At 66.7% G+C, this 57671-nt stretch carries 54 protein-coding genes (1 of these 54 running past the window's edge); 36 read left to right on the forward strand and 18 right to left on the reverse strand.

The window, feature by feature from the left end; translation table 11 throughout:
* Positions 1-411: 411 nt before the first annotated feature.
* The 11 genes from FJU31_RS06135 to FJU31_RS06185 all read right to left on the reverse strand — a co-directional run bounded on the left by FJU31_RS06135 (position 412) and on the right by FJU31_RS06185 (position 13957).
* Positions 412-1161, reverse strand: coding sequence for a hypothetical protein (locus tag FJU31_RS06135; protein WP_150453951.1), 750 nt, complete (start codon positions 1159-1161; stop codon positions 412-414).
* A gap of 69 nt (positions 1162-1230) precedes the next feature.
* Positions 1231-1992 carry a heme ABC transporter ATP-binding protein gene (locus tag FJU31_RS06140; protein WP_150453952.1) on the reverse strand — a complete coding sequence of 254 codons (762 nt, stop codon included), beginning with the start codon at positions 1990-1992 and terminating at the stop codon, positions 1231-1233.
* Entirely contained in the window at positions 1989-3032 is a 1044-nt protein-coding gene (locus tag FJU31_RS06145; RefSeq protein WP_108768845.1) for a FecCD family ABC transporter permease, read from the reverse strand. The genes FJU31_RS06140 and FJU31_RS06145 overlap by 4 nt, the downstream gene beginning before the upstream one ends.
* Positions 3029-4075 (reverse strand): heme/hemin ABC transporter substrate-binding protein, encoded by a 1047-nt coding sequence (locus tag FJU31_RS06150; RefSeq protein WP_150453953.1) that lies wholly within the window; start codon positions 4073-4075, stop codon positions 3029-3031. Before FJU31_RS06150 ends, FJU31_RS06145 begins: the two co-directional genes overlap by 4 nt.
* Before the next feature lie 53 nt (positions 4076-4128).
* Positions 4129-5508, reverse strand: coding sequence for a YncE family protein (locus FJU31_RS06155; protein WP_150453954.1), 1380 nt, complete (start codon positions 5506-5508; stop codon positions 4129-4131).
* Between the two features lie 121 nt (positions 5509-5629).
* Positions 5630-6640, reverse strand: coding sequence for an alpha/beta hydrolase (locus tag FJU31_RS06160; protein ID WP_150453955.1), 1011 nt, complete (start codon positions 6638-6640; stop codon positions 5630-5632).
* Between the two features lie 201 nt (positions 6641-6841).
* Positions 6842-7216, reverse strand: coding sequence for a DUF805 domain-containing protein (locus FJU31_RS06165; RefSeq protein ID WP_150453956.1), 375 nt, complete (start codon positions 7214-7216; stop codon positions 6842-6844).
* A gap of 173 nt (positions 7217-7389) precedes the next feature.
* Entirely contained in the window at positions 7390-8667 is a 1278-nt protein-coding gene (locus tag FJU31_RS06170) for a replication-associated recombination protein A (protein ID WP_246161234.1), read from the reverse strand.
* 205 nt (positions 8668-8872) lie between these two features.
* The gene (lolA, locus tag FJU31_RS06175; protein ID WP_150453957.1) at positions 8873-9511 is read right to left on the reverse strand and encodes an outer membrane lipoprotein periplasmic chaperone LolA; all 639 of its coding nucleotides are present in this window, start codon (positions 9509-9511) and stop codon (positions 8873-8875) included.
* 111 nt (positions 9512-9622) lie between these two features.
* Positions 9623-11560 carry a DUF3857 domain-containing protein gene (locus tag FJU31_RS06180; RefSeq protein ID WP_150453958.1) on the reverse strand — a complete coding sequence of 646 codons (1938 nt, stop codon included), beginning with the start codon at positions 11558-11560 and terminating at the stop codon, positions 9623-9625.
* Between the two features lie 36 nt (positions 11561-11596).
* Positions 11597-13957, reverse strand: coding sequence for a DNA translocase FtsK (locus tag FJU31_RS06185; RefSeq protein ID WP_150453959.1), 2361 nt, complete (start codon positions 13955-13957; stop codon positions 11597-11599).
* 233 nt (positions 13958-14190) lie between these two features.
* Between FJU31_RS06185 and trxB the strand changes: the two genes are divergently transcribed.
* From trxB to FJU31_RS06210, 5 genes are all read left to right on the forward strand, one after another.
* Positions 14191-15162, forward strand: coding sequence for a thioredoxin-disulfide reductase (gene trxB, locus FJU31_RS06190; RefSeq protein WP_150453960.1), 972 nt, complete (start codon positions 14191-14193; stop codon positions 15160-15162).
* 152 nt (positions 15163-15314) lie between these two features.
* Positions 15315-16439, forward strand: coding sequence for a GNAT family N-acetyltransferase (locus FJU31_RS06195; RefSeq protein ID WP_150453961.1), 1125 nt, complete (start codon positions 15315-15317; stop codon positions 16437-16439).
* An 80-nt stretch (positions 16440-16519) separates the two neighbouring features.
* Complete coding sequence (gene aat / locus FJU31_RS06200; RefSeq protein ID WP_150453962.1) at positions 16520-17260, forward strand: leucyl/phenylalanyl-tRNA--protein transferase; 741 nt, start codon at positions 16520-16522, stop codon at positions 17258-17260.
* 86 nt (positions 17261-17346) lie between these two features.
* Positions 17347-17565 carry a translation initiation factor IF-1 gene (gene infA, locus FJU31_RS06205; protein ID WP_005409596.1) on the forward strand — a complete coding sequence of 73 codons (219 nt, stop codon included), beginning with the start codon at positions 17347-17349 and terminating at the stop codon, positions 17563-17565.
* 202 nt (positions 17566-17767) lie between these two features.
* Positions 17768-18160 (forward strand): hypothetical protein, encoded by a 393-nt coding sequence (locus tag FJU31_RS06210; protein ID WP_150453963.1) that lies wholly within the window; start codon positions 17768-17770, stop codon positions 18158-18160.
* A gap of 63 nt (positions 18161-18223) precedes the next feature.
* Here the strand turns inward: FJU31_RS06210 and clpA are convergent, their stop codons facing one another.
* Together clpA and clpS are read right to left on the reverse strand one after the other, a co-directional pair.
* Entirely contained in the window at positions 18224-20506 is a 2283-nt protein-coding gene (gene clpA / locus FJU31_RS06215; protein WP_150453964.1) for an ATP-dependent Clp protease ATP-binding subunit ClpA, read from the reverse strand.
* Positions 20507-20844: 338 nt separating this feature from the next.
* Complete coding sequence (gene clpS, locus FJU31_RS06220; protein ID WP_150453965.1) at positions 20845-21162, reverse strand: ATP-dependent Clp protease adapter ClpS; 318 nt, start codon at positions 21160-21162, stop codon at positions 20845-20847.
* A 110-nt stretch (positions 21163-21272) separates the two neighbouring features.
* Between clpS and FJU31_RS06225 the strand changes: the two genes are divergently transcribed.
* From FJU31_RS06225 to FJU31_RS06260, 8 genes are all read left to right on the forward strand, one after another.
* Positions 21273-21761, forward strand: a complete 489-nt coding sequence (locus FJU31_RS06225; protein WP_150453966.1) for a hypothetical protein — start codon at positions 21273-21275, stop codon at positions 21759-21761.
* A 1-nt stretch (position 21762) separates the two neighbouring features.
* A complete protein-coding gene (locus FJU31_RS06230) occupies positions 21763-22224 on the forward strand; it encodes an NUDIX hydrolase (protein WP_150453967.1) in 462 nt (153 codons plus the stop codon).
* Complete coding sequence (gene mnmA, locus FJU31_RS06235; RefSeq protein ID WP_150453968.1) at positions 22221-23363, forward strand: tRNA 2-thiouridine(34) synthase MnmA; 1143 nt, start codon at positions 22221-22223, stop codon at positions 23361-23363. Before FJU31_RS06230 ends, mnmA begins: the two co-directional genes overlap by 4 nt.
* Positions 23360-23974, forward strand: a complete 615-nt coding sequence (hflD, locus tag FJU31_RS06240) for a high frequency lysogenization protein HflD (protein ID WP_150453969.1) — start codon at positions 23360-23362, stop codon at positions 23972-23974. The genes mnmA and hflD overlap by 4 nt, the downstream gene beginning before the upstream one ends.
* 174 nt (positions 23975-24148) lie before the next feature.
* Positions 24149-25339, forward strand: a complete 1191-nt coding sequence (locus FJU31_RS06245; RefSeq protein ID WP_150453970.1) for a methyl-accepting chemotaxis protein — start codon at positions 24149-24151, stop codon at positions 25337-25339.
* A 98-nt stretch (positions 25340-25437) separates the two neighbouring features.
* Positions 25438-25659: a hypothetical protein gene (locus FJU31_RS06250; RefSeq protein WP_150453971.1), complete on the forward strand. Its 222-nt coding sequence runs from the start codon at positions 25438-25440 to the stop codon at positions 25657-25659.
* Between the two features lie 104 nt (positions 25660-25763).
* Positions 25764-26228, forward strand: a complete 465-nt coding sequence (locus tag FJU31_RS06255) for a hypothetical protein (protein ID WP_150453972.1) — start codon at positions 25764-25766, stop codon at positions 26226-26228.
* 105 nt (positions 26229-26333) lie between these two features.
* Complete coding sequence (locus FJU31_RS06260; RefSeq protein ID WP_150453973.1) at positions 26334-26861, forward strand: hypothetical protein; 528 nt, start codon at positions 26334-26336, stop codon at positions 26859-26861.
* A gap of 101 nt (positions 26862-26962) precedes the next feature.
* Here the strand turns inward: FJU31_RS06260 and FJU31_RS06265 are convergent, their stop codons facing one another.
* The gene (locus tag FJU31_RS06265) at positions 26963-29701 is read right to left on the reverse strand and encodes a bifunctional diguanylate cyclase/phosphodiesterase (RefSeq protein ID WP_150453974.1); all 2739 of its coding nucleotides are present in this window, start codon (positions 29699-29701) and stop codon (positions 26963-26965) included.
* A 131-nt stretch (positions 29702-29832) separates the two neighbouring features.
* On the opposite strand from FJU31_RS06265, the gene FJU31_RS06270 reads away from it, so the two are divergent.
* Positions 29833-31935 (forward strand): sensor histidine kinase, encoded by a 2103-nt coding sequence (locus tag FJU31_RS06270; RefSeq protein ID WP_150453975.1) that lies wholly within the window; start codon positions 29833-29835, stop codon positions 31933-31935.
* A 3-nt stretch (positions 31936-31938) separates the two neighbouring features.
* Positions 31939-33714, forward strand: a complete 1776-nt coding sequence (locus tag FJU31_RS06275; RefSeq protein WP_150453976.1) for an EAL domain-containing protein — start codon at positions 31939-31941, stop codon at positions 33712-33714.
* A 72-nt stretch (positions 33715-33786) separates the two neighbouring features.
* Here the strand turns inward: FJU31_RS06275 and FJU31_RS06280 are convergent, their stop codons facing one another.
* From FJU31_RS06280 to flgA, 4 genes are all read right to left on the reverse strand, one after another.
* Positions 33787-35004 (reverse strand): ATP-binding protein, encoded by a 1218-nt coding sequence (locus FJU31_RS06280; RefSeq protein WP_150453977.1) that lies wholly within the window; start codon positions 35002-35004, stop codon positions 33787-33789.
* 93 nt (positions 35005-35097) lie between these two features.
* Positions 35098-35436, reverse strand: a complete 339-nt coding sequence (locus tag FJU31_RS06285; protein ID WP_108768821.1) for a flagellar protein FlgN — start codon at positions 35434-35436, stop codon at positions 35098-35100.
* Positions 35433-35738: a flagellar biosynthesis anti-sigma factor FlgM gene (flgM, locus tag FJU31_RS06290; RefSeq protein WP_150453978.1), complete on the reverse strand. Its 306-nt coding sequence runs from the start codon at positions 35736-35738 to the stop codon at positions 35433-35435. The genes FJU31_RS06285 and flgM overlap by 4 nt, the downstream gene beginning before the upstream one ends.
* Positions 35739-35813: 75 nt before the next feature.
* Positions 35814-36470, reverse strand: a complete 657-nt coding sequence (gene flgA, locus FJU31_RS06295; protein ID WP_150453979.1) for a flagellar basal body P-ring formation chaperone FlgA — start codon at positions 36468-36470, stop codon at positions 35814-35816.
* 206 nt (positions 36471-36676) lie between these two features.
* Here flgA and FJU31_RS06300 point away from each other — a divergent pair, with 206 nt between their 5' ends.
* From FJU31_RS06300 to rpoN, 21 genes are all read left to right on the forward strand, one after another.
* Positions 36677-37621, forward strand: a complete 945-nt coding sequence (locus FJU31_RS06300; RefSeq protein ID WP_089241055.1) for a chemotaxis protein — start codon at positions 36677-36679, stop codon at positions 37619-37621.
* A gap of 147 nt (positions 37622-37768) precedes the next feature.
* On the forward strand, positions 37769-38164 hold the full coding sequence (gene flgB, locus FJU31_RS06305; protein ID WP_108765130.1) for a flagellar basal body rod protein FlgB: 396 nt from the start codon (positions 37769-37771) through the stop codon (positions 38162-38164).
* A 3-nt stretch (positions 38165-38167) separates the two neighbouring features.
* On the forward strand, positions 38168-38575 hold the full coding sequence (gene flgC, locus FJU31_RS06310) for a flagellar basal body rod protein FlgC (RefSeq protein ID WP_079221843.1): 408 nt from the start codon (positions 38168-38170) through the stop codon (positions 38573-38575).
* Positions 38576-38598: 23 nt separating this feature from the next.
* A complete protein-coding gene (locus tag FJU31_RS06315) occupies positions 38599-39279 on the forward strand; it encodes a flagellar hook assembly protein FlgD (RefSeq protein ID WP_150453980.1) in 681 nt (226 codons plus the stop codon).
* 32 nt (positions 39280-39311) lie between these two features.
* The gene (gene flgE, locus FJU31_RS06320; RefSeq protein WP_150453981.1) at positions 39312-40535 is read left to right on the forward strand and encodes a flagellar hook protein FlgE; all 1224 of its coding nucleotides are present in this window, start codon (positions 39312-39314) and stop codon (positions 40533-40535) included.
* 33 nt (positions 40536-40568) lie between these two features.
* Positions 40569-41318 carry a flagellar basal body rod protein FlgF gene (locus FJU31_RS06325; protein WP_108768817.1) on the forward strand — a complete coding sequence of 250 codons (750 nt, stop codon included), beginning with the start codon at positions 40569-40571 and terminating at the stop codon, positions 41316-41318.
* A 103-nt stretch (positions 41319-41421) separates the two neighbouring features.
* Positions 41422-42207 (forward strand): flagellar basal-body rod protein FlgG, encoded by a 786-nt coding sequence (flgG, locus tag FJU31_RS06330; protein WP_150453982.1) that lies wholly within the window; start codon positions 41422-41424, stop codon positions 42205-42207.
* A gap of 22 nt (positions 42208-42229) precedes the next feature.
* Positions 42230-42922 (forward strand): flagellar basal body L-ring protein FlgH, encoded by a 693-nt coding sequence (flgH, locus tag FJU31_RS06335; RefSeq protein ID WP_150453983.1) that lies wholly within the window; start codon positions 42230-42232, stop codon positions 42920-42922.
* 2 nt (positions 42923-42924) lie between these two features.
* Entirely contained in the window at positions 42925-44067 is a 1143-nt protein-coding gene (locus FJU31_RS06340) for a flagellar basal body P-ring protein FlgI (protein WP_150453984.1), read from the forward strand.
* Between the two features lies 1 nt (position 44068).
* Positions 44069-45280, forward strand: a complete 1212-nt coding sequence (flgJ, locus tag FJU31_RS06345) for a flagellar assembly peptidoglycan hydrolase FlgJ (protein WP_150453985.1) — start codon at positions 44069-44071, stop codon at positions 45278-45280.
* A gap of 8 nt (positions 45281-45288) precedes the next feature.
* Positions 45289-47169, forward strand: coding sequence for a flagellar hook-associated protein FlgK (gene flgK, locus FJU31_RS06350; RefSeq protein ID WP_150453986.1), 1881 nt, complete (start codon positions 45289-45291; stop codon positions 47167-47169).
* A complete protein-coding gene (gene flgL, locus FJU31_RS06355; protein ID WP_150453987.1) occupies positions 47166-48368 on the forward strand; it encodes a flagellar hook-associated protein FlgL in 1203 nt (400 codons plus the stop codon). Before flgK ends, flgL begins: the two co-directional genes overlap by 4 nt.
* Before the next feature lie 500 nt (positions 48369-48868).
* Positions 48869-50041: a flagellin gene (locus FJU31_RS06360; protein ID WP_150453988.1), complete on the forward strand. Its 1173-nt coding sequence runs from the start codon at positions 48869-48871 to the stop codon at positions 50039-50041.
* A 72-nt stretch (positions 50042-50113) separates the two neighbouring features.
* Entirely contained in the window at positions 50114-51346 is a 1233-nt protein-coding gene (locus tag FJU31_RS06365; RefSeq protein WP_150453989.1) for a flagellin, read from the forward strand.
* 85 nt (positions 51347-51431) lie between these two features.
* The gene (locus tag FJU31_RS06370; RefSeq protein ID WP_150453990.1) at positions 51432-52604 is read left to right on the forward strand and encodes a flagellin; all 1173 of its coding nucleotides are present in this window, start codon (positions 51432-51434) and stop codon (positions 52602-52604) included.
* A gap of 439 nt (positions 52605-53043) precedes the next feature.
* The gene (gene fliD, locus FJU31_RS06375) at positions 53044-54459 is read left to right on the forward strand and encodes a flagellar filament capping protein FliD (protein WP_150453991.1); all 1416 of its coding nucleotides are present in this window, start codon (positions 53044-53046) and stop codon (positions 54457-54459) included.
* A gap of 128 nt (positions 54460-54587) precedes the next feature.
* Positions 54588-55004 (forward strand): flagellar export chaperone FliS, encoded by a 417-nt coding sequence (gene fliS, locus FJU31_RS06380; RefSeq protein ID WP_150453992.1) that lies wholly within the window; start codon positions 54588-54590, stop codon positions 55002-55004.
* Positions 55001-55294, forward strand: a complete 294-nt coding sequence (locus tag FJU31_RS06385) for a hypothetical protein (protein ID WP_150453993.1) — start codon at positions 55001-55003, stop codon at positions 55292-55294. The genes fliS and FJU31_RS06385 overlap by 4 nt, the downstream gene beginning before the upstream one ends.
* A complete protein-coding gene (locus FJU31_RS06390) occupies positions 55291-55869 on the forward strand; it encodes a PilZ domain-containing protein (RefSeq protein ID WP_150453994.1) in 579 nt (192 codons plus the stop codon). The genes FJU31_RS06385 and FJU31_RS06390 overlap by 4 nt, the downstream gene beginning before the upstream one ends.
* Positions 55870-55960: 91 nt before the next feature.
* Positions 55961-56593 carry a response regulator gene (locus FJU31_RS06395; RefSeq protein WP_089241023.1) on the forward strand — a complete coding sequence of 211 codons (633 nt, stop codon included), beginning with the start codon at positions 55961-55963 and terminating at the stop codon, positions 56591-56593.
* A gap of 453 nt (positions 56594-57046) precedes the next feature.
* Positions 57047-57671, forward strand: partial view of an RNA polymerase factor sigma-54 gene (gene rpoN / locus FJU31_RS06400; RefSeq protein ID WP_150453995.1) — the start only. It continues 785 nt past the right edge of the window; 625 of the gene's 1410 nt are visible here — the first part of the coding sequence; its start codon is at positions 57047-57049; its stop codon lies beyond the right edge, outside the window.

Genomic DNA, 57671 nt, shown 5'->3' on the forward strand with positions numbered 1-57671 from the left:
CCTTGTTTTTTCTGTCTTGTGTGGGCCGCGTGTGGCGATCACCCCCCCCCCCCCCCCCCTCGACTCTACCCAGAGCCAGACCCCAAAACCCCCAAACGAAAAAAGCGCCCCGAAGGGCGCTCTGTGGATGGTCCATCGATGGCCGGATCAACGGCCCCGTGGCACTCCAGGCAGACACGCCCGTCCCGCGCTTGCGCGGGTCAGGGTGAAAAACTTCAGGAGCGGCATCCGGTTCATGTGGCGCATTCTAGGCCTGTAATCTCCGCGCGCAAGTGGCTATTGCGCGCATAGGTGGAACGATGAGGCTTGCTGGGGTCAGAGCCCTTCGCTGCGCGAAAGGATCCGACCCAAGGGAGGCCAAGGGGTCAAATCCCTTGGCGCAGCCAAGGGCTCTGCCCCCTGCAGCGCGTATCACTCGCAGCCGTTGATCCGGCGCGCCTCGCCAACGGTGGCGGCGTTATCCCCCTTCACCGACACCCAGTCCTTGAGGGAGAGGTTGGGATGGACGTTGCCGCGCGCAGGTGTGTCGTAGATCGTGATTTCCGTCCAGCTACCCACCGCGCCCAGCTCGGCCAGCCGCGCAGCCTGGTCCTCATCGCTGCTGAACGAGTCGCCCGGTTTGGACGGCGTCGCATTATTCACCGTTGCGGTCTTCAACGCGCGTACGCGCAGCGCGCCGCCCGGCATGCGCTGGGTGATCACATCGTAACGCTCGATGCCGTACGCCCAGCGGCGCTCGGCCTGGCGGCGCACCTCGCTGCCATCTTCGGCCACCGTCAACCTGCCATCCACCAGTCCACCGATTGCGGACACACCACCGAAGGTGGCCAGCATCGCATGGTAGGCGACGAGCGATCGCTTCTCCAACGGCAAATCGCTTGCAGCCGGCTTCATGCCTGGCAGATCCAGGTAGGCCGCGTCCTTGCAGAGCAGCAGCACTCGCTGGTCATCGTTCCAGGACATCAAAATCGTGCCACCGAGGTAGTAGCTGGTTGTAAACAGATCGTTTCCACGATGAGGGCCGTCTGCATGGCGGGTCTCGATCATGGTGGCCTGGCCGGCTGCCTTTTCCAGATCGACCGCAGTGGTGGTTGCAGCCGTGGATGTGCCGGAGACAATCAGCGAGGCCAGCAATGCGGTGCGGGAAAAACGATGCTTCATGGGGGTCAGTCCGTTGAGAAAAACGAACCGCCAATAATACGTCGCGAAGCAACACGACGCTTTACCGCATCAGGTCACCACCACCAGCGGCACGCCCCGGCGCGGATGCTGCAGAACCACCACATCCTGCTGGTACACGCGCTGCAGGTTGGCTTCGGTCAGCACCTGCGCAGGCGTGCCATCGGCCGCCACCCTGCCCTGTTCCAGCAGCACGATGCGATCGGCATAGCCTGCCGCAAGGTTCAGATCATGCAGCACCACGATCACACAGGCACCCGCTTCGGCACACGCGCGCACGCTGCGCAGCGTACGTTCCTGGTGGCGCAGATCCAGCGCGGCGGTCGGCTCATCCAGCAGCAGCAGCGGCGTGTCCTGCGCCAGCACGCGCGCAAACGTGGTGCGTGCCGATTCACCGCCGGACAACTGCTGCACTTCGCGCAGGCGCAGTGCCTGCAGCTCGGCGGCGTCGATGGCGGCTTCCACCCGCGCATCGTCCACCGCCGGATCCGGCGGATGCGGCAGCCGCCCCATCGCCACCACTTCTTCAACGCTGAAGGCAAAGCGCACGCCATGTTCCTGCGGCATCACCGCGCGCTCGCGCGCCAACGCGCCGGACTTGTAGCTGCGCAACGGCGCAGCATGCAGCTGCACTTCGCCATCATCAGGCCGCAGATCGCCGGCGGCCACCGCCAGCAGAGTCGACTTGCCAGCACCGTTCGGGCCGACCAGTGCGGTCACCGTGCCCGGTGCGAAGGCCAGGCTGATGCCATGCAGGATTTCGCGCTGCTGGCGCCGCACCACCACATCGCGCAACTGCAGGAAACTGTTCATGGCGTGTCCTTGCGGCGCTGCTGCAGCACCAGCCACAGGAAGAACGGTGCGCCCAGTGCGGCCGAGAACAGGCCCAGCGGAATCTCTGCCGGGGGATCCAGCGTGCGCGCGGCGGTATCGGCAATGACGATCAACAGCGCACCCAGCACGCCCGACACGGGCAACAGCCAGCGATGGCCCGGGCCGACCAGCAGCCGCGCCACGTGCGGCACCACCAGGCCGACGAAACTGATCGAGCCGGCAAACGCCACCGCAGCACCCACCAGCAACGCACTGAAGGCCACCAGCATCCGTCGCGTCCGCGCGACATCCAGGCCCAGATGCTGCGCTTGGCGCTCACCGAGCGCCAGCATGTCCAGCGGCGTGGCCAAACGCAGCAGCGCGAACACGCCAATGGCGAACAGCGGCACCACGGCGGCCACGTCGGCCCAATTGGCCTGCGCCAGCGAGCCCATCTGCCAGAACACCAGCGACTGCAGTTGGCTCTCGCTGGCGATGTAGGTGAGAAAGCCGATCAGCGCCGAGCAGAACGCCGCCATCGCAATGCCCACCAGCAGCAACGTTGCATTGCCACTGCCCTTCCCCGGGCGCGCCAACGCGTAAGTCAGGCCGATGGCCAGTGCGCCACCGCCAAATGCGGCCACCGGCACCAGCCAGCCCGCTGCGCCTGCCGCCCCCAGGACGATCGCCGCAACGGCACCCAGCGCCGCGCCCTGGCTGACGCCGACGATGCCGGGGTCGGCCAGCGGATTGCCGAACAGTCCCTGCAGGCTCGCACCGGCCATCGCCAATGCCGCCCCCACCATGGCCCCCAGCAGGGCGCGCGGAATGCGCAGCTGCCACACCACGGCGAGGTCGCGGCGGCTGACCGCCTGCGGATCGACCAGGCCCAGCTTCACCCCCAGGGCCTGCAGAACGTCCAATGGCGGCAGCCGCAGCGGCCCCATCGCGAATGACGCCAGCACCGCGCCCACCAGGGCCAGCAGTGCCACCAGCAGCATCACCCGCCCGCGACGGCGGCGCCGATCAGCCGGACTCATGCCGGCGGCAGCGCCGCCAGAGCCTTGGCCAAGGCCAGAGCGCCTGCGCCAGTGCCGACGCTCGTGTACTTCAGCTGCACATCGGGCATCACCCAGACCCGGTTGGCCGCGCCGGCCGGCGTCTGCTTCAGGGTCGGGTAGGCCTTCCACAGGCCCTCGGCGCCACCAAACTGCTGCAGGTCGTGCTCGGTCACCAGGATCACCTCCGGTGCTGCGGCGATCACGCCTTCATTGCTCAGCTGCGAGTAGTTTTTCACCCCTGCCTCGCTGCCGATGTTGACGCCGCCCGCCAGGGCGATCATCTCGGCCGAGGCACTGTCTGCGCCCGCCACGGTCGGCGCGCCACCACCGCCGGTGGCCGATACGTGGATCACACGCGGCGCATGCGCCAGGCCCTTGCCCAGTGCCGCCGCCTCATCCAGCTGGCGCTGCACCTGGGTGGCCAGCGTCTGACCGGCATCCGCCAGGCCCACGGCGGCCGCCACCTTGCGCACCTTGTCCGGCGCTGGCTGCAGGTCATCGATCACCACGGCCGATTCGCCCACCTCGCGCAGCTTGCCAGCCAGCACGGTGTGGCGGCGCAGGCTGTTGCCGAGGAACAGCGAGCCATGCAGGCTCACCACGCCCTCGACGCCGGTGGTGCGGTTGAACAGGAACTGGTGCGGAGCGGCCTGGCCCGCCTGCGTGGTGGTATTGGTCGGCGCGGCAAACACCTGCTTGCCCAGGCCGAGCGCCTCGAGCACGGCAATCACATCGTCACCGCCGGCGATGATGCGGCTGGTGTCGGTCACTTCGGCGTCGGCACCATCATCAGAGCGCACCTTGGCCGGCAGCACCGGCACCTGGCCGGTCAGGGCCGGCAGGTCAGTGCCCGCCACGCGCTGCCAACCAGCAGGCAGTTCGGTGCCCGCCGTGCCCGCTTCTGCGGCAGGCTTGGTAGCGTCGTTGGCCGCAGGCGGCGCCGACGTGCCGCCACAGGCGGCCAGTGCCAGCGAGACAGCCAGCGGAAGTGCACACAGGCGCAGGCGGGAAGCGATGTTCATGCGAAATCTCCTTGCTGGCCGGGCGAAGGCACTGCCCTCGCCCGGCACGGGGGTTACGGCTGACGCGGGGTGATGCGGGTGATGCGGTCGCCCTTGGCATCGTCGGCGCCGCGCGACTTGTTCACCGCGAACACGCTGCCCTTGCCATCGGCACGCACATGGTTGGGGAAGGTGCCGCCATCGAGGTTGCCGACCACCTTGCCATCACGATCAACGACGGTGACGGTACCGGCGCCGCGGTTGGTGACATAGGCCAGGCCGCTCTTGTCATCAAAGGCGACGTTCAGCGCGCCAGCACCAACCGGCACGTCGCGCACGACCTTGCCGCTGGCGACGTCGACGATCAGCAGGTTGTCGGTGCCCTGCGAGGCCACGTACAGGCGGTTCTGCTGCGCATCGAAGGCAACGCCCGAGGCGCTGATCGAGTTGCCCAGGTCGATGACCTTGTCGACTTCGCCGGTGGCGACGTCGATCACTGCAGCCTCGGGCGTGCCGATGCTGACGGTGAACAGCTTGCCGGCCTTTTCGTCCAGCACCAGGCTCATCGGGGTGAACTTGCCTTCGTCGACGCCCGATTCCAGGGTGATCGACGGCAGTTCCTTCAGCGTCTTGGCATCGAACACCGACAGGTGGTCTTCGCCGGTGGCCGAGGCGAACACCTTGCCGTGCGTGCCATCCACCACGACGTCGCGCGCATGCGGCACGGTGTCGACCGGGAACTGGTGGACCAGCGACAGATCCTTCTGGCGATAGACCGCGATCGAGTTCTGGCGGGTGTTGGTGACCCAGACATTGCCGTTGGTGTCATCCACGCCCACGCCATAGACCGCGTACACCGCGCCATTGGTGGTGCCGGCGACCTGCGCCGGGGTGATCGCCTTGGTTACCTTCAGGGTCTTCGGGTCCAACTTCAGCAGCTGCGACTGGGTGACGGGCGGACGGCCGACCGAGGAGGTGACGAACACCGCGTTGCTGGCGGCGCTGTAGGCCGACTGGTACAGGCCCGGCACCAGCTTGCTGGACTGGGTGGCGAACTGCTGCTGGCCCGACAGCGACAGCTGCGGCGAGACGCGCAGCTTCAGCACGGTGGCCGCCGACGGCTGGCTGGCGCGGACGATCACCGGGTGCGTGCCCGGCACGGCATCGGCGGGGATCGCCAGCTGGGTCTTGAAGTTGCCATCGGCGTCGACCACCAGCGGCTGCGCGTTGAGCACACTGTCACCGCGCACCAGGCTGACCTGCTGGCCCGGCACGAAGCCGCGGCCGATGACCTCGGCCGTGCTGCCGGGGACAACGTTCTCGCCACGCGAGATCACGGTGCCCTTGAACGTGGCACTGGCGGGTTGATCGAACACCGGCTGCGCGGTGGCGGTGACCGCCAGCAGCAGGCCGGCGGCCAGGGAGGTCAGGCGGAGGGACGGACGAAACGACATGGAAGGCTCCTTGCACACGTAGGCCGCGCCTCGTGGCGCGGGATTCATCGGTTGCCTGGGCCGCTGCACATCGGCAGTCACGCCTGGGTAGTGGGGTCGCACGGCCACGCCGTGCGGGGATTCATTCGGCAGCGTTTGCGGACGCCGGTGCCTTGCCGTCCTCCACACTTCGATCGGTCACGCCGTACAGCTCATGCAGGGCCGCGTGGAACGACGCGGGCAGCATCGGGCCGTGGCCGAGGCCGGGGAATTCGCGGTACTGCACGCTCAGGCCGGGCACCTTGGCCAGGCGCGTGGACAGCTGCATTGCCGCATCCGGGGTGGCGCCCCCAATGCGGCGCAGATGCGCGACCACGCGCGGGTTGCTCATGTCACGCTTGCCGCGGTCGCCGACGCGCTCGGCACCGCCCAGCATCAGCCACACCTTGGCGGGCTGGCCATGCACGTTCTGCACGAACTGCTGCTCCGGGTCGCCCAGGGCGGCACCTTGGCTCCACCACAGCGACGGGCTGGCCGACAGATAGGCCTGGAACGCGGCCGGCCGGGTGTACAGCGCATTGAGCACGAACAGGCCGCCCAGCGAGTGACCCCACAGCGACTGCTGGAGGGTATCGATGCGGGCGCGGCGCTCCACTTCGGGCTTGATGCGGCGCTCGATCAGGTCGAGGAAGACGTCGGCACCACCGCCGACGGCCTGGGTCGTACCGCCCTCGTCATCGGCGCGGTCGATCCAGGCGGTGTAGTCCAGAGTGCGGGCCGGCGAGTCGATGCGCAGCTCGTTGTCGTAGCCGATCAGCACCAGCACTGGCGGCGCTTTGGTGGCGGCCAGCTCGGCCAGCAGCGGCTGGTCCAGCACCATGGCGACGGCGTTGCCATCCAGTGCGTACAGCACCGGCGACGGGGTCCTGGAGGCCTTTGCCGGGATCGCCACGTTCACCCGCCAGCGGCGCTGCTGGTCAGGGCTGTCGATCACGAAACGTTCGAAGCGATAGCTGGACGCCGGCTCGTCGAGCACGGTGCGGCCCATCAGCTGCTGCGGATTGCGCTGCTGCGCATGGGCGTAGGGCGTGGCCATCAGGGCCCCCATCATCAGGGCGGCTAGGCAGCCGAAGGAGCGTGCGGAAAACATCATGGGTGACGGATGCGGCGGGCACTGCCGCCTCTTCATCAAGGGACCGCAGTCTACCTTAAACGCGAATGATTATCACATCGATCACACGCCATATTGTGTATCTCGCGCGCCAACGGACGCCGCCGGGCAGGGCCCGGCGCTACCACGGCAGATACATCGGTAGCGCCGGGCCATGCCCGGCGACCGCGGTGTGGTGGGGACTCAGCCGAATTCCGGCGGCACCGGGCCGTACTGGTTTGCGTCCGGCGTGCCGGGCAGCAGCGTGAACACGAAGATCACCAGGCCACCAAACGGGATGAAGGCCAGCAGGTACAGCCAGCCCGACTGGTTGCAGTCATGCAGGCGGCGCACGGTGACGGCAATGACCGGCAGCAGGGTGGCCAGCCAGAACAGGACAAACAGGATGATCGACGCGATGCCCAGGCCATCGGACTGCATCACCAGCGCGGTGATCATCGGCACCATCAGCACCACCGAGACGATCAGCATGAACAGCTGGAACATCCAGTATTCGCGACGGTTGGCACGACCGTCGAACTGGGCGTAACGCTTCAACGGCAGGATGAGCTGGTCCATGGCAGGAAAGTCCTTGGGAAAACAAGGCGCGCAGTGTGCCAAAGGCCGGCAGGCGAGACAAATGCAGCGGCATTTGTAGAGTCGAGCCATGCTCGACTTCATGTGCGCCTCAGTCGAGCAAGCTCGACGCTACGAAAAGCAGTCGAGCATGGCTCGACTCTACAGAAGCGGAGTCAGTGGCCCTTGGCGGCCCTCGCCGCTTCGCGCTCGGCACGCAGACGGTCCAGCTTTTCCTTCAGCTTGATCTCCAGCCCGCGCGGCACCGGGTTGTAGTACACGCGCTCGCCCATCGCATCCGGGAAGCCGGTCTGATCCAGCGCAATGCCACCTTCGGCATCGTGGTCGTACTGGTACTCCGCCCCGTAGCCGAGCTCCTTCATCAGCTTGGTCGGCGCGTTGCGCAGGTGCAGCGGCACCTCTTCGGTGCCACTTTCGCGCACATCAGCCTTGGCCTGGTTGAAGGCGGCATAGCCGGCGTTCGACTTGGCAGTGCTGGCCAGATAGAGCACCAGCTGGGCAAAGGCGAGCTCGCCTTCCGGGCTGCCCAGGCGCTCGTAGATGTCCCACGCTTCCAGCGCCATGCTCTGCGCGCGCGGGTCGGCCAGGCCGATGTCCTCGATGGCCATGCGGGTCAACCGGCGCGCCAGATAGGACGGATCACAGCCGCCATCGAGCATGCGGGTCAGCCAGTACAGCGCGGCATCGGGGTTGGAACTGCGCACGGATTTGTGCAGCGCCGAGATCTGGTCATAGAACTGTTCGCCGCCCTTGTCGAAGCGGCGGGTGCGGTCGGCCAGCACCTGGGTCAGGGTCTGCGGGGTGATGCGACCACCCTCCCCGCCCGCCAGCTCGGCGGCGATCTCCAGCAGGGTCAGCGCACGGCGCACGTCGCCATCGGCAGCGGTGGCGATCTCCAGCAGCAGCTCAGGGGCAACCTCGATGTGCTCTTCGCCCAGGCCGCGCTCGCGATCACCCAGTGCGCGCTCCAGCGCCTCGACGATGTCGGTGGGCGAGACGCCTTCCAGCACATGCACGCGGCAGCGCGACAACAGCGCCGAGTTCAGCTCGAACGACGGGTTCTCTGTGGTGGCACCGACAAACAGGATGGTGCCGCGCTCGATATGCGGCAGGAACGCATCCTGCTGCGCCTTGTTGAAGCGATGCACTTCGTCGACGAACAACACGGTGCGTCGGCCTTCGGCGAACCGCTGCGCCGCCTCGGCCAGCACCTGGCGCACTTCCGGCAGGCCGGACAGCACGGCGGAGATGGCACGGAATTCGGCGTCGGAATATTCGGCCAGCAGCAGCGCCAGCGTGGTCTTGCCGCAACCGGGCGGCCCCCACAGGATCATCGAATGCACGCGGCCGGATTCGACCGCACGGCGCAGCGCGCTTTCCGGCGCCAGCAGGCGCTTCTGCCCGACCATTTCGTCGAGGGTGCGCGGGCGCATGCGCTCGGCCAGCGGGCGCAGATGATCCCGATCGACGCTCAGCAGATCGGGGCCGGGGAATGAAGTGGAACGATGTCTTGGCACCGGATCATTGTACCGCGCCACCCAGCGGTAGCGCCGGGCCATGCCCGGCGGATCAACGGCATGTCAACCAAGGTTGACACCTACCGAAGCAGGTAAGCCGGGCCATGCCCGGCAACCACGATCAATTACCGATGACGTCAGTGCCCTTCGGCGGGGTGAAGCTGAAGGTGCCGGCGGCGAAGCCCGGGTTGCGCTTCCAGCCACTGAAGGTGATGACGGTGCGCTGGCCGACGGCGTCGGTGATTTCCATCTTGACAAGACCCTGCGCGTTGAAGCCCAGTGCGGCGTACTGGAAGCTGGCTTCCGTATCGCGCTTCGGCGACAGCGCCAGCCACTGCAGGCCGTCACGCTTGCCGGCCTCTTCGCTCAGGTCGTACTGCTGTTCCAGCAGCGCCGGGTTGATCAGCGCGGTCAGCGGGCTGTTCTGCTCTTCCTTGCCCTGCTCGCGCACGGTGGCCTGCTCCAGGTCCGGCTCGTACATCCAGACCTTCTTGCCGTCGGCCACGATCAGCTGTTCGTGCGGGCGCACGTATTCCCAGCGGAACAGGCGCGGCGCCGACAGGGCCACGCGGCCACTGGTCGATTCCTTCACCTTGCCGCGACCATCGAACACCTGCTGGCTGAACTGACCATCCAGGCCCTTCAGGCCACCGGTGAAGGTCTTCAGGTCATCGCGGGCGCCGGCCCAGGCGCTGCCGGCAGCGGCGCAGGCCACGGCCAGGGTGGTGGTGGCAAGGAAACGACGGAAGCGGATGTTCATGCAGGAATCCTGTGGGCGCATGCGCCAGGAAAGTTGGGAGCCAGTGTGCCCGGGCAAAGATGAATGGGCGATCAGGGCGGCATTATGCCGCCCCGCGCGTGCATCGGCGATTCAGCCAGCGGCGCCCGGCAATCTGCCGTACAGGACCTGCCCGCGGAAGCCACGCCGCACCTCGTGGTACAGCGCCCGGAACGCCGGGTAATCCTGCGGCTGGCACAGGGCATCGGCGCCGCGCACGGCGTTCTGCTGCAGGCGGTGGTGGACGATCACCTCCTGCCCTTCCCGCGCCCAGTCCACCCGGTAATCACCAGCGGCATTGCTGAAGTGCTGGCTCTGCGGGATGGCGATGATCGGCACGCTGCCGGGGAACTGCAGACGGTAGGTCTCTTCGCGCAGGCTCGCATTGCAGTAGAACGGGGTTTCATTGGCAGGCGCCGACGCCGTGGCGTACAGGCCACGCACCGATTCGCCGCCCGGCGGATCTGGCACGGCCATGCCGCCGGCCACGCTGAAGTCCACGTAGTCCTCGGCCTGGAAGGCCATGCGGTAGCCGAACGGATGGGTCAGATCGACCGGCACGCCCTGCAGCTGCAGCTGACCGCGCCCGTCGAAGCCGGAGGCGGCCATGATCGACTCCTCGGCACGCGCACGGTTCTGCGCGTTGAGCTGGGCGAACTGCGCACGCATGCCGATCTCGGCGTTGTCGCTCAGCTGCGGCACGGTCTCGCCGCGCAGGTTGCCCTGCGCATCGAAGGTGAAGCGCACGTCCATCGCCGTCGCGTTGCGCTGCGGATCATTGGCCGGGGTACGCGCCAACGACGCGTCACGGGTGCGCAGTACCGGTGCACCGAGGTCGCCGTCGGGCAGCTGGCCGAAGCGCGCCCACGCGCTGGTCGAATCCAGGTAGAGATCGAACTCGGGCACATAGGTGATGGCGTGGTTGAAGCGCCCCAGCACGGGAATCTTCGGCAGCGTCGGGCCGCCGCCCGCACCGATCAGCACCGGGGAGCTGGCGATGCCCTTGGCCGCCAGCAGCGCTTCCAGGATCACCACATGGTCCTTGCAGTCGCCATAGTGGTTGTCGAGGATGCTCTGCGCGCTGTTCGGCTCCAGCCCGCCATTGCCCAGGTACACGGCCACGTAGCGGATGTTCTGCGCCACCCAGCGGTACAGCGCATCGGCCTGGGCCTTGCGGTCGCTGATGCCGGCAGTCACTTCATCGGCCAGCGCCTGGATCTGCGGCGTCACCTGGGCCGCTTCACCAGCCTTGACCTGGTACGCATGCCCGACCTTGGCCCAGTCACGGAACGTGCTGGCCATGATGTTCGGACCGAACTCCCACACCGCCGCCGACCAGTTCTGCGCCTGCATTGGTTCGCGGCGCTGGTAGCGCCAGCGCCACTGCGCCTGGCCGTCTATCACCCTCGGCGTGTCACTGCCCTGCACGCCGCGACTGACCACATACATGGGCAGGCTGGCCGGCGCACTCAGGGTCACCTCGGCATCGTCGTACTGGGTGAACACATTGAAGGTTTCCCACAGGCCGAAGTAGCCGGGGAAGTACGGGGTCTGCTGGGTGCGGCGCACCTGGTAGACCAGGCGCGTGCCCGGCGCCAGGTTCGGGAACACGATCACCCGCACCTTGCGGTCGGCGTACATCGCCGCCGCCGCGCTGGAATAGCTCTCCTGGGTGTAGATGCGGTCGGCCGGCACATCACGGCGCTGGCCATCGGCGGTCAGCGTGTAAGCGCTGACCACGTCCAGGGTTTCCATTTTCTCGCTGTAGCTCAGCCGCACCTGGCTGAACTGCTCCACCGCCGCCTTGGTCTTAAGCAGGATCTCGTAGCTCTCGGTCTGCACGTTGCCGGCGTCCGGCCGCACCACGTAGTCAGCGCGGTAGCGGACGAAGCTGAAGTTGTTGCTTGCCTCGGCATCGCTGCCGACCGAGGGCGGCGCCGGGTTCGGCGCCGAGGCGGACGCCCCGGCCAGGGCCGTGCTGGCGGCAAGCAGGCAGGCCAGCGCAAGCGCGCAGGGAGCGGGTCGGAACATGCGTCGGATCCTTGGACGTCGTAGGCGTGGCAGGGCTTACTTCGGCGGCGGCGGTGCCAGCACCGTACGGTCGCCGTTGTGTTCGGGAGCACTGACCACGCCGGCCGCTTCCATGGCCTCGATCAGTCGTGCCGCGCGGTTGTAGCCGATCTTCAGGCGGCGCTGCACGCCGGAAATGGACGCGCGACGGGTCTCGGTGACCACGCGCAGCGCCTCGTCGTACAGCGGATCGGACTCGTCGCCGGCCGCACTGGTTTCCGGCAGGCCGGTCGCGCCGACCACCACGCCATCGCCCATCGTCTGCACTTCGTCCAGCACGCCGTCGACATAGTCGGCCGGGCCCATTGCCTTCAGGTGCTCGACCACGCGATGCACTTCATCGTCGGAGACGAACGCGCCGTGCACGCGCTCGGGCATGGCGGTGCCGGGCGGCAGGTACAGCATGTCGCCGTGGCCCAGCAGGGTTTCCGCGCCGGACTGGTCGAGGATGGTGCGCGAATCGATCTTCGAGCTGACCTGGAACGCGATGCGGGTCGGGATGTTGGCCTTGATCAGGCCGGTGATGACGTCCACCGACGGGCGCTGGGTGGCCAGGATCAGGTGGATGCCGGCCGCACGCGCCTTCTGTGCCAGGCGGGCGATCAGCTCTTCCACCTTCTTGCCGACGATCATCATCATGTCGGCGAATTCGTCGATGAAGATGACGATGAACGGCAGCGTCTCCAGCGGGCGCGGGGCTTCGCCCAGCTCCGGGTTCGGCTTGAACAGCGGGTCCATCAGCGGCTGGCCGGCGTCCTGGGCGTCCTTCACCTTCTTGTTGAAGCCGGCCAGGTTGCGCACGCCTACCGCGCTCATCAGCTTGTAGCGGCGTTCCATCTCGGCCACGCACCAGCGCAGGCCGTTGGCGGCCTCCTTCATGTCGGTGACCACCGGCGCCAGCAGGTGCGGGATGCCCTGGTAGACGCTCAGTTCGAGCATCTTCGGGTCGATCATCAGCATGCGCAGGTCTTTCGGCGAGGCCTTGAACAGCAGGCTGAGCACCATGGCGTTGACCGCCACCGACTTGCCCGAACCGGTGGTACCGGCCACCAGCAAATGCGGCATTCGCGCCAGGTCGGCCACGGTGGAGCGGCCGGCGATATCCTTGCCCAGCGCCAGGGTCAGCACGCTGGCCGACTTGTCGTACTCCTTCGAACGCAAGAGTTCGGAGAGGTAGATCATTTCGCGCGTGACGTTGGGAATCTCCAGGCCGATCACCGACTTGCCGGGAATGACGTCCACCACACGCACCGACTTCACCGACAGGCCACGGGCGATGTCCTTGTCCAGCGAGCTGATCTGGCTGACCTTGATGCCCGGTGCCGGCTCGATCTCGAAGCGGGTGATGACCGGGCCGGGATTGGCGCCGACCACCTGCGCGTCGATGCGGAAGTCCTTGAGCTTGAACTCGATCTGCCGCGAAAGCGCATCCAGGGTGTCCTTGTCGTAGCCCACGGGCTGCGGCTTCGGATCATCCAGCAGGGCCAGCGGTGGCAGATCCGAGCCATCGCCATTGACGCCACGGAACATCGGGATCTGCGTATCGCGCTTGGCCCGGTCGCTCTTCTCGATCACCGGCTCCGGGCGCGGCTCGATCTTCACCGGCTCGCGCTTGGCGCGCACTTCGGCGTCGGCCTTGCGCACTTCCTGGCGCTCCTCGCGCATGGCGCGGGTCTGCTGCCACTCGGTGGCCTGCTCTTTCTTGCGTTCCAGCAGCGGCGCCAGCGACATCACGCCACGGCCGATCTTCTCCATCACCGCGAACCACGACAGGCCGGTGGCCAGAGTGATCGAGGCCAGCAGCAGCACCAGCACGAACAGGTTCGCACCCAGCGCACCGAAGCCGACGGTGAGCGAGTTGCCGACCAGTTTGCCGAGGATGCCGCCGGCGCTGGAGACGTCGCCACTGAACAGGCGCACGTGCAGGAAGCCGGTGCCGGCAATCAGGAAGCCGACCAGGCCGACCAGGCGCAGGGCCGGATCGAGATCGTTCTCTCCCTTGCTCTCGCGCTTCAGGCCGAACATGGCGATCCAAGCCAGCGCGCCGAGCACGACTGGCAGCAGGAAGGCGATGTAGCCGAACAGCTGCAGCAGCACGTCGGCGATCCACGCGCCAGCACGTCCGCCCATGTTGTGCACGGGCGCGACTACGCTGCCGGTGTGCGACCAGCCCGGATCGCTGGTTGAATAGGTGAACAGGCTGGCGGCCAGATACAGCAGCGCCGGCGCGATGGCGATCAGGCCAAGGTCGCGCCAGAGCCGCTGACGCCGGGGGTTGTCGGCCGTGGCCGCTGCCGCCGAGCGACGCGACGCCTTTTTGTCGTCGGACTTGGAGCGTTCGGGCACCTGCTTCGCCACCTTAGACCATACCTTTGGAATGCGCTGTTAGTACTTGATAATAAACGACACGGCGTCAGTTTTCAGTCACGCGTGGCATCCAAGGTGCCGGCAGGCCCCCAAACCACCCGTGGGCGACGGCGTTCTGCCCATCGGCTTGAATCACCCCGCCCCAGCCGCCACTCTATGACCTGCCGAGGATGCTGCGCAAACATCGCCAGCGCCTTGTCCCATCTACCTTTTCGCGAGTTTACATGAGCACCAGCCTGCCCTCCCGCCACCAGCGCCTCGTCATCCTCGGTTCCGGCCCGGCCGGTTGGACCGCCGCCGTCTACGCTGCCCGCGCCAACCTGAAGCCGGTCGTCATCACCGGCCTGCAGCAGGGTGGCCAGCTGATGACCACCACCGAGGTGGACAACTGGCCGGGTGACGCCCACGGCCTGATGGGCCCGGACCTGATGGCGCGCATGCAGGCCCACGCCGAGCGCTTCGAGACCGAGGTCATCTTCGACCACATCCATACGGCCGACCTGTCCCAGCGTCCGTTCAAGCTGATCGGCGACAGCCACGAGTACACCTGCGATGCGCTGATCATCTCCACCGGCGCCACCGCCAAGTACCTGGGCATCCCGACCGAAGAGACCTTCAAGGGCCGTGGCGTGTCTGCCTGCGCCACCTGCGACGGCTTCTTCTACCGTGACCAGGACGTGGTCGTGGTCGGCGGCGGCAACACCGCGGTCGAAGAAGCCCTGTACCTGTCCAACATCGCCCGCAAGGTGTACCTGGTCCATCGCCGCGACACCCTGAAGGCGGAAAAGATCATGCAGGACAAGCTGTTCGCCAAGGTCGCCGCCGGCAAGATCGAAACCGTCTGGCACCACCAGGTGGAAGAAGTGCTGGGCAACGACGCAGGCGTGACCGGCGTGCGCGTGAAGTCGACCCAGGACGGCAGCACCCGCGACATCGACGCCCACGGCTTCTTCGTGGCCATCGGCCACCACCCGAACACCCAGCTGTTCGATGGCCAGCTGGCCATGAACAACGGCTACCTGGAAATCCGCTCGGGCCTGGGCGGCAACGCCACCCAGACCTCGGTCGAAGGCGTGTTCGCCGCCGGCGACGTGGCCGACCAGCACTACCGTCAGGCGATCACCTCGGCCGGTTTCGGCTGCATGGCCGCTCTGGACGCCGAGCGCTACCTGGACGCGCAGGGCAAGGCCAGCTGAGGCTTTGATCCTGCAGCTGTAGAGTCGAGCCATGCTCGACTGAGGAAAACGGGCGCGCAAGCGCTCGTTTTTTTTGTAGGCTCGCCACCCAGCGACAGCGGTCAATGCATCAGCCTGTCGTCGCATGGGGTGCATTCCCCTATCCTTCCCCCATGCCTTCGACCCGCTTCCTCGACTCCCTTCAAATCATTCCCGCCACCGACTGGAATGCGCTGCACGACGGCCGCAACCCTTTCGTCAGCCACGCCTTCCTGTCCGGACTGGAAGCCCACGGCTGCCTGCGCGACGACTGGGGCTGGCAGCCGCGGCACTTCACGCTATGGGAGGGCGACAGCCTGATCGGCGCCATCCCCGGCTACCTGAAGACGAACTCCCACGGCGAGTTTGTGTTCGACCATGCCTGGGCCAACGCTTATGCGCGGCATGGTCGCGACTACTACCCGAAGTGGCTGGGCGCGGTGCCGTACTCGCCGGTGACCGGGCCGCGCCTGCTGGCACGTCACGATTCGGACCGGCCTGCGCTGCTGTCAGCACTTCGCGAACAGCTCCCCGGGCTCGACGTGTCCTCGGCGCACATCAATTTCCACACCACCGACGACGACGAAGCCTTCGGCAACGACTGGCTGCTGCGCGAGGACGTGCAGTTCCAGTGGCAGAACACGGGCGACTGGTCCACGTTCGAGCAGTTCCTCGGCGCGATGGACCACAAGCACCGCAAGAACATCCGCCAGGAGCGCGCCAAGGTCGCCCGCCAGGGCATCAGTTTCCGGGTGGTGCATGGCGATGAGGCCAGCCGCGCCGACCTCCAGGCGATGTACCGCTTCTACCTGCAGACCTTCCTCGAGTACGGCAACGCGCCCGCGCTGACCGAGGCGTTCCTGCGCCATCTGGCGATTTCGCTGGGGCGCGGGCTGGTGCTGTTCCTGGCCGAGATGGAGGGCGAGCCGATTGCCGGTGCGCTGTGCCTGCGCGGCGGCGACACGCTTTACGGCCGCTACTGGGGCGGCGCCACCCTGCCCGGCCTGCACTTCGATGCCTGTTACTACCAGGGCATCGAGTATTGCCTGCGCGAGGGACTGATGCGTTTCGAGCCGGGCGCACAGGGCGAGCACAAACTGGCGCGGGGATTCCTGCCCACGCTGGTACGCAGCCGGCACTGGGTGGCCGATGCGGATTTCGCTAAGGCACTGCGGGAGTGGTGCCGGCAGGAACGGCGCGACGTGCGTCGATACCGGCAGGCGGTGATGGGGCACAGCCCGTTCCGCACGGACGGATGACGCGCCAACCAAGGTTGGCACCTACCAAGGGCCCGCCAACCGAGGCATTCGTGCGGGGCCGCGACGACTACAATGCCCGCATGACCCGCCCGCTGCCCTGGCGCCTGGCCGATGCGCCGGACTCGCCCTTTCCGCCAGCCGAGACCGCGCTGCGCAAGCCCGACGGGCTGTTGGCCGTCGGCGGCGACCTGCATCCGCTGCGCCTGCTCAACGCCTACGCCGGTGGCATCTTCCCGTGGTTCAGCGAGGGCGAGCCCATCCTGTGGTGGTCGCCCGATCCGCGCATGGTCTTCCGCACCGATGGCGTGCACCTGTCCAGCCGTTTCCGCCGCCAGCTGCGTGCCAGCACCTGGAATGTGACCGCCGATACTGCTTTCAATCGGGTGATGCGGGCCTGCGCCGCCGCACCCCGCCCGGGCCAGGACGGCACCTGGATCAGCCCGGAGATGGTGGACGCCTACAGCCACCTGCACGATCTCGGCTTTGCCCACTCGTTTGAGGTCTGGGACCAGCAGACGCTGGTTGGCGGCATCTACGGGGTGGCCATCGGCCAGATGTTCTTTGGCGAAAGCATGTTCAGCGGCGCCAGCGGCGGTTCCAAGATCGCCCTGGCGGCGCTGGCCGCGACCCTGCACCGCTGGGGCTGGCCGCTGGTCGATGCCCAGGTGGAAAACCCGCACCTGCTGCGGATGGGGGCTTTTCACCTGCCGCGCGAGGAATTCCTGCAGCATGTCCGCCAGGCCGTGCGCCGGGAGGGCAGTGAAGGCCCATGGACCCGGTCCGTTGGGCGCCTGCCGGCCCGTGGCCTGGCGGGAAATTAACCAGATCTTTGCAAGCTGGACGAAGGACGCGTAAAATACCGCGCCTTAGGCCCAGCGTGGCCGTTTTCTGAACCGCACAGGACTACATGTCGAAAGACGATTCCATCGAGTTCGAGGGCACCGTCAGCGAGACGCTGCCGAACACCACTTTCCGCGTTCGTCTGGAAAATGGGCACGAAATCATCGCCCACATCTCCGGCCGCATGCGCAAGAACTACATCCGCATCCTCACCGGTGACCGGGTCAAGGTTGAAATGACCCCGTACGACCTGACCAAGGGTCGTATCACCTACCGCATGAAGTAAGCGGTCGGCGCTCTGCGCCATCCTGACAAGGCCAGCCTCGCTTGCTGGCCTTTTGTCATGCCTGGAATCCGGCCCTGCCGGAGGTCACCCTGACCGAACACACCGTGGCATCGGTCAGCCCGCCTTGAGGCAGATTCGCATTCGCATCGGTGGTGGCAAGGTGGCACCCGATCCAGTCCGGATCGCCATCCCCTGCCCCGCCATGAACATGCACTCCCTGCCCGCCCTGTTCGCCGCGCTGGCGCTGTCTGCCGGCACCCTCTTGGCGACGCCCGCCCATGCCGCGGATGCTCCGCCGGCCGGAACCGATGCCTGCATCCAGCTGGACAGCGACCTGCAGCTGGTGCGCGCCGGCGCATCACGCAACATCCTGCTGCGTAGTGGACAGGACCATTACGTCGTGTACTTCAAGGATGACTGCAGCAAGGCCGGCTACTCGCGCAGGCTGACGTTCGTGACCGATGGCGAGCAGGGCCAGGTCTGCGGCGCAGGACGCACCGAACTGCGCACCGATGGCGGCAACTGCGCCATCGCCAGCGTCGAGCCGATCGATGCGGCGGTCTTCAAGCAGAAGGCGCGCCAACGCACCCGCTGATGGCAGATACAACAAGGGCGGCCTAAGCCGCCCTTGTCCTGCAACATCCATCAACCCGCGCCCTTAGTCCACCGTTGCCGGCAGCAGGCGCTCCGGTTCGGCGTGGCTCTCGACCACCAGCTCGTCGTCGCGCACGTCGATGCTGACACGACCACCATCGACCAGCTTGCCGAACAGCAGTTCGTCGGCCAGCGGACGCTTGATCTTGTCCTGGATCATGCGCGCCATGGGGCGGGCACCCATCAGCGGGTCGAAGCCGTGGTGGGCCAGCCAGTCGCGCGCGGTCGGGGTGGCCGACAGGCTGACGTGCTTTTCCTGCAGCAGCATTTCCAGCTCGATCAGGAACTTGTCGACCACGCGCAGGATGTGCTCGAAGCCCAGCGGCTGGAACTGCACGACCGCGTCGAGGCGGTTGCGGAACTCCGGCGTGAAGCTGCGGCGGATGGTTTCCATCGCGTCGGTGGCATGGTCCTGCTTGGTGAAACCGATCGACCGCCGCGAAGCCTGCGCCGCGCCGGCATTGGTGGTCATCACCAGCACCACGTTCTTGAAGTTGGCTTCGCGGCCGTTGGTGTCGGTTAGCACGCCGCGGTCCATCACCTGCAACAGGATGTTGAAGATGTCCGGGTGGGCCTTCTCGATTTCGTCCAGCAGCAGCACGCAGTGCGGGGTCTTGACGATTTTCTCGGTCAGCAGGCCGCCCTGGTCGAAGCCGACGTAGCCCGGGGGCGCACCGATCAGACGGCTGATCGAATGCGGCTCCATGTACTCGGACATGTCGAAGCGGACCAGCTCGATGCCCAGCTGCAGCGCCAGCTGCTTGGTCACCTCGGTCTTGCCCACGCCGGTGGGGCCGGCGAACAGGAAGTTGCCGATCGGCTTGTCCGGGTTGCCCAGGCCCGAGCGGGCCAGCTTGATGGCCGAGGCCAGGGTGCCGATGGCCGGGTCCTGCCCGAAGATCACCATCTTCAGGTTGCGCTCCAGGTGCTGCAGCACATCCTTGTCACTGGCAGTGACCTGCTTGGCCGGGATCCGCGCCATCTTGGCGATGATCGCCTCGACTTCCTCGATGTCGATCAGCTCCTTGCGCTCACCTTCAGGCAGCAGGCGCTGGCGTGCGCCGGCCTCATCGATGACATCGATGGCCTTGTCGGGCAGCAGGCGGTCGGCAATGTGCTTCACCGACAGGTCCACCGCAGCCTGCAGCGCCTCGTCCGAATAGGTCACGCCGTGATGGATCTCATACTTGCTCTTCAGGCCCTGCAGGATCTCGTAGGTCTCACCCACGGTGGGTTCGACGATGTCGATCTTCTGGAAGCGCCGCGCCAGGGCACGGTCCTTCTCGAAGATGCCGCGGTATTCCTGGAAGGTGGTCGAGCCGATGCAGCGCAGCTCGCCCGAGGCCAGGGCGGGCTTGATCAGGTTGGAGGCGTCCATGGTGCCGCCCGACGCCGAACCGGCACCGATGATGGTGTGGATCTCGTCGATGAACAGCACCGCGTTGGGCACCTTCTTCAGCGCGGTCAGCACGCCCTTGAGGCGCTTCTCGAAATCGCCGCGGTACTTCGTGCCGGCCACCAGCGCGCCCAGGTCGAGCGAATAGATGACGGCATCGGCCAGCACGTCCGGCACCGAGCCTTCGACGATGCGGCGGGCCAGACCCTCGGCAATGGCGGTCTTGCCCACGCCGGCCTCACCCACGTACAGCGGGTTGTTCTTGCGGCGGCGGCACAGGACCTGGATGGTGCGCTCGATCTCGTCGGAACGGCCGACCAGCGGGTCGATGCGACCGGCACGGGCCTGTTCGTTGAGGTTGCTGGCGAATTCGGTCAGGGCGTCGCCCTTGGGCTCACCGTCCCCGCCTTCCATGCGGCCCTCGCCCTCGGGGGAAGACGGCTGCTCGCCCTCCTCGCCCAGCTTGGCGATGCCATGGGACAGGTAATTGACCACGTCCAGCCGGGTGACGTCCTGCTGGTTGAGGTAATAGACGGCGTGGGAGTCCTTTTCGCCAAAGATGGCGACCAGCACGTTGGCGCCGGTGACCTCCTTCTTGCCCGAGGACTGCACGTGGTACACGGCCCGCTGCAGCACGCGCTGGAAGCCCAGGGTCGGCTGGGTATCGCGACCGTCGTCTTCGGCCAGGCGGGACACGGAGGCCTCGATGGCCTGCTCCAGCTCCTGGCGCAGGCGTTCGGCGTCGGCGCCGCAGGCCTTGAGCACGGCTTGGGCGGACGGGTTGTCGAGCAGTGCCAGCAGCAGGTGTTCGACCGTCATGAATTCATGCCGGGCCTCACGGGCACGCTTGTAGCACTGGCCGATGGTGTGTTCGAGGTCTTTGCTGAACATGGATAACTCCGGCGGCAGATGGGGACAATATGCGGCCTGACTACGCGATTTCCATCACCCTAGCGGATTGCTGCGTTCAGATGGCGTTAGCAGTGCGGATTGCTTGATCATCGTTCACGCCCGGGGAGCCCGCCGGCGCTTCGGCGAACCCTACCCGAGCCACCAGCGATTGCCACGTGATGACTGGCGGGTTGAACGTGAGCACGCAGGCAGGGCCGGACAACAGCCATGGCTGGAACGGTGCGGATTGCCGGAGGCCGTGTAGAGTCGAGCTTGCTCGACTGGCCCCCGAAACAGTCGAGCAAGCTCGACTCTACTCCCTAGCGGAGTCAGGCCTTTTACATCGTGCACAGCAGCGGATGCTGGTTCATGCGCGAGTACTCGTTGACCTGGGCGACCTTGGTCTCGGCCACTTCGCGGGTGAAGACCCCGCAGACACCGCGGCCGCGGGTATGGACGTGCAGCATCACCTGCGTGGCCTTGTCCAGGTCCATGCTGAAGAACTGCTGCAGGACGTCCACCACGAAATCCATCGGGGTGTAGTCGTCGTTGAGGATCATGACCTGGTAGAACGGCGGCGGCGCCACTTCCGGGCGCGCGGGCTCCACGGCAATACCGTGATCGTGATGGGATTCGGGGGAGGACTCGCGGGGCATCCGCACATTATAGAGGGTGCGACGGTCCTGCGTCGGCCCGCCGCGGAATGGACGTCACGCACGGGCGCCGTCACAATCAACGCCTGTCCCCCACGTTTCACAGGATTTTCATGAAAAGGACTCTTCTGCCTGCCCTCCTGTTCGCCCTGGCCGCCGCCGGCAGTGCCGGTGCCGTGGCCGCCACGGAGAGCAGCAAGGCCGACGCCGCCATCGCCCGCCACCTCGAAAAGCTGGGCTACACCTTCGAGGTGGACGAGGACGGCGATTACCAGATGGTGTTCGACGTGGAAGGCGATCGCACCCAGATCGTCTACGTGCGTTCGGCCGTGGAGGACTTCGGGAGCCACAACATCCGTGAGATCTGGTCGCCGGGCTATGTGTCCAAGACCGCACAGTTCCCCGAAGCCGTGGCCAACCGCATGCTGGAAGATTCCCAGGACGCCAAGATGGGCGGCTGGGTGAAGCAGGACAAGACCGCCATGTTCGTGGTGAAGATCGACGCCGATGCCACCACCGACCAGCTCAGCGACGCCATCGATGCGGCCATCCGTACCGCCGATGCGATGGAGCTGGAGCTGACCAAGAAGGACGACCTCTGAGTTGAACGCTGTGCAGGACCCGCGCTGGGCACCGCATGCCACCGTGGCCACCGTGGTGGTCGACGGCGGCCGCGTGTTGCTGGTGGAAGAGACCATTGACGGCCGGCAGGTACTGAACCAGCCCGCCGGCCACCTGGAACCGGGCGAGAGCCTGGCCGCCGCCGCCCTGCGTGAGACCCGCGAGGAAACCGGCTGGACGGTGGAACTGAGCGCCTTCATCGGCTGCTACCAGTGGACCGCGCCTGACGGCACGGCGTTCCTGCGCTTCTGCTACGCCGCCCGCCCGCTCTCGCACGACCCCGAGCAGCCGCTGGATACCGGCATCGACCGCGCCCTGTGGCTGTATCCGGCCGAGCTGCAGGCCGCCGGCCCGCGCCTGCGCAGCCCGCTGGTCTGGCAGGTGGTGGCCGACTTCCTGGCCGGCCAGCGCCATCCGCTTTCCCTGGTCCAGGAGGTCGCATGAGCAGCCCTCGGGTGATGGTCGGCGTGTCCGGCGGCGTGGATTCCTCCGTGGCCGCCTGGCGCCTGGTGCAGCAAGGCGAGGCGGTGGCCGGCCTGTTCATGCAGAACTGGGCCGACGATGGCAGTGGCGACTGCCGCGCCGAGGATGACCGCCGCGATGCGGTGGCCGTCTGCGGCCTGCTCGGCATCCCGTTCCACTTCCGCGATTTTTCAAGCGAGTACTGGCAGGGCGTGTTCGAGCACTTCCTGGCCGAATACGCCGCCGGCCGCACGCCCAACCCGGACGTGCTGTGCAACCGCGAAGTGAAGTTCAAGCATTTCCTGGACGCCGCCCGCGAGCTGGGGGCCGAGCGCATCGCGACCGGCCACTACGCGCGGGTCGCCCAGCGCGGTCAGCAGTGGCTGCTGCTGCGCGGCGCCGACCGGTCCAAGGACCAGAGCTACTTCCTGCACCAGCTGGGGCAGGAACAGCTGGCCGCCACCCTGTTCCCGATTGGCGACCTGGAAAAGAGCGACCTGCGCCGGATCGCCCGCGACGTCAGCCTGCCGACCCATGCCAAGAAGGATTCGACCGGCATCTGCTTCATCGGCGAGCGTGACTTCCGCGAGTTCCTCGGCCGTTACCTGCCGGCGAAGACCGGCCAGATCCTCGACCCGGCCGACGGCAGCGTCATCGCCGAGCACCCGGGCGTGTTCTATTTCACCCTGGGCCAGCGCGAGGGCCTGAACATCGGCGGCGTGCGCGGCCGCCCGGCGGCGCCGTGGTACGTGGTCGGCAAGGACGTGGCCAGCAACGTGCTTTACGTGGACCAGGACCGGGACAGCAAGTGGATGCTGTCCGACCGCCTGCGCTCGGAAACCGCGCACTGGATTGCCGGGGACCCGCCGGCCCGCCGCTTCGAGTGCACCGCCCAGACCCGCTACCGGCAGCCGGACGAGCCGTGTACGGTCGAGGTGCTGGACGATGGCAGCGTGCAGGTGACCTTCGCCCGCCCGCAGCGCGCCGTGACCCCGGGCCAGTCGCTGGTGCTGTATGACGGCGACGTCTGCCTGGGCGGCGCGGTGATCGCCGCTACCGATGCGCCGCTGGAACAGCGCCTGCGCACCACCCCTTCTCCTTTTGAGGTAATCGCTGCATGAGTTTCACTGTCGACGACCGCGTCCTGGCCCTGGCCGGCATTGCCCAGGCCCTGCAGCAGGTACGCCGCATCGCCGATACCGGCCATTCCGACGCCGCAGCGGTACGTACCGCGGTGGACAGCGTGTTCCGCATCGATGCCGCCTCCCCGCAGGAGGTCTTCGGTGACCGCGACGCGCTGAAATCCGGCCTTCGCCTGCTGCACAACTACTTCCGCAACCAGGGCCAGGACCCGATCCTGCCCAAGCTGGCCCTGTCGGTGCTGCAGCTGGAGCGGCGGTTCGTGCAGGACGGCGCCACCGTGAACAAGGTCGCCTCGGGCATCGAGCGTGCCCAGCGCCAGGCCGCCGAGCTGGGCGACAGCGGCCACCCGGACGTGCTGGCCAGCCTGGGCGGCCTGTATGCCGACACCATCAGCCACCTCAAGCCGCGCGTCATGGTGCAGGGCAACCCGCACTACCTGGGCCAGGCCGGGGTGGTGGCCGAGATCCGCGCGCTGCTGCTGGCCGCCGTGCGTGCGGCCGTGCTGTGGCGGCAGCTGGGCGGCAGCTACTGGGACTTCCTGCTCAGCCGCAAGGCGATGACCGAAGCCGTGGACCGGCAGCTGGGCTGAGGTTCGCGCCCCCCGCCGGGCATGACCCGGCGCTACCGTTCAGTCACGCCCTTGGTAGCGCCGGGCCATGCCCGGCGAACGCGTCAGAAATCCGGCGCCTCCAGAAGCCACATCGACGTTAAAGAGAAAGGGGGTACGGCCGATACATCCTCCGTGCACCTCCCGAGAACGTCCATGTACTCACGCATTTTCATCCGCCTGGCCGCCCCCCTGGCCTTGACCCTGCTGCTCCCCTTCGCCATCGGTTTCGAATGGCCGGCCGCCCTGCGTTGGGCGATCCTGACCACGATGACGCTGAGCTGGCTGGGCTTTGCGTGGTGGACCACCCGCGCCCAGGCGCAGCGTTCCCCGGAACATGCCCGTGTCCTGCGTGAGCAGGACCATCTGCTGACCGAACTGCGCAGCTTCGTCGGCAACGAAATCGACGGCTCGCGTGGCGAAGTCGAACGCGCCCGTGACCTGATCCGCCAGGCCGTCTCCAGCCTCGGTGGCAGCTTCGATGCGATGAACCGCAAGTCGCGCCAGCAGAGCCAGGCCCTGTCGCGCATCGTCGACCGCGCCGGTGACGAAGGCAACGCCGGCCTCGACGTCGCCCGCTTCGCCCAGCACGCCAACCACCGCATGGAACAGCTGGTGGAAGCGCTGGAACAGGTGAGCGGCCAGAGCAGCACCACCGTGCAGCACATCGACCAGATGGCCCAGCACCTCGACGGCATCTTCGCCCTGCTGGAAGACGTCAAGTCGATTGCCGACCAGACCAACCTGCTGGCACTGAACGCGGCCATCGAAGCGGCCCGTGCCGGTGAAGCCGGTCGTGGCTTCGCAGTGGTGGCCGACGAAGTGCGCAACCTGTCCGAGCGCTCGACCACCTTCAACGAACAGATCCGGAAGCTGGCCCACAGCTCCAAGGACGCCATCGCCAAGGTGCGCGAGACCGTCTCGCACATGGCCTCGCGTGACATGGACCGCTCCCGCGAAGCACGCCAGGAAGCGGCAGCGATGCTGGACAACGTGGCGCAGATCAATGCCTCGCTGGGCGATGGCATGCGCGAAGTGTCCGAGTGCGCCCGTTCGATCGACGGCAGCGTGGCCGAGGCCGTGCGCGCCCTGCAGTTCGAAGACATCGCCACCCAGGCCCTGGGCGGCGTGCACACCCACCTGGACCGCCTGACTGCGATCAACCGCGAAGCCGTGGCCCTGCAGGAACTGCTGCACCGTAACGGCGGCGTGTTCGACGAAGAGATCGCCACCGCCCTGCAGCGCACCGGCAGCCGCCTGCGCGAACTGCGCAGCGAGTGGGAGCGCCCGCCGCACAAGCCGGTGGCCCAGCAGAACATGGGTGCCGGCACGGTCGAGCTGTTCTGATCCTGATGTCCGCTGCCTGCTCCGGCAGCCCGCAACGCCCCGGTCATTCCGGGGCCTTTGCCTGTTACCTGCCGTTGGATGCCCCCGACCCGCGCATCATGACCCTGATCCGTGCCCTGCCCCCGATCGACCCCACCGAACGCCCTCGCAACCCCAGCGTGCGCGAACAGCTGCAGCAGCTGGAGGCGGTCGCACGCGAGGAGATCGAGGAGCTCAGGCAGCTGGCCGATGCCCGCCCTGCCCCGCCGGCGCCCGCGGGTGAACTGCTGGGGATGGCCTGGGATCTTGGACTGGATGGGGATGCGCTGAAACATCCGTGACGGGCGCCCCGATCCGGCACGACTGATGCCAATTTAGGATTTGTTGCATGGCGTGCGCTTCATGGACGGGACACACTGCCCGGCCCATCTGACGCGGCATCAGCATGACGCTTGACCTGGACGAGGCCCGCGAAGCCTTTGAGCAGTTTCTGATCCTCATGGATGATCAGATTGAGTGGCTCGTCGAACAAGCACGGGACCAAGACATCGTTCTCGACGGCAGCCTGCAGAGCTTTGATTCCTTGGAGAGCCTTTACGCTTCAATGTCTGCGACGTTGACGCAGGACGAACGCGCCGCCCTAAGGGTCGTCTTCGCACGTTATCTTGGCGACAGCGTGAGGGAACTTTACGGAGGCCAGTGGACCCTGCCGCTGGACGACGTCAGGGATATCAGCTTCAACATGCCGGTTATTGTGGGGCATTCAACCTGTCCGTGGCTGGAGTTCAATCCCATCCATACGATGCTTGCCTTCTCACTCCGGCAGGAGTCCGGCATGATCCGACGCGTAGTCGCACACAGTGTAGATCCTCAGATCCTGGACCTGAGCGATCTGGCTGAAGAGGAATGACCTGCAGGAGCAAGGCCATCCTGACATCATCCACGCATGGCGTGGATCTACTCAGACAGTGACGCAGCCGTGGCATGATGCGCCGGTCCCGTTCATGGAAGACCAATGGCCCTCGCCCTGATCGCATTGATGCTGATCGAATTGCTGCTGCTGTTTACGTGGGCGCCAATCTTCTTTCGCACGGGCATCGTTCTGTACAACCAGCGCATTGCCGCGTCACCTGACGATCTGAAGCGCCTTTCGCTGGGCGGGCTGGAACACGACCTGCCAATCGAGAGATGGGCGCGTCTGTCATTCCACACCTTGCCCGATGGCAGCGTGGCATTCCGCGAGAGCTTTGCGCCGGGCTTCGGTGGGCGCTACTTCACGCTGATGCACGGCCGGTTGATTATCGACCGGCGCCGCCGCGAGGTACGGGTTATCGGGCGGTGCAGCTGGTTCGCACTGGTCCTGACCGTGCTGCTGGTACCCATCGTGCTGCTACGCCCGATGGCGTGGCCGATGCTGGTGATTCCGCTGTTGTTCCATATCGGCTACCGCATCCAGCGTCGGCGCTACGCCAACGTGGTTGAGGCCGTGCGCGCGCGGGTGTGGGGGGAATTTCCGTGGCGGTTCATGGACCCGCCGCGGTAGATCCACACCATGCGTGGATGATCGCGAGTGCATGCATCAGTGCCGACCAACGGTCGGCACCCACCAGGGCACGGATCGCTGCCGCCGGGCGTGGCCCGGCGCTACCGGGCCAGGGCGACTTCCGGGATGGCGTGCTGCTGGCGCAGCCACAGCGCGAGATCGCGCGGGCTGAGCGGGCGCGAGTACAGGTAGCCCTGGATCTCGTCGCACCCCTGCCGTCGCAGCATGTCTTCTTCCTGGTGTGTCTCCACGCCTTCGGCCACCACCTTCATGCCCAGCGCATGGCCCAGATGGACGATGGCCTGGGTCACTTCGGCCGTGCCCGTGTCATGCAGCATGCCCTGCACGAAGCTGCGGTCGATCTTCAGGCGGCCCACTGGGAAACGGTTGAGATAGTGGAGGTTGGAGAAGCCGGTGCCGAAGTCATCCACCGCCAGCGGCACGCCATGGCGTTCCAGCACGTCGAAGCAGTGGCGCAGGATGTCGGTGTCACGGATCAACGCCGATTCGGTCAGTTCCAGCTCGAGCCGCTGCGGCGGCCAGCCATGGGCGTGGCAGATCTCGATCACGCGCTCGGCGAACCCGCGATCACGGAGCTGCACCGCCGATACGTTCACCGCAATGCGCTCGAAACGCAGGCCGGCACGATCCCACGCTGCCGCCTGGCGGCAGGCTTCGGACAGCACCCAATCGCCGATGCGCACGATCTCACCGCACTTCTCGGCAATGGGAATGAACTCGGCCGGGCTGCAGTAGCCCACGCCGGGGCGATGCCAGCGCAGCAGCGCTTCGATCGCCGGCGGTTCACCATGGTGGGCATGCAGCAGCGGCTGGTAGGCCAGGCTGAACTCCTCACGCTCGATGGCGCCGTGCAGGCCGTGCTCGATCTCCAGCCGGCGCTGGATGCGCGCCAAGGCATCCTGGCTGTAGTACTGATACGTGTTGCGACCGGCTTCCTTGGCCGCGTACATCGCCGCGTCGGCGGCACGCAGCAGCGAGTCGAAATCGGTCTGGCTGTCGCCCAGCATGGCGATGCCCACGCTGGCGCCGACCTTCAGGGTGGTGTCGCCACGGCGCAGCGGCTCGGCCAGCGAGCCGATCAGCTTGCGCGCCACGTGGCCGGCATCCTCCGGCTCGGCCAGGTCGCGCAGCACCACGATGAATTCGTCGCCGCTGAAGCGGCCGAAAAGATCGTTGTTGCGCAGGTTCTGGTGCAGGCGGGTGGCGGCGGCCTTCAGCAGCGCATCGCCGGTGGCGTGGCCGAAGCTGTCGTTGATGTTCTTGAAGCCATCGAGGTCGATGAACAGCATCGCCAGCGAGGTGCCGCGGTCGTGGGCCTCCTCGATGGCCTCGGCGGTCTGCTCGCCCAGCAGCACGCGGTTGGGCAGGCCGGTCAGCAGGTCGTAGTGGGCCAGCAGCTCGATGCGTTCGTTGGCTTCGCGCTCGCGGGTGATGTCACGGAACAGGACCACGAAGCGCGGCGGCAGGCCGTCGCGACGATCCAGTTCAATCAACACCTGCACCCACACGCGCAGGCCGGACTGGCGGTAGAAGCACAGATCCAGCTGTTCGGGCAGGCCACCACCGGCGATACGCATCAGCGCCGCCTCGAAGTGCGCGCGCGAATCCTCGGTGTACAGCGCCAGCGCCTGGTCCAGGGTGATCGGCTCCTTGCGCAGGCCGTGGATGGGGTAGCACTCCTCGGTCCACTGCATATGCCGGGTGCTGACCTCGATCTCGCAGCCACCGATGCGGCCCAGCGCGGACACGCGGTTGAGCAGTTCGGTGCGCCAGCGGATCAGCGCATCGGTCTGGTGCTGTTCGGTGATGTTCTGCACCTGGCCCAGCAGGCGCTTGGGATGGCCATCCATGTCCAGCAATGGCTGCATCCACAGGCGCAGGTGCTGTGATGGCTCGCTGCCACGGGTCAGTTCAAGTTCCAGATTGGCAGCGCGGCCGTCACGCCACAGCCGGCGCCAGGCAGCGCGCAGCGCGCCGCGCGAACGCGGGTGCAGCTGCTTCAGCCAGCGGCGCTGGCCGGGCACTTCGCCGGGTTCCAAGGCCAGCAGCGAGCGCAGCTCGGGCGACCACCAGAACCGGTGGTTGGTCGGGTCGAACGACCAGCTGCCCATGCTGGCGATGCGCTGGGCCTCGCTCAGGTGCAGCTGCTGTTCCTGCAGCAGCGCTTCCAGCTGCTTCTGCTGCTCGATATCGGTGTGCGTGCCGACCATGCGCAGCGGCTGGCCATCGGCGGTGCGGGCGACCACGCGGCCGCGGTCGAGGACCCAGCGCCACTGGCCATCCTCCTGGCGGAAGCGGAACTGGGCGCTGTACTGCTCGCTGTGGCCGCGCAGGTGCTCGTCCAGCGCCGCACGCATGTCGGCCAGGTCATCGCTGTGGACCCGGGACATGATGTTGTTGGCGGTCTCGTCCACCAGCGAAGGCGTCCGTACCACCCGGTCGCTGGGAATGTCCCAGTCCCACAGGCTGTGGCCGGCGCTTTCCAGCGCCAGCTCCCGTCGGTCGCCGGCATCGACCGGCACAGGCTCGGGCACGCTGAGGGTGAAGGCCAGCAGGTTGCCGCTGCCATCGTGCACGGCGCGCAGGTAGCCGTCGTAGTGGCCGCGCGGACCACCCGGCAGGGTGCAGGCGACGATGCCGCCGTCGGCCGCCAGCAGGCGCAGGTCCTCCAGCATCGGCGCGTAGGCGGCCACCGTCGCCGGCAGGCCGTGTTCGCGCGCGGCCGGGTTGGCTGCAAGCGGACGGCCGCCACGGTCGACGATGACCAGCGCCGAGGCAAGCGGGTGCTGCAGCAGGCTGGCGATGATCCCTTGGTCCACGCGATGTTGCTCCGGAATGGCGCGCCCGACAGCGGGGCACGCAGTGGTTAACGGCGCGTCCGGCGGATAATTGAGTGCCTGGACGCGGCCGCGCGTTACTATGACTGGCGCCCCCTCCCCCTGCCCTGTCCATGCCCGCAGAACCGACCGGCACCGCCCCCGCTCCCGACCCGCAGATGGCGAAGGCGCTGGGTCGTGACCGCCGTCGGGTGGTGCTGACCTATCTGATGCTGGCGCTGGCCTGGATGATCACCACCGATGGCGCCATGGCGGCACTGATGTCGGACCCGCGGCAGCTGGCGTTCTGGCAGACCGTGAAAGACGCCTTCTTCGCCTTTGCCAGCGCCGGCCTGCTGTACCTGCTGCTGCGCCCCCTGGCCGAGCACGTGCTGCGCACCCATGCGCGCCTGCAGGGCTCGGAGCTGCGCCTGCGGCAGATGTTCGAGGGCAACCCCGGGCCGATCCTGGTCTACGACCTGGACAGCCTGGCCATCCTCGACGCCAACCCGGCCGCCTGCCTGGCCTTCGGCTGGGAACGCGAGGCGCTGCTGGAGCAGACCATCGACGTGTTGTGGCCACCCGGCGACCGGCTGATCCTGCAGAACAAGCTGGAGGCGATCCGCGAGGCCCCCGAGCAGATCTGCGTGCTGCGCACCCCGCTGCAGCTGCGCGATGGCAGCGTGCGGCAGATGGAACTGCGCTCGAACGCGATCGGCTACGACGGCCACAACGCCCGCCTGCTGATCGCCATCGACCGCACTGCCGAGGATCTGGCCCAGCTGCGCCGCGACCAGGCCCTGGCCCGCGTGGAAGAGGCACACGAACTGGCCCGCATCGGCGCCTGGGAGCTGGACCCGTCCAGCGGCCTCGGCCGCTACTCCAGCCAGGTGTACCGTTTGCTGGGCCGGCGCCCGCCCGAAGCACGGCGCTGGCATCGTTTCGATGAGCTGCTGGTGCCGGCCGACCCGACCACGGCCGCGCAGACCGAGCAGCTGCTGGCCGAACTGTACACCGACCCCAAGCTGCAGGTGGATGTGCTGCTGCCGGTGCTGTCGATGGATGGCCGCACCCTGATGGTGCACCTGCGCGCGGCCAGCGGCACGGACGAGGCCGGTCGCGAGCGGGTGCTCGGCACCCTGCAGGATGTGACCGAGCGCGAGCAGTCGCGACGCCTGCTGCGTGAGCGCGAGGAGCAGTTCCGCGAGCTGGTGCGGGTGCTCCCCGACGGCGTGGTGATCCTGTCCGACGAGCACGTGCTGTATGCCAACGCCTGGGCCGCGGCCCTGTTCGGCTATGGCAGCCAGACCCTGCTGGGCGAGCCGCTGGATGCACTGGTGGACCCGGCGGAGCTGGACCGGGTGCGCCTGCAGCTGCGCGCCGGTCAGCCGCAGCACAGCCCCGGGCACAACAGCGTGGTGGTGATGCAGCGCGCCGATGGCCGCCGCTTCCACGCCGGCCTGGCGGTGGGCGAGGTGCGCTACGGCGGCCGCGACTGCAAGCTGCTGATCGTGCGTGACCTGAGCGAATCCGAACGCACGCGCACCGCGCTGGAAACCAGCAACCGCGAACTGCAGGCCATGGCCGGCCGCCTGTTCTCGCTACAGGAAGACGAGCGCCGCGCCATCTCGCGCGACCTGCACGATGACATCGGCCAGGCCATCACCGCCATCAAGCTTTCCGCCTACGCCGCGCAGGATGAAGCAGACGCACGACGCCGCAGCGAAGATCTGGCGCAGATCGTCAGCCTGGCCGACACCACGGTGGCCAAGTTGCGCGACATCTCCACCCTGCTGCGCCCGCCGCAGCTGGACGCTCTGGGCCTGGAGGCGGCCCTGAGCTGGCAGGCGCGGGTGCTGTTCCGATCCTCGCCGGTGGAGCTGCTGGCCGAGATCGACACCCTGCCCGCGCGCCCGGACAACAGCATCGAACAGGCCTGTTTCCGCATCGCTCAGGAAAGCCTGACCAACGTGCTGCGCCACGCCCGTGCCAGCCAGGTGCAGCTGCAGCTGCGCGATATCGAGCAGCGCGGCCTGCACCTGCTGATCCGCGATGACGGCGAGGGTTTCGACCCGGACGGCCCGCGCGGCCTGGGCCTGATCGTGATGCGCGAACGTGCGCAGAGCGTCGGCGGCAACGTCCGCATCGAGTCGGCGCATGGCGCCGGTACGCTCGTCGACGTCCATCTTCCTTACCAGGCGGTCACTGCGACCGCCGCTGATTCCCCGGAACACTGAGCCATGTGGAACCCCAACATGCCCCCTGTCAGCATCGACGACGCCCCCGATCGCTTGGGCGCCGGCAACCCCGAGCTGCAGGCCATGGTCACCGAAGCCGCCTCCGGCGGCACGCCGCTGATGCTGATGCACGTGGATATCGACCACTTCGCATCGGTCAACGAGAACATGAGCGCCGAGGTCGGCGACCAGGCCCTGGTACTGGTCGGGCAGCGCCTGCAGTCCTACCTGCGCGGCCGCGGCAAGCTGTGGCGCCACGGCAGCGATGAGTTCCTGCTGGCCGTGCCGCGCACCGCCGACCTGCCCCTGCCGGAAGACTTCGCCGAAGAGATCCGCCAGCAGATGGAGCTGCCGCTGTCGGTGCTGCCGTACACACTCTTCATGACCGGCAAGCTGGGCGTGAGCCTGTGCCCGGAGCACGCCAGCAACGCCTCCCGCCTGCTCGACCACGCCGAAGATGCGCTGTACCAGGCCGCCCGAGAAGGCGGCAATGCGGTGCGCATCCACGCGGTGGACACCCCGCCGAGCGCGCACAGCGAGAGCATCATCGCCCGCCAGATCGTCGATGCGATCCCCAATGGCGAACTGAAGCTGCGCTACCAGCCGCTGGTCAGCGCCCGCGATGGGCACGTGGTGGGCATGGAGGCGCTGCTGCGCTGGCAGTCGCCGACCCTTGGCATGCTGGTACCGGAGCGCTTCATGCGCACCGCCGAGCGCCTGGGCATCATCGTGCAGATCGGCACCTGGGTGCTGGAAGGCGCGCTGAAACAGGCGCGGCTGTGGCGCGACCAGGGCTTCGATGACTTCACCATCGCCGTGAACGTGTCGACCCTGCAGCTGCTGCGTCCGAACTTCTTCGCCGAGGTGATGGGACTGATCCAGGCCGCGGGCGTGCCGGCGCAGATGCTGACGCTGGAGATCAACGAAAGCGCGCTGACCAACAACGTCAACTTCGTCCACGAGACCCTGGCCAATCTGCGCAACGAAGGCATCAGCCTGAGCCTGGACAACTTCGGCACCGGTGATTCCAGCCTCAGCGCGCTGGTGCGCTACCCGGTGGACAAGCTGAAGATCGACCGCAGTTTCATCAAGAGCGCACCAGCCGGCAACCGCGAGGCCGCCATCGCCCGCGCGATCATCGCGATGGGCCACCAGCTGGGCATGACGGTGATTGCCAACGGCGTGGAATCGCAGGCACAGCTGGGCTTCCTGCGTCGCAACGACTGCGACGTGTTCCAGGGCTACCTGTTTGGCGAGCCGATGTCGGCCGATGCCGCCGGCATGACCCTGCGCCGCCGCTACCTGCGCCCGGAAGCCTTCGCCGAGACCCGCCCGGACCGCACCCTGCTGCTGCTGGACGACGAGGAGAACGTGCTGCGTTCGCTGGTGCGCCTGTTCCGTCGCGATGGCTACCGCATCCTGGCCGCCGGCAACGTGCGCGATGCGTTCGACCTGTTGGCGATCAACGACGTGCAGGTGATCCTGTCCGACCAGCGCATGAGCGACATGAGCGGCACCGAGTTCCTCGGCCGGGTGAAGATGCTGTACCCGGATACGATCCGCCTGGTGCTGTCCGGCTACACCGATCTGAACACGGTGACCGATGCAATCAACCGCGGCGCGATCTACCGCTTCCTGACCAAACCCTGGAACGACGATGAGCTGCGCAAGCACATCCACCAGGCGTTCCGCACGTACGAGGAACAGCGGCGCAGCAATGCGGGGCCGACGGCGGTGGAAGCGGCGGATGCAGGCGAGGAACGCTCGCCGCTGCGGTGAGGGAAGCCGCCGGGCATGGCCCGGCGCTACCATTGTGTGTGGGTAGCGCCGGGCCATGCCCGGCGGATCCGGTCAGCGCGGCTGCTTGATCGGCAGCACCACGCGGAAGCGCGAGCCGACGCCGGGCGTGCTGTCCAGGTCGATGCGGCCGTGGTGCTTGTTGATGATGCTGTAGGAGATCGACAGGCCCAGGCCGGTGCCGCTGCCCACCGGCTTGGTGGTGAAGAACGGATCGAAGATGCGCTGGCGCAGTTCCGGCGAAATACCGCCGCCGGTGTCCTCGAACTCCACCCAGACCGTGTCGCCGTCCACGCCGGTGCGCACGGTGATGGTGCCGCGCTCGGCAATGGCATGGCCGGCATTGAGCAGCAGGTTCATGTAGACCTGGTTGAGCTCCGAAGGCAGGCACTCCACCAACGGCAGCTGGCCGAACTCGCGGTGCAGGGTGACCTTGTACTTGAGCTCGTTCCAGATGATGTTGATGGTCGATTCCAGGCCGGAATGCAGGTCCACCAGCTTCCACGACTCGTCGCGGCCGGAATACGAGAAGTCCTTCAGGTCGCGCACGATGCGGGTCACCCGCTCGATGCCCTCGCGCGATTCGGCCATCAGCTGCGGCAGGTCGCGACTGATGAAATCGATGTCCAGGCGGTCACGGATATCGTCGATTTCCGGGATCAGCGCCTTCGGGTCCGGTGCGCGCAGGGCCCGCTCGTACGCTTCGATGACGGTGAACAGACTGCGCAGGTATTCCTGCAGGCTGCCGAGGTTGGAGTGCACGTAGCCGATCGGGTTGTTGATCTCGTGCGCCACGCCGGCGGCGAGCTGGCCGATGGAGGCCATCTTTTCCGACTGCAGCAGCTTTTCCTGGGTGCCGTTGAGGCGCAGGTACGCCTGGCGCAGTTCGGCATGGCGCTGCTGCAGCTCGCGCTCGTAGTCTTCCTGCCCCTCGATGGGGCGGAACAGAGCCAGATAGTGGCCGCTGCCCGGCTGGCCGTGGTGGTAGAGGTGGGCGATGACCACGCCCTCGCCGACCGGCAGGCTGCCGTTCCACTGCCCGTGCAGGCGGGCCTGCTCCAGTGCGTCCGGCGGCAACAGCTCACGCAGGCGCTGTGGCGCAGGGCCGGTGGTCTCGTTGCTGCCCAGCAGATTCTGTGCGGCCGGATTGGCCAGGGCGACCTGCCCGTCTTCGGTGAACAGCAGCATGCCTTCGCGCAGGCGCTCTAGCAGTGCCTGCAGCACCGGCTGCGGCGGAAGGGGGGCGGTAACCAGGGCGTTGGCGGCGGACACGGCGACTCGGGGGCTTGCGAACAGGCGCCCAATATACGCGCTGCCGCGCCAGCGCAGCAGCCCACCGGCTGCCGCCGGCGGCCGGTGGATCGATCAGGCGACGGCCAGTGGCCGGCGTGCGTTGACCGTGTGGGCCTGGCCCTTGGCGTCGTACGAGGAGGATGCCTCGGTGCGGCCGAGCTGGCGCAGTGCCCAGTCCACCTCGCGGCGGCGGCGCGACAACAGCACGCCATTGGCGCGGTTGCGCTCGGCCAGCGCCTGCAGCTGCTCGCCCTCACCCACCGGCGGGGTGGAGTCCAGGGCGCGCAGTGCTTCCAGCTTGGCGCCGGTCGCGCGGATCAGCGCGTGCACATCGTGCTCGACCAGGGCCTGATGCTCGACATCCAGGGCCTGGGCAAGTCGCTGAAGATGTTCACTCATCGCCGCGGTCATCCCTGCAGCTGCTGGTCCAGTTCGAGCATGCGCGATGCGATCGCGTCCGGATTGATCTTGTAGCTGCCGCTCTGCAGCGACTCGCGCACGGCGGCGACACGCTGGGTGTCGATGGCCGGGGCGGTGCTCAGCTCACGCTCGAGCGCCTGCAGGTTGGTGGCCTCGCCGGTCAGGCGCAGGCTGTCCGCGGCCTCCACCGGGCGCGCCGGCGCATCGCCGCTGACGCCGGGCTTGGTGGCCGGGGTCGTCACGCTGCGCAGTGCCTGGGGGACCTGCAGGTTGCCGTCGATTTTCTGGCTCATGGGGTGTCCTGGAGTTGCCGTTCACAAGGGATAACGGCCGCTGGGCCGTGATCTTTAGGGAAATCTCTTACTTTTTCAACGCGCCACAATTACGTCACCATGGGCGTCCACGGTCCCCTGCACGATGCGGCGGGAGGACAGGTTCTCAACGGAGACACGGTCGTTCTCGCCCGCATCGCCCATCGCCCGGCCGGCAATGCGCACCTCGACCGAACCGCGCCGCGACACCAGGGCCACGTTGTCTCCTCGCTTGATGAGACGTTCGGTGACCAGGTCGTTGGCCGACAGCAGGCTTCCAGCCTGCAGGGGCCGACGGGCAATGCGACCGACTGCCGCAGCGGGGTCGGACAGCACGGCTCCTGCGATCCGTGCGGCATCACGCTGGGCAGTGCTGATATCGGCCGCAGCCAGGGTTTCTCCAGTGGCAATGCCACGGGTGAGGACCAATACGGCCTGGTTGTGTCGCACCTTCACCGGCACGAACAGGCGCCAGCCGCCGGCATCGGGGCAGCTGACCTCCACCGTGGTGTTGGCGGTGGGCTGCACCTGCAGGGCCGACCCGCAGCGCGGCAGGCGCATTGCATCGGCCACCACGGCCTCGCCCTCGGCGCCTGCTGGCAGGGTCGACAGCGCCGCCGTGCGGATGCTGGCGACCGGCTGCCAGTCGGTGGCTGCCGCCCATGGCGAGGCAAGCGCCAGAGCGATGGCCAATAGAGATGCGATCCGGCGCATGGCGCCTCCTGTTCGGCGAGACCTGGCCGGGTGCGTGCAAGTGGCGTGCCAGCGGGCGGGATGCGTCCTTGGTGGGGGCGACCGCTTTTAAATAGCGATCCCGGTCGACTAACAGTCGACTCTACCAATCAGGCAGTCGACCAACGGTCGACTCTACGATGCAGATACGCCTCAAGTTTGGCCGCCCCCACGCCGATACAGCAGCCATGTCCCATGACCTGCTCAACCGGATCGACCAGCGGACCCGACTGGCCGGCCACAATCGCCTGGCGCTGCTGCTGTTCCGTCTCGGCGGACGTCAGCTTTTTGGCGTCAACGTCTTCAAGGTGCAGGAAGTCCTGCGCCGCCCGGAGCTGTTCCAGGTGCCCGGCCTGCCCGGCCAGTTCGCCGGCGTGGCCGACGTGCGGGGCCGCTCGGTGCCGGTGCTGGATCTGGGCCTGGCCATCGGCCACCCCGAGCGTGAGCCGGACGCGGACACCGCCCCCGGCTACCTGGTGGTGACCGAGTTCAACCGCTCGATCCAGGGCTTCCTGGTGAGCGGGGTCGAGCGCATCGTCAACATCGCGGTGGAGGACATCCACCCGCCGCCGGAGCTGGGCGCCGAGTCGAGCTACCTGACCGCGGTGACCCGCTTCCAGGGCGAGCTGATCCAGGTGATCGACGTGGAAAGCGTGCTGGCCGACATCGCCCAGGTGCGTGGGGAGGCTGTGCTGGACCCGGCCATGGCCATGCCGGCCGACGCCCCGCAGCTGCAGGTGCTGGTGGTGGACGATTCGCGCGTGGCCCGCCAGCAGATCCGCAGCGTGCTGGACCAGCTGGGGGTGGGCGCCACCCTGCTGTCCGATGGCAAGCAGGCGCTGGACCACCTGCTGCAGATCCACGCCTCTGGCGAAAACCCCGCCGACCGCTACGCCATGGTGATCTCTGACATCGAGATGCCCGCCATGGACGGGTATACGCTGACGACGGAAATCCGGCGCCACGCTGGCCTGTCCGGGCTGTATGTGCTGCTGCACACCTCCCTGTCCGGCGTATTCAACAATGCGATGGTGGAGCGCGTGGGCGCCAACGCCTTCGTGGCCAAGTACTCGCCGCACGAGCTGGCCGACTTCGTGCTGGACCGCCTGCGCAAGGTGGCGATGGCGGCGTAAGGCCGCCCCACGCGCCCCCGCCGGGCATGGCCCGGCGCTACCGCAACATCCCGCACCCCCGGGTAGCGCCAGGCCAGGCCCGGCGGCCCCCACGCCTTTGGCACACCCCTTGCAGCTTCCCGGGCATCGTTCCCGTGGGAGTGCACCGTGCGCAACCTGATTACCGATTACCTGGGCGTGCATGCCCAGGCCATGCCGTTGCGCGAACAGCGGATGAAGCTGATCGCCAGCAACCTCGGCAATGCCGACACTCCCGGCTACAAGGCCCAGGACCTGGACTTCGACGCCGCCCTGCGCAATGCCCAGGGGCTGGACGCCAACGGCCTGATGACCACCACGAACGAGCAGCACTACGAGATCAGTAGTGGCCTGAACCCGTTCCAGGTGGCCCGCGAGGGCGTGCAGCCCAGCCTGGACGGCAACACCGTCGACCCCGATGCCGAGCGTGCCGCCTATGGCCGCGCCGCGCTGGAATATCGTGCCTCGCTCAGCTTCGTCGAGAGCAAGGTCCGTTCCATGCTCACCGCGATCACGGGGCAGTAAGCCATGAGCAACCTGCCGATCTTCGATATCGCCGGCTCCGCACTGCAGGCGCAGTCGGTGCGCATGAGCACTATCGCCTCCAACCTGTCCAACGCCGACAGCATCGCCGGCTCGGCCGACGCGGTCTACAAGCCGCTGGAGCCGATCTTCCAGGCCGTGACCAGCAAGACCGATCCGAACATCACCTCGGTGAAGGTCAAGGAAATCACCCAGAGCGATGCGGCGCCGATCAAGCGCTACGAGCCCGGCCATCCGCTGGCCGATGCCGATGGCTACATCTACCAGCCCGACGTCGATCCGGTGGCGCAGATGGTCAACCTGATCTCGACCTCGCGTAATTACCAGGCGGGCGTGGAGATGTTGACCACCGCCAAGGAACTGGCCCTGGCCACCCTGACCATGGGCCGCTGAGGCGCGCCCGCGAGGACCACCGCATGACCACCGTCACCACCCAGACCAACCAGGACGTCTACGCCGCACTCGGCCTGAATGCCCCCAACAGCACCAACACCAAGAAGAAGAACACGCTCGACCAGGCCGACTTCCTGCGCCTGATGACCGAGCAGCTGCAGCACCAGGATCCGCTGAAGCCCATGGACAACACGCAGATGGTCGCGCAGATGGCGCAGATGTCCACCGTGCAGGGCATCACCGACCTCAACACCTCGGTGAAGGGCTTCCAGGAATCGATGGCCAGTGACCAGGTTCTGCGTGGCGCGGCGCTGGTCGGCCATGAAGTGCTGGTGCCGTCTGAGAAGCTGGTACTCGAAGCGGAAGGCGATGTCACTGGCACCGTCGCTGCACCGGCCGCCGGCATCGTCACCGTCGATGTCACCGATGCCAACGGCAGCAAGGTCACCTCGATCAGTGTCGAGGCCAGCGCCGCCGGTGAGGTCGCATTCAAGTGGGACGGCAAGGACGCCAATGGCAAGCGCATGGAACCGGGCAAGTACTCCATCGTCGCCAACCACGTCGACACCGCAGGCACCAGCACCAAGCTCTCCACGTACGTGCAGGCACCAGTCGAAAGCGTGACCGTTGGTTCCGATGGCCTGTACCTGAACCTCAAGGGCCTGGGCACGGCCCCGATCGATTACGTGCTCCGCGTCAGCTGAGCCGCACCCCCGCATTCACCAGGAGCAATCCCATGGGCTTCAATGTATCGCTGTCCGGCATCAACGCCGCCAATACCGACCTGAGCGTCACGGCCAACAACGTCGCCAACGTCAACACGGTCGGCTTCAAGCAGTCGCGTGCCGAGTTCGCCGATCTGTTCGCCGCCACCAGCTACGGCCTGTCCAACAGCCAGACCGGCTCCGGTGTACGCGTCACCAATGTGGCCCAGCAGTTCATCCAGGGCAACAACGACCAGACGGGCCGCAGCCTGGACATGGCCATTTCCGGTGAGGGCTTCTTCACCATGAACATGAACGGCGCACGCGTCTATTCGCGCGCCGGCAACTTCCAGACCGACTCGGCCGGTTATGTGGTCAACCCGCAGGGCGCACGCCTGCAGGTGTTCGCGCCCAACGCCGATGGCACCAGCTTCGACGCCGGCCGCCTGGTCGACCTGCAGCTGCTGACCACCGACAGTCCGCCCAAGCAGACCAGCGAAGTGAAGGTGGGCTTCACCCTGCCCGCCAACGCCAAGGAGCCGACGGTCGCCGATTTCGACCCGACCGATTCCAACAGCTACAACCAGTCCAGCGGCGGCATCACCGTCTATGACTCGCTGGGCGTCAGCCACATCCAGGTGTCGTACTTCGTCAAGGACGCCGCAACCAACGCCTGGACCGTGCACAACTACGTCGATGGCGAGCCGGCCGGCACGCCGACGGCAATCGCGTTCGACAACAGCGGCAAGCTCACCACCCCGACCAATGGCAAGGTCAGCCTGGGCACGTTCACGCCGACCACGGGCGCGGGCGAACTGAACATGACCCTGGACATCAGCGGCTCGACCCAGTACGGAGAAAAGTTCGCCCTGCGCAACACGCAGCAGGACGGCTATGCGGCCGGCAAGCTCAACGAAATCACCGTCTCCGACAGCGGCGTGGTGTATGCACGCTATTCCAACGGCGATGACAAGCCGCTGGGCCAGGTCGCCCTGACCAGCTTCAACAACACCCAGGGCCTGGCGCAGAAGGGCAACAACCTGTGGGTGGAGACCTTCGAATCGGGCACGCCGCGCACCGCGGCGCCGGACAGCTCCAACCTCGGCAAGATCCAGGCGGGCGCGCTGGAAGCATCGACCGTGGACCTGACCGAGCAGCTGGTGAACATGATCACCGCGCAGCGCAACTTCCAGGCCAACGCGCAGATGATCACCACGCAGGACCAGATCACCCAGACCGTCATCAACATCCGTTGATGACCTGCTGACCCTGTCACGGAACGCCCCCCCATGGATAAAGCCCTTTACGTTGCGATGACCGGCGCCCGCGCCTCCCTGCAGGCGCAGGGAACGCTCAGCCACAACCTCGCCAACTCGGACACCCCCGGCTTCAAGGAAGCGCTGGCCAACACCGAAGCCTTCCCGATCCGTGGCCAGGGCTTTGCCTCGCGGGTCGATGCGCTGCACGTCGACGCCGGCTTCAACCGCACCGCCGGCGCGCAGCACATCACCGGCAAGCCGCTGGACCTGTCGCTGCAGACCGGTACCTGGCTGGCCGTACAGGCTACCGACGGCAGCGAGGCCTACACCCGTGGCGCCGCGCTGTCGGTCACGCCGAACGGCCAGCTGGTGACCTCCAGCGGCCGCCCGGTGCTGGACGACAACAACAACCCGATTGCGATCCCGCCGTACCAGGCGATGGAAGTGGGCAACGACGGCACGATCTCGATCATCCCGCAGGGCGAAGGCCCGCAGACGATGGCGATGATCGGCCGCATCAAGATCGTGCAGGCCGCCGACGATCGCCTCGAGCGTCGTCTCGATGGCCTGTTCGCCAACACCGATCCGCAGCAGCCGTTCGCCCAGGCACAGGGCCCGACGGTACACAGCGGCCAGCTGGAAGGCAGCAACGTCGATGCCGCCGGCGCGCTGGTGCAGATGATCCAGCTGCAGCGCCAGTACGAAATGCAGGTGCAGGTAATCAAGCACGGCGACGAGAACGCGCGCAGCGCCAACAGTCTGCTGCGACTGGGCGGCTGACGGAATTCCGGCACCGGCACGCGCCATTGCTGGCACGCCGCTTGCACTGCTTCACCCAAGGGCCGCACCGCGCGGCCGGCTTCACCCAGACAGGACTTCGAAGATGAACCAGGCACTGTGGATCGCGAAAACCGGACTGGATGCGCAGCAGATGCGCATGTCGGTGGTTTCCAACAACCTCGCCAACACCAACACCACCGGCTTTAAGCAGGACCGCGCCAGTTTCGAGGACCTGCTGTACCAGCAGGTGCGCCAGCCCGGCGGTTCGTCCTCGGCGCAGACCCAGCTGCCGACAGGCCTGCAGATCGGTACCGGCGTGCGCGTGGTGGCCACCGCCAAGAACTTCGAACAGGGCAGCCAGCAGCAGACCGGCCGCGCACTGGATGTGATGGTCAACGGCCGCGGCTTCTTCGAAGTGCAGATGGCCGATGGCAGCTCCGCCTACACCCGTGATGGCTCGTTCAAGATCAACCAGGACGGCGAGCTGGTCACCAACAGCGGCTACCCGGTGCAGCCGGGCATCCAGATTCCGGAAGGCGCGCAGTCGCTGACCATCGGCAGCGACGGCACCATCAGCGTGAAGATGGCTGACAACGCCGCCTCGGTCGAAGTCGGTGCGTTGACGCTGACCGACTTCGTCAACCCGGCGGGCCTGCAGGCCCGCGGCGAAAACCTGTACCTGGAAACCACGGCCTCGGGCCCCGCCCAGAACGGCAACCCCGGCCTCAACGGACTGGGCAACGTGGTCCAGGGCGCACTGGAAGGCAGCAACGTCAACGTGGTGGAAGAGCTGGTGTCGATGATCGAAACCCAACGCGCCTACGAAATGAACGCCAAGGCCATTTCTACGACCGACGCGATGCTCGGTTACCTGAACCAGAACGTCTGACCGACGCCAACGGATGATCGCCATGTCGCCCCTTTCCAAACTTGCCCGCATCGCCCTGCCCTGCGCCGTGGCCGCCCTGCTGGGCGGCTGCGTGATCGCTGGCGACGTGCGCCCGTATCCGGCGATGGCGCCGATCCAGCCGATCATGCCGCCGCAGGCCGCACCGACCGCCGGTGCGATCTACGCCGCCGGCCCCACGCTGCAGCTGTACTCGGACCGTCGCGCCCGCGATGTCGGCGACCTGCTGACCATTACCCTGCTGGAAAACACCACCGCCACGACCAGCGCGAACACCGCCACCGCCAAGGAATCGGACCTCAGCATCGGCACGCCGTCGATCTTCGGCGCACCGGTCACCCTGGGCGGCAAGGACATCCTCAGCGCAACCGCCAATGGCAAGCGTGACTTCACCGGCAAGGGCAACAGCGCGCAGAGCAACCGACTGCAGGGCAGCGTGACGGTGACCGTGGTGCAGCGCCTGCCCAACGGCAACCTGGTGGTGCAGGGGCAGAAGAACCTGCGGCTGAACCAGGGCGATGAGCTGGTGCAGGTGCAGGGCATCGTGCGCCCGGCCGACATCGCGCAGGACAACAGCATTCCCTCCAGCCGCGTGGCCGAAGCCCGCATCGTCTATGGCGGCCGCGGCCCGGTCGCGCAATCCAACGCGATGGGCTGGCTGAGCCGCTTCTTCAACTCCGCGCTGGCGCCGTTCTGAGCATGGCCATGAACTCTCTCTTCTCTTCCGCATGGCAGCGTCGCATCGCCGCATGCGTCAGCGTGCTTGTCCTGGCAGTGGCCGTGGCGGCCCCGGCCAGCGCCGAACGCATCAAGGACCTGGCCCAGGTCGGCGGCGTGCGTGGCAATGCCCTGGTGGGCTACGGCCTGGTGGTCGGCCTGGATGGCAGCGGTGACCGCACCAGCCAGGCGCCCTTCACCGTGCAGAGCCTGAAGAACCTGCTGGGCCAGCTGGGCGTGAACGTGCCGGCCAACGTCAACCCGCAGCTGAAGAACGTGGCCGCCGTGGCGATCCACGCCGAGCTGCCGGCGTTCGCAAAGCCGGGCCAGCCGATCGACATCACCGTGTCCTCCATCGGCAACGCGGTATCGCTGCGCGGCGGCTCGCTGCTGATGGCCCCGCTGCGTGGCGCCGACGGGCAGATCTATGCGATCGCCCAGGGCAACCTGATCGTCGGTGGCTTCGGCGCACAGGGCAAGGATGGTTCGCGCGTTTCGGTGAACGTACCCAGCGTCGGCCGCATCCCCAATGGCGCGACCGTCGAGCGTGCCCTGCCCGATCCGCTGGCCAACGGCGGCGACATCACCCTGAACCTGCATAACGGTGATTTCACCACTGTCTCGCGCATGGTGGCGGCACTCAACAACGCCTTCGGCGAAGGCGCTGCGCGTGCCGTCGATGGCGTGACCGTGGCCGTGGCCGCACCGACCGATCCCGGCGCCCGCATCGGCCTGCTGGCCCGCATCGAGAACCTGGAACTGACCCCCGGCAGCGCACCGGCCAAGGTGGTGGTGAACTCGCGTACCGGCACCGTGGTCATCGGCCAGCAGGTGCGTGTCGGCCCGGCTGCGATCTCGCACGGCTCGCTGACCGTCACCATCCAGGAGAACGCCAACGTCAGCCAGCCCAACGCCTTCGGCGCCGGGCAGACCGTGGTCACCCCGCAGTCGACGGTCACCGCCACCAACGACGGCAGTCGCATGTTCAAGTTCAACGGCGGCACCACGCTGGATGAAATCGTGCATGCCGTGAACGCCGTGGGCGCTGCCCCGGGCGACCTGATCGCGATCCTGGAAGCACTGAAACAGGCCGGCGCCCTGAGTGCCGAGCTCGAGGTGATCTGACATGCGCATCACGCCCGCCTTTGACCTGAATCCCGTACAGCAGAACGACCCGGCGAAGATCGACAAGGTTGCTCGCCAGCTGGAAGGCCAGTTCGCACAGATGCTGGTCAAGAGCATGCGTGATGCCAGCTTTGGTGATTCGCTGTTCCCCGGTGAAAACAAGATGTTCCGGGAGATGTACGACCAGAAGATCGCCGAGGCGATGACCCGCGGCAAGGGCCTGGGCCTGTCGTCGATCATCAGCCGCCAGCTGGCCGGCCAGCACGCCGACGGCCCGGCGCTGGACACCCGCGTGGACCCGGCCAAGGCCAGCCGCGCGTATCAGTTGAATGCACCGGCCACGACGGCCCCGTCGATGTCGCTGGATGATGCCAGCCAAGCCGTACGCATGCTGCAGCAGATGGCTGCCGGCACCCAGGATGGCGCACAGGCGGCAGTCAACCCTGCACTGGCACCAATGGAACAGGCGCTGGACCTGATCGCCGGCCGTGACAGCAGCAGCATGCACCGCTCGCTGGGCACCCATGACCCATACGCCAGCAGCATCGACGGCGACGACTGGGCCGCCAGCAACGACCAGTGGGCGGCCACCGCCAGCAACCGCGGGAGCGTCGGCAGCCAGGCCGATGCGCTGGCAACGCGCACCGCCGTGGCCCAGCTGGGCGCGAACACCCCGGAGGGCTTTGTGGCCAGCATCTGGGAACACGCGCAGAGCGCGGCCAAGGAACTGGGCGTGGACGCCCGCGCCCTGGTCGCCCAGGCCGCGCTGGAGACCGGCTGGGGCAAGCGGCAGATCAAGCACGCCGACGGCAGCACCTCGCACAACCTGTTCGGCATCAAGGCCACCGGCTGGAAGGGCCAGAGCGCCGTTGCCGGCACCCACGAGTATGTCGATGGCGTGCGCCGTAACGAAACCGCCAGCTTCCGCGCCTACAGCACCCCGGCCGAGAGCTTTGCGGACTACGTGCGCCTGCTGAAGAGCAGCCCGCGCTACCAGCAGGCCCTGCAGGCGGGCACCGACGTGCAGGGCTTCGCCCGCGGCCTGCAGCGCGCCGGCTACGCCACCGATCCGCGCTACGCGGCCAAGATCGCCGCGATCGCCGGCGGCCCGACCATCGAGCGCGCCGTGGCCGCTGTGGCAGACGCGGGTACGCGCCTTGGCCAGACCTTCGCCAGCACCGCAACTGCGGCGCTGGGTATCACCCGTCGTTGAGGAACCCCATGTCCAGCGTCCTTTCCACCGGTACCAGTGCCCTGCTCGCCTTCCAGCGTGCGTTGGCGACCACCAGCCATAACGTCGCCAACATCAATACGCCCGGCTACAGCCGGCAGAAGGTCGACTTCGCCACCGCCGATCCGCAGAACTATGGATTTGGCGAGGTGGGCAGCGGCACCCGGATCACCGACATCCGCCGGGCCGCAGACCAGCTGGCGATCTCGCGGCTGCTCGACAGCAGCGGCGAACTGGCGCGCCTGAAGCAGCTGTCGACCATGGCCGATCGGGTAGACGCACTGTTCTCCGACACCGCCACGAACGTGTCCGGCATGTGGTCGAATTTCTTCGACACCGTCAGTGGCCTGTCGTCAAACGCCGCCGGTGCCGCCGACCGGCAGAACATGCTGGACAGCGCCGGCGCGCTGGCCAACCGTTTCCAGCAGCTCAACACCCACTTGAACAACCTCAACGGCGAGGTCAACAACGGCCTGATCGGCGGGGCGACCGAGATCAACCGCTTGGCGTCCGAGATTGCGCAGATCAACGGCGCCATCGGCAGCAGCATCGCCAATGCTGCACCGGATCTGCTCGACCGTCGCGACCAGCTGATCTCGCAGCTGATCGGCTACACCGGCGGCACCGCGACCATCCAGGATGGCGGCTTCATGAATGTCTACACCGCTGGCGGCAACGCCCTGGTGGTGGGCACCACGGCCTCCAAGGTGACCACGGTTGCCGACCCTTACCAGCCTGAGCGCCTGCAGTTGGCCCTGCAGACCCAGGGCGGCACCATCACCCTGACTTCCAAGGCCGTGGGCGGCCAGATGGGCGGACTGATGGAGTTCCGCGACACCGTGCTGACCCCGGCCCAGTCCGAACTCGGCAAGATGGCCGTCGGTCTGGCCGAATCGTTCAACAGCAGCCACCGCAACGGCGTGGACCTGTACGGCCAGATGGGTGGTGACTTCTTCAACCTCGGCAGCCCCCGCGTCACCGGCAACACCGCCAATGCAGGCACCGCCACGATCACCGCCAGCTACGGCGAACTGTCCACGCTGGACGCACAGAACATCGTGTTGAAGTACGACGGCACCCAGTGGCAGGCCAGCCGCGCCGATACCGGTGCCAGCGTCGCGTTGACCGGCACCGGCACCACCACCGATCCGCTGGTGGTCAGTGGCGTGGAACTGGTGGTAGGCGGTGCGCCGGCTGCCAATGACCGGTTCCTGTTGCAGCCGACCGCTGGCGTGGCCGGCAGCCTGAGCGTGGCGATCACCGATCCCTCGCGGATTGCCGCTGCAGCGGCCATCAAGGGCGCTGCCGCACTGGCCAACACCGGCACCGGCAAGCTCAGCGGCGTCACCGTCACCGATGCCAGCGCCGCCAACCTGCGCAATCCGGCCGCGATCGTGTTCACCTCCGCCACCACCTACACCATCGATGGCGGCGCACCGCAGACCTACACGGCCGGGCAGACCATCAGCGCCAGCGGCTGGAGCTTCGTGCTGGACGGTGCACCCAAGACCGGCGACACCTTCAGCATCACGCCAACGCCCCCCGGCTCCTCGGACAACACCAATGCGATTGCCCTGTCAAAGGTCGAGGATGCCAAGGCGTTCAACAGTGGCACCGTCACCCTCAACGGTGCTCTCGGTGGCCTGACAACGCAGGTAGGTGCCGCCGCACGATCGGCCGAGTACTCGCTCGGCGCGCAGCAGGTCATCACTGACCAGGCGCAGTCTGCACGCGACTCCATTTCCGGCGTGAACCTGGACGAGGAGGCCGCCGATATGCTTCGACTGCAGCAGGCCTACCAGGCCGCCTCGCAGTTGATCTCCACGGCCGACACCATGTTCCAGACCATTCTGCGGGCAGCAAGCCAATGAACAACCGTATTTCCACCGGCATGATGTTCAGCCAGTCCGTGTCCTTGATGATGGCCAAGCAGGCCAAGCTGAACCACCTGGAACAGCAGATCGCTACCGGCAGCAAAATCGTCACCGCCAAGGACGACCCGGTCAACGCAGGCGCAGCCGTGGGGCTGGACCGCACCCTGGCGTCTCTGGAACGCTTGAAGCTCAACGCCAACAACGTACAGAACCGCTTGGGCGTGCAGGAAAACACGCTTGCCCAGGTCGGCGACATGATGGGCCGCATCAACGAACTGACCATCTACGCCAACAATCCGGCGCTGGCCGCAGCGGACAAGCAGTCGATGGTGACCGAAATCAAGTCGATCCGGGACAACCTCCTCTCACTGGCCAATTCCAGCGATGGCACCGGCCGCTATCTGTTTGGCGGCACCAATGACAGCAACCCGCCGTTCTCGCAGGTGGGTGGCAGCGTGGTCTACAGCGGCGACCAGACCCAGCGCCAGGTGGAAGTGGGCCCGGACACCTACGTGCGTGACGCCTTGCCCGGCAGCGAGATCTTCCTGCGCATCCCCACCGGCGATGGCTTCGTAGACGGCGCCCCGGCCGCCGGCAACACCGGCACTGGTGTGCTGACCAACATCACCCGCGACGGCACCGACACCTGGAACGGCGAGGCCTTCAGCGTGCGCTTCACAGCGGCCGACAGCTACGAGGTGCTTGATACCAGCGGTACCGTCGTCAGCAACGGCACAATGAAGGCTGGCGATGATCTGGTGGTCAACGGCGTACGCCTGCATATCGATGGCGCGCCGGCGGCCGGTGACAGTTTCCCGGTCACGCCGTCCAGCAGCCGCGACATCTTCGGCACCCTGGATTCGCTGATCGGTGCCCTGGAGGGCGACACCGGCACCCCGCAGCAGCTGGCCGTGCAGCAGAACGCCCTGCAGAGCAGCCTGCGCGACGTGGCCCGTGCGGCCGAGCGGATGATCGACGCACGCGCGGCCGGCGGCGCACAGCTTAAGACCCTGGACAATGCCGCCGACATGCGGGAATCGAACGGCGTGACCCTGAAGACGACGCTGTCGTCGATGCGCGACCTCGACTACGCCGACGCACTCAGCCAGTACCAGCTGGAGAACACGGCACTGCAGGCTGCGCAGACCCTCTTTGCACAGATGCAGCAGATGTCGCTGTTCAACAAGATCGGCTGAGCCGACGGGGCCTGCCCCTTCCAACCCGGCGTACCTGAAGGCCGCGATGCCCTGCATCGCGGCCTTTTTCGTGCTCGTTGCGCCTATCACCCGGCTCGGTAGCGCCGCGCCATGCCGGTGAACCACCCGCCCCGGTAACGCCTCGCCATGCCGGGGAACCACCCGCCCCGGTAACGCCTCGCCATGCCGGGGAACCACCCGCCCCGGTAGCGCCGGGCCATGCCCGGCGGAGCGCCATCGGCGTTCAGCTTCGCCAACTAGCGCCGATATCCCTCCTGACGCCGGCCGGGCACGCGCCGGCCACCCGCTACAGGGCACGGAAAACACCGGAAAAAGCAGCCTCCAGCCAAGAATTACGGCTTCATCGGAATTCCCGGCTAAAGGTTGTTGACAAAGCGCCGTTATTCATTTGGCAACGGCGAAGCACACAGCCAAACAAAAAAAACAGGCGGCGCTTCGTTTCAATCACCGACGGGTTCCACATAAGAGGAGACGACCCCATGGCACAGGTAATCAACACCAATACGATGTCGCTCAACGCTCAGCGCAACCTGAGCACCAGCGGCATTTCGCTGGCTACCACCATCCAGCGCCTGTCGTCTGGTTCGCGCATCAACAGCGCGAAGGACGACGCCGCCGGCCTGGCGATCTCCGAACGCTTCACCACCCAGATCCGTGGCCTGGACGTGGCCATCCGCAACGCCAATGACGGCATCTCGCTGGCCCAGGTCGCCGAAGGCTCGCTGAGCGAGGTCGGCAACAACCTGCAGCGCATCCGTGAACTGGCCGTGCAGGCCTCCAATGCCACCAACTCCTCCAGCGACCGCAAGGCACTGCAGTCCGAAGTGAGCCAGCTGGTCAGCGAAATCGACCGCGTCGCCAAGCAGAGCGACTTCAACGGCACCAAGCTGCTGGATGGCAGCTTCACCAGCCAGCTGTTCCAGGTCGGCGCCAACGCTGGCCAGGCCATTGCCATCAACAGCGTCGTCGATGCCAAGGCCGACGCGCTGGGCAACAGCAAGTTCGCGGCAGCCGCCACCGGCGGCACGTTGCCCGCCATCGCAGCGGCCACCACCGTCTCCGGCGTCACCGTCAATGGCGTCACCATGGGAGACATCACCGGATCGACTACCGGTGAGCTGGCCGCTTCGGCTGCCGCACAGATCAACTCCAAGATCGGTGAGGCCGGCGTGTACGCAGAGGTCGTCACCACGGCCGGCACCCCGGATACCTACGCCCTGAAGCTGACCTCGGTGCAGGCCGATCGCGACCTGGTGCTGGGTGCGAGCGCCGCCTTGGGTCTGACTGGCTCGACGGCTGCAGCGCCGACCTCGGTCGCTGCGACTGCCACGTCCGCCTTTGCCAAGGATCTGGATATCTCCGATTACGTCGGTGCGCAGAAGGCGCTTGGCATCGTGGACAAGGCCCTCGAATCGGTCAACAGCGTGCGCGCCGACCTGGGTGCCATCCAGAACCGCTTCAGTTCGGTGGTTGCGAATCTGCAAACATCGTCGGAGAACCTGTCCGCATCGCGCAGCCGCATCAAGGACACGGACTTCGCCAAGGAAACGGCGGAACTGACCCGCACCCAGATCCTGCAGCAGGCCGGTACGGCCATGCTGGCCCAGGCCAACCAGGTTCCGCAGAACGTGCTCAGCCTCCTGCAGCGCTGACATGAGTCGCCCCCGGAGCACGTCGGGGGTGCCTAGCCCAACTCACGTGCAACCGCTCAAGGACCTCTCCTCATGGCACAAGTCATCAACACCAACACGATGTCGTTGAATGCTCAGCGTAACCTGAGCACCAGCGGCAGCTCGCTGGCCACCACCATCCAGCGCCTGTCATCGGGCTCGCGCATCAACAGCGCCAAAGACGACGCTGCTGGCCTGGCCATCTCCGAACGCTTCGGCACCCAGATCCGCGGTACCGACGTAGCCATCCGCAATGCCAACGATGGCATCTCGCTGGCCCAGGTCGCAGAAGGCTCGCTGTCGGAAATCGGCAACAACCTGCAGCGCGTCCGCGAACTGTCGGTGCAGGCGGCAAACGCCACCAACTCCGCCAGCGACCGCAAGGCCCTGCAGGCCGAAGTGACCCAGCTGGTCAGCGAAATCGATCGCGTGGCCAAGCAGTCCGAGTTCAACGGCACCAAGCTGCTGGACGGTTCGTTCTCCAGCCAGCTGTTCCAGGTCGGCGCCAATGCCGGCCAGGCCATCGCCATCGATAAGGTTGTCGATGCCAAGGCGGACGCGCTTGGCAACGCAACCTTCGACAGCAACACGGTCACCATCGCCGCAGGCACTGTGGCTGCGACTGACGCCGGCAAGGAAATCACCTATTCCGGCCTCTCCATCGGCGGCGGTGGCATGGCATCGGCGGTCAAGATCGACGACGTCAAGATCACCTCGACCGGCGACGGCGCCAAGGACCGGGCCGCCCTGGTTTCGGCAGCCGTTACTGCGATCAACGCGAAAATCGGCGAAACCGGTGTCTACGCAGAAGTCGACGGGACCACTGCCGGCCAGATCAACCTGACCTCCATCAAGGAAAGCGTGGACAAGGACGGCAAGTTCAGCGCGATGACCGCAACGGCAGGCACCAGTGCCGGCATCACCGGTTTCGACAGTGCCGCGGCCACGGCCAGCACGACTGCCAGCGCTGGCAAGCTGCTCACCGACGTTGACATCAGCACCGTCAAGGGCGCGCAGCAGGCGCTGGAAGTGGTCGACAAGGCACTCAGCTCCATCAACAGCACCCGCGCTGACCTGGGTGCCATCCAGAACCGGTTCACTTCGGTCGTGGCCAACCTGCAGACTTCCTCGGAAAACCTGTCGGCATCGCGCAGCCGCATCAAGGATACCGATTTCGCGAAGGAAACCGCCGAGCTGACCCGCACCCAGATCCTGCAGCAGGCCGGCACGGCCATGCTGGCCCAGGCCAACCAGGTGCCGCAGGGCGTTCTCAGCCTGCTGCGCTGATCCACCCGTTGAATTTACTCCGGGTGGCAGCTGAATGGCCGCCCGGAACCTGAGTCACGCTAGAAATCGCCAAAGGAAAAGCACCATGGCACAAGTCATCAACACCAACACCATGTCGTTGAATGCTCAGCGCAACCTGAGCACCAGCGGCAGCTCCCTGGCCACCACCATCCAGCGCCTGTCCTCGGGCTCCCGTATCAACAGCGCCAAGGACGATGCCGCTGGCCTGGCAATTTCCGAGCGCTTTGGCACCCAGATCCGTGGTACCGACGTCGCCATCCGCAATGCCAACGACGGCATTTCGCTGGCCCAGGTTGCCGAAGGCTCGCTGACGGAAATCGGCAACAACCTGCAGCGCGTCCGCGAACTGTCGGTGCAGGCAGCCAATGCCACCAATTCCACCAGCGACCGCAAGGCATTGCAGGCCGAAGTGACCCAGCTGGTCTCGGAAATCGACCGCGTCGCCAAGCAGTCCGATTTCAACGGTACCAAGCTGCTTGACGGCTCGTTCTCAAGCCAGCTGTTCCAAGTGGGCGCAAATGCCGGCCAAGCCATCGCCATCGACAAGACCATCGATGCCAAGACCAATGCACTGGGTGGTGCGCAGTTCGCCACGGGTACGATCGCCAAGGTGACCGGCGCTGACGATACGGACGTGGCCATCGCTGCATTCACCATCACCGACAGCAAGGGCACCGTTGTCAACTTTGACAAGCTTGACGTGAAGAGCGTCGGCACCGGCGCCCAGAACGAAGTCGCTGCAGGCAAGGCACTGGCGACCCTGATCAACTCGAAGATCGGTGAAACCGGTGTCTACGCTGAAGCCGACGACGCAGGTGCGGTCACCCTGACCTCGGTCAAGGACAGCGTCGATGCCGACGGCAACGCCAAGGCGTTTGAAACCACCGCTGCCGGCTACACCGCAGGCGCTGCTGCAACCAACCAGTACGCCGACAAGATCGACGTCTCCACCGTGAAGGGCGCTCAGCAGGCCCTGGAGATCGTCGACAAGGCGCTGGGCTCCATCAACAGCACCCGCGCCGACCTGGGTGCGATCCAGAACCGCTTCACCTCGGTGGTGGCCAACCTGCAGACGTCGCAGGAGAATCTGTCGGCATCGCGTAGCCGCATCAAGGACACCGATTTCGCAAAGGAAACCGCCGAACTGACCCGTACCCAGATCCTGCAGCAGGCCGGTACGGCCATGCTGGCCCAGGCGAACCAGGTACCGCAGGGCGTGCTCAGCCTGCTGCGCTGATACACGGCAGGAAGGACCACTACCGTCGGCCCACACCGGCGGTAGTGGCACCTGGAACGCCACGGCGCTCACAGATGCGGGCCATGCCCGGCCCGGGCAATTGCCCGAAACGGATTGGCATCGCCCGCACCTGCGGACCTCTCTTTCAGCGCTGTACCTTTAACTGTACGTAACGGGTGGCTTCGTCTCCCTCCGATTGTCAGTAGCCTGGCCCCTCCCCTGCTTTGGGGGAGGGTTTTTTGCAGACTCCCGGCAGCCTGCGGTGAACCTGCCCGCACCCTGCCCCATCCCTCCTGCAACCTGCGTGCCAGAAGCGGCCGCGTAGCGTTGGCACGGCACATGCATCAACGAAGTCCTCAAGACCCAGCGGCGCAGGCCGCTATTTTCGTTGACTCGGCTCGCCACTCGCTGGTTGGGCCCAGCTATCAGGAGAATCGACGTGGCAGACTTTGGATACGGCGGCATTGGCTCCGGCCTGGATATTTCCGGCATGGTCAGCCAGCTTGTGGCGGCCGACCGCAAGCCAGCAGACAACGCGCTCAACCTGCAGCAGTCGAAGGCCAAACTGCAGTTATCCTCGGTGGGCACGATCACCGCCGCGTTCGACAAGCTGAAGACCTCACTGAACGCGCTGAAGGCGGCCACTGCCTTCGATACCCGCACAGTGACGGCAACCAAGAGCGGCACCAACAACAGTGACGAGATCCTGACGGCAACGGTGGCGCTGTATGACATCGGCACCGCCAAGGCGGCCGCGTCCAACGGTAGCCACGTGGTCGAGGTGCAGAGCCTCGCCACCGCTCACAAGATCATCGCCGATACATCCGTTGCCAAAACGCAGACCTTCGCCGCCGGAACCCTGACGCTGACCGTTGGTGTGGGCGACAAGGCCAAGACGATGAACGTCGAGGTCGAGGACGGCGACACGCTCAGCACGATCCGCAACAAGATCGATGCCGCGGGCCGCAAGGAAGGCGTCCAGGCGACCCTTATCAGTTCGGGCGAAAACCAGTACCTGTCCGTCGCGCAGGAAAAGACTGGCGCGGCCAGTGCCATCCAGCTGGAATATTCAGGCAGCGATGCCAAGCTGGGCGCGCTGGTAGGCAGCCTCAAGGAGAACACCCCTGCGGCGGACGCCAAGCTGACCATCGACGGCGTGGACGTGGTGAGCGCCAGCAATACGGTTGCCGATGCGGTGCCGGGCCTGACCCTGAATCTGAAGATGGTCGGCAAGAGTACGGTCACCATCAGTACCGATACCTCTGCGGCCACGAAGGTGATGCAGGACTTCGTGACTACCTACAACGCGGCGTTGGCGGCAATCAACACCGAAACCAAGTACGACGTGGAAAACAAGGAGCCCTCCTCGTTGACCGGCGACGCACAGATGCGCGGCGCAATGGGGCAGCTGCGATCGCAGATGGCCAACATTCTGAAGGATCTGGCCGCCGACGGCCTGGACCCCAAGGTGCTGGGCCTGCAGACCCGCGGCTACCCCAACGCCGACGGCAGCCTGGTGCTGGACACCACGAAGTTTGCCGCTGCCCTGGCCAACCAGCCGGAAAAGATCCGCTTGGCCATCACCGGCGACACCGGCGGCGCGGGCAAGCTGTATACGATGGTCGACAGCTATGTGAGTACGAAGGTCGGCAAGGAGGGTGCTTTCGTAGCCCGTACCAAGGGCCTGAACAAGACGCTTACCGACATCGACAAGCGGCGCAAGGACCTGGATACGCGCATGGAAGGCGTGGCCGAGCGCTACAAGAAGCAGTTCCTGGCGCTGGATACATTGATGGGCAAGCTGCAGCAGAGCAGCAGCGCCCTCAGCCAGCAGTTGTCGCAGCTTAGCGGCTGATCGGGCGCGTACGGGGCTCAAGTTTGGCCACCTACGCACCGATAACACTTGCAACAGCAATCATCGCAGTGCCGTCGGCGCGGGTCTGATGACCAGGCGGCGTCACATCGCGCAAGGGAGAATCACGAATGTACGGTTCCAGCCGTCAATACGCCGAGCAGTACCGCCAGGTGGGCGTGACCAGTTCGGTCGCCGATGCCGATCCGCACAAACTGGTGGCGCTGCTGCTGGCAGGCGCACTGGAGCGCGTGCGTCGCGCCGTGGCCTTCATGGAGCGCGGCGACCATGCTGGCAAAGGCAAGGCCATCGGCGAAGCCTGCGCGATCGTCGGGCATCTGAACGGCTCGCTCGACCACGAAGCCGGCGGCGAGATCGCCGGTAATCTGTCGGCCCTGTACGACTACGTGCTGCAGCGCCTGACCGAGGCCAACCTGCACAACGACCGCGCTGCGCTGGACGATACCCTGCAGCTGCTGGGCGAAATCGACGGTGCGTGGAATGCGATTCCGCAGGAACAGCGCCGGCCGGCGGCGGTGGCACCGTGAGCCTGCAGGACCTGCACGCCCAGCTTGACGCCTTCGAAAAGGCGCTGGTCGAGGATGCGTTCGAGCAGGCCGACAGCCTGCTGGACGGACACGACGGTACACTGCACGCGCTGCTGAGCCAGCCGCTGACCCGCGCCGACCATGCCCCGCTGTCCGCACTGCTGGACCGCCAGCAGAGTTTGCTGGGGCTGCTGCGCCAGCGCCGCGATGCGGTGGCCGTGCAGCTGCAGGATGGCCAGCGCTCCCTTCGCGCCGCCCATGCGTATCTGAAGGCAGAATCGCTGGCATGACCCTGCTGCCGACCACGTCGCTGCACCACCCTGCCGAGAGCGAGCTGTTCGATGAAACCCTCAGCTGCGAGCTGGCCATGCCGGCCGAGTTCCAGGCGGGCAGCGCGGCCGGTCGCACCGGCAGTGCCGAAGGCCTGCTGCGCAGCCTGGCGCTGGTGGAAGACAGCCGTGGGGACGAACACGACGAGCGCAGCGAAACCAGCCTGCAGATACAGCGCCTGGAAGCCAAGCTGGACCTGACCATGGTGCTGCTGGGCCGCCTGGTGCGCCAGCAGGGTCAGGACCTGCCCCTGCGCCCGGTGCGCTGGTCGCGCCGCGGCATCCGCCTGCAGCTGGGCCCACGCAGTGGCGCCCTGCCCGGCCAAGCCGGCGTGGTGCGCCTGCAACCCAGCGACTGGCTGCCCGACAACATCGACCTGCCGGTGGACGTCATCGCCGAAACGGCCGATGGCAGCGGCGGCCACTTCCTGTGGCTGCGCTTCAATCGCCTCGGCGATGGCCTGGAGATGGCCATGGAACGGCACTTGTTCCGTTTGCATCGGCGTCAGGTTGCCGAAGCGCGGCGAGCGCGCTGAAACCGGTTACCTGGAACCGGGACGGAGTGCTCTTGGCGCATCCGTTCAGCTAAGTTAAGGTGGTCTCCCCTCACGGACCTGCAACGTGCCTGTGCGAGTTCTCATCGTCGACGATCACACCCTGGTTCGCGCCGGCCTGGCGCGACTGCTGCAGGGGTTTGCCGACGTGCAACTGGTCGCCGAGGCAAGCAACGCCGAGCAGGCGCTGCAGATGGCCCTGCTGCATGCCCCCGACGTGGTCCTGATGGACCTGTCCCTGCCGGGCCGTACCGGCCTGGAGGCGCTGAGCGACATCCGCCTGCGCGCCCCAGGCACTCGCATCGTGATGATGACCATGCACGACGACGCCGCCCATGTACGTGATGCACTGGACCGTGGCGCCGTGGGTTTCGTGGTGAAGGATGCCGCCCCGCAGGAGCTGGAACTGGCACTGCGCGCCGCGCACGCCGGCCAGGTGTTCCTCAGCCCGCAGATCTCGGCCAAGATGCTGGCGCCGATGCTGGGCCGCGAGAAGCCCACCGGTATCGCCGCCCTGTCGCCGCGCCAGCGCGAGATCCTGCGCCGCATCGGCAAGGGCGAGAGCAACAAGGAAATCGCCGCCGATCTCGGCATCAGCGTGAAGACGGTGGAGACCCACCGCGCCCGCATGATGGAATCGCTGGGCTGCCGCCGCGCCAATGATCTGCTGCTGCTGGCGGCCCGCCACCAGCACGAGCTGGAGTGACGGCGAGCGTTGGCCGACTGCTGTTGCGTTGGATCCGCGCGCTTCGCGCCGGTAGAGTCGACCGTTGGTCGACTGCCGTTGCGTTGGATCCCGCGCTTCGCGCCGGTAGAGTCGACCGTTGGTCGACTGCTGTTGCTTTGGATCCCGCGCTTCGCGCGCTAGTCGACTGGCAGTCGACTCTACCCCCTCCCGTCCCAGGCGACGGAATGCCGTCACCCTCACACGAGCTGTCGGGTTTCCGTATACCGCCCCCCGAACGACTGCCCCGGCAGCCACGGAAAATCAACAACTTGCCACGGAGCATCGTCAACTTCCCGCGCCGCTGTAGGGAATATCCCTACACCATGTCGGGAATAGCACCAGTGCACTCAGGAACCCCCCGATTCCGCCTGCCCGGGATCAAAAGCAAGATGTGTTCCACAAGGCGTCGGGGAGCGGCGCCGGGGAACTGAAATGAAGGCTGCACTTTCGACCCAGCTGGGCCAGACGCTTCACCTCACGCCGCAGCTGCTGCAGTCGATCCGTCTGCTGCAGCTGGACGGCCTGCACCTGGAACAGGAAATCCAGCGCCTGCTGGATTCCAACCCGCTGCTGGAAATCGAGGACGCCGAGGCACCGGCGGCCGATGCTACCGACGCCAGCGCCACTACCCTGGAAACGGCCGCCTTCGATGAGCTGCCCGAGTCCTCGATGTGGGACGTGGCCGGCAGCAGCTGGCAGGACGGCGACGACGATCGCATGGCACGCATCGCCGCTGGCGAGTCCACCGACCCGCAGCTGCGCGTGCTGCAGCGCTTGGCGCTGGATCTGGACGAGCGCGAGCTGGCCGTGGCCGCCTTCTGGCTGGAACACTGCGACGAGGCCGGTTACCTGCAGGCGCCGCTGGACCAGCTGCAGCTGCTGGCCAGCGCCCAGTTCGACATCGACGCCGCGGGCGTGGAAGCCATCCGCCAGCAGCTGCTGCACGGTGAACCTGCCGGCATGGCCGCACAGAACCTGCGCGAAGGCCTGCTGGCCCAGCTCTACAGCCTGCACGGCGTGGTTCCGGCCCGGCACCTGGCCGCGCGCATCCTGGAAG

Origin of the sequence: Stenotrophomonas cyclobalanopsidis (assembly GCF_008710035.1) — a bacterium.
Classification (GTDB): domain Bacteria; phylum Pseudomonadota; class Gammaproteobacteria; order Xanthomonadales; family Xanthomonadaceae; genus Stenotrophomonas; species Stenotrophomonas cyclobalanopsidis.

Coding starts and splice junctions, on each gene's coding strand:
- FJU31_RS06135 (WP_150453951.1), bottom strand. CDS start 1,161: ATGAAGCATCGTTTTTCCCGCACCGCATTGCTGGCCTCGCTGATTGTC.
- FJU31_RS06140 (WP_150453952.1), bottom strand. CDS start 1,992: ATGAACAGTTTCCTGCAGTTGCGCGATGTGGTGGTGCGGCGCCAGCAG.
- FJU31_RS06145 (WP_108768845.1), bottom strand. CDS start 3,032: ATGAGTCCGGCTGATCGGCGCCGCCGTCGCGGGCGGGTGATGCTGCTG.
- FJU31_RS06150 (WP_150453953.1), bottom strand. CDS start 4,075: ATGAACATCGCTTCCCGCCTGCGCCTGTGTGCACTTCCGCTGGCTGTC.
- FJU31_RS06155 (WP_150453954.1), bottom strand. CDS start 5,508: ATGTCGTTTCGTCCGTCCCTCCGCCTGACCTCCCTGGCCGCCGGCCTG.
- FJU31_RS06160 (WP_150453955.1), bottom strand. CDS start 6,640: ATGATGTTTTCCGCACGCTCCTTCGGCTGCCTAGCCGCCCTGATGATG.
- FJU31_RS06165 (WP_150453956.1), bottom strand. CDS start 7,216: ATGGACCAGCTCATCCTGCCGTTGAAGCGTTACGCCCAGTTCGACGGT.
- FJU31_RS06170 (WP_246161234.1), bottom strand. CDS start 8,667: ATGCGCCCGCGCACCCTCGACGAAATGGTCGGGCAGAAGCGCCTGCTG.
- lolA (WP_150453957.1), bottom strand. CDS start 9,511: ATGAACATCCGCTTCCGTCGTTTCCTTGCCACCACCACCCTGGCCGTG.
- FJU31_RS06180 (WP_150453958.1), bottom strand. CDS start 11,560: ATGTTCCGACCCGCTCCCTGCGCGCTTGCGCTGGCCTGCCTGCTTGCC.
- trxB (WP_150453960.1), top strand. CDS start 14,191: ATGAGCACCAGCCTGCCCTCCCGCCACCAGCGCCTCGTCATCCTCGGT.
- FJU31_RS06195 (WP_150453961.1), top strand. CDS start 15,315: ATGCCTTCGACCCGCTTCCTCGACTCCCTTCAAATCATTCCCGCCACC.
- aat (WP_150453962.1), top strand. CDS start 16,520: ATGACCCGCCCGCTGCCCTGGCGCCTGGCCGATGCGCCGGACTCGCCC.
- infA (WP_005409596.1), top strand. CDS start 17,347: ATGTCGAAAGACGATTCCATCGAGTTCGAGGGCACCGTCAGCGAGACG.
- FJU31_RS06210 (WP_150453963.1), top strand. CDS start 17,768: ATGAACATGCACTCCCTGCCCGCCCTGTTCGCCGCGCTGGCGCTGTCT.
- clpA (WP_150453964.1), bottom strand. CDS start 20,506: ATGTTCAGCAAAGACCTCGAACACACCATCGGCCAGTGCTACAAGCGT.
- clpS (WP_150453965.1), bottom strand. CDS start 21,162: ATGCCCCGCGAGTCCTCCCCCGAATCCCATCACGATCACGGTATTGCC.
- FJU31_RS06225 (WP_150453966.1), top strand. CDS start 21,273: ATGAAAAGGACTCTTCTGCCTGCCCTCCTGTTCGCCCTGGCCGCCGCC.
- mnmA (WP_150453968.1), top strand. CDS start 22,221: ATGAGCAGCCCTCGGGTGATGGTCGGCGTGTCCGGCGGCGTGGATTCC.
- hflD (WP_150453969.1), top strand. CDS start 23,360: ATGAGTTTCACTGTCGACGACCGCGTCCTGGCCCTGGCCGGCATTGCC.
- FJU31_RS06245 (WP_150453970.1), top strand. CDS start 24,149: ATGTACTCACGCATTTTCATCCGCCTGGCCGCCCCCCTGGCCTTGACC.
- FJU31_RS06250 (WP_150453971.1), top strand. CDS start 25,438: ATGACCCTGATCCGTGCCCTGCCCCCGATCGACCCCACCGAACGCCCT.
- FJU31_RS06255 (WP_150453972.1), top strand. CDS start 25,764: ATGACGCTTGACCTGGACGAGGCCCGCGAAGCCTTTGAGCAGTTTCTG.
- FJU31_RS06260 (WP_150453973.1), top strand. CDS start 26,334: ATGGCCCTCGCCCTGATCGCATTGATGCTGATCGAATTGCTGCTGCTG.
- FJU31_RS06270 (WP_150453975.1), top strand. CDS start 29,833: ATGCCCGCAGAACCGACCGGCACCGCCCCCGCTCCCGACCCGCAGATG.
- FJU31_RS06275 (WP_150453976.1), top strand. CDS start 31,939: ATGTGGAACCCCAACATGCCCCCTGTCAGCATCGACGACGCCCCCGAT.
- FJU31_RS06285 (WP_108768821.1), bottom strand. CDS start 35,436: ATGACCGCGGCGATGAGTGAACATCTTCAGCGACTTGCCCAGGCCCTG.
- flgM (WP_150453978.1), bottom strand. CDS start 35,738: ATGAGCCAGAAAATCGACGGCAACCTGCAGGTCCCCCAGGCACTGCGC.
- flgA (WP_150453979.1), bottom strand. CDS start 36,470: ATGCGCCGGATCGCATCTCTATTGGCCATCGCTCTGGCGCTTGCCTCG.
- FJU31_RS06300 (WP_089241055.1), top strand. CDS start 36,677: ATGTCCCATGACCTGCTCAACCGGATCGACCAGCGGACCCGACTGGCC.
- flgC (WP_079221843.1), top strand. CDS start 38,168: ATGAGCAACCTGCCGATCTTCGATATCGCCGGCTCCGCACTGCAGGCG.
- FJU31_RS06315 (WP_150453980.1), top strand. CDS start 38,599: ATGACCACCGTCACCACCCAGACCAACCAGGACGTCTACGCCGCACTC.
- flgE (WP_150453981.1), top strand. CDS start 39,312: ATGGGCTTCAATGTATCGCTGTCCGGCATCAACGCCGCCAATACCGAC.
- FJU31_RS06325 (WP_108768817.1), top strand. CDS start 40,569: ATGGATAAAGCCCTTTACGTTGCGATGACCGGCGCCCGCGCCTCCCTG.
- flgG (WP_150453982.1), top strand. CDS start 41,422: ATGAACCAGGCACTGTGGATCGCGAAAACCGGACTGGATGCGCAGCAG.
- flgH (WP_150453983.1), top strand. CDS start 42,230: ATGTCGCCCCTTTCCAAACTTGCCCGCATCGCCCTGCCCTGCGCCGTG.
- FJU31_RS06340 (WP_150453984.1), top strand. CDS start 42,925: ATGGCCATGAACTCTCTCTTCTCTTCCGCATGGCAGCGTCGCATCGCC.
- flgJ (WP_150453985.1), top strand. CDS start 44,069: ATGCGCATCACGCCCGCCTTTGACCTGAATCCCGTACAGCAGAACGAC.
- flgK (WP_150453986.1), top strand. CDS start 45,289: ATGTCCAGCGTCCTTTCCACCGGTACCAGTGCCCTGCTCGCCTTCCAG.
- flgL (WP_150453987.1), top strand. CDS start 47,166: ATGAACAACCGTATTTCCACCGGCATGATGTTCAGCCAGTCCGTGTCC.
- FJU31_RS06360 (WP_150453988.1), top strand. CDS start 48,869: ATGGCACAGGTAATCAACACCAATACGATGTCGCTCAACGCTCAGCGC.
- FJU31_RS06365 (WP_150453989.1), top strand. CDS start 50,114: ATGGCACAAGTCATCAACACCAACACGATGTCGTTGAATGCTCAGCGT.
- FJU31_RS06370 (WP_150453990.1), top strand. CDS start 51,432: ATGGCACAAGTCATCAACACCAACACCATGTCGTTGAATGCTCAGCGC.
- fliS (WP_150453992.1), top strand. CDS start 54,588: ATGTACGGTTCCAGCCGTCAATACGCCGAGCAGTACCGCCAGGTGGGC.
- FJU31_RS06390 (WP_150453994.1), top strand. CDS start 55,291: ATGACCCTGCTGCCGACCACGTCGCTGCACCACCCTGCCGAGAGCGAG.